38 protein-coding genes, 2 tRNA genes, 3 rRNA genes and 1 pseudogene (2 of these 44 only partly in view) are annotated in these 57,671 nt (G+C 45.8%); 25 read left to right on the top strand and 19 right to left on the bottom strand.

What is annotated here, in order from left to right:
* Positions 1-26, bottom strand: partial view of a septum site-determining protein MinC gene (gene minC, locus H3L97_RS11180; protein ID WP_097115187.1) — the 5' portion only. 871 nt of this gene lie to the left of the window's left edge; only the first 26 of its 897 coding nucleotides appear in the window; the start codon lies at positions 24-26; the stop codon falls past the left edge of the window.
* Between the two features lie 277 nt (positions 27-303).
* Between minC and H3L97_RS11175 the strand changes: the two genes are divergently transcribed.
* From H3L97_RS11175 to murU, 8 genes are all read left to right on the top strand, one after another.
* Positions 304-1,029 (top strand): outer membrane beta-barrel protein, encoded by a 726-nt coding sequence (locus H3L97_RS11175; protein ID WP_097115188.1) that lies wholly within the window; start codon positions 304-306, stop codon positions 1,027-1,029.
* Between the two features lie 371 nt (positions 1,030-1,400).
* Positions 1,401-2,939: ribosomal RNA gene (locus H3L97_RS11170) — 16S ribosomal RNA — on the top strand.
* A gap of 225 nt (positions 2,940-3,164) precedes the next feature.
* A tRNA-Ile gene (locus H3L97_RS11165) sits at positions 3,165-3,241 on the top strand.
* A gap of 21 nt (positions 3,242-3,262) precedes the next feature.
* Positions 3,263-3,338 (top strand) — tRNA-Ala (locus tag H3L97_RS11160).
* 496 nt (positions 3,339-3,834) lie between these two features.
* Positions 3,835-6,722, top strand: a 23S ribosomal RNA gene (locus H3L97_RS11155).
* 134 nt (positions 6,723-6,856) lie between these two features.
* Positions 6,857-6,968, top strand: a 5S ribosomal RNA gene (rrf, locus tag H3L97_RS11150).
* The 16S, 23S and 5S rRNA genes sit together here with 2 tRNA genes alongside, the layout of an rRNA operon.
* A 237-nt stretch (positions 6,969-7,205) precedes the next feature.
* A complete protein-coding gene (gene aroG, locus H3L97_RS11145; protein WP_097114828.1) occupies positions 7,206-8,249 on the top strand; it encodes a 3-deoxy-7-phosphoheptulonate synthase AroG in 1,044 nt (347 codons plus the stop codon).
* Positions 8,250-8,335: 86 nt separating this feature from the next.
* Entirely contained in the window at positions 8,336-9,046 is a 711-nt protein-coding gene (gene murU / locus H3L97_RS11140; protein ID WP_097114829.1) for an N-acetylmuramate alpha-1-phosphate uridylyltransferase MurU, read from the top strand.
* 93 nt (positions 9,047-9,139) lie between these two features.
* On the opposite strand, the gene H3L97_RS11135 is transcribed toward murU, so the two are convergent.
* Positions 9,140-9,427, bottom strand: coding sequence for a DUF3817 domain-containing protein (locus tag H3L97_RS11135; RefSeq protein ID WP_097114830.1), 288 nt, complete (start codon positions 9,425-9,427; stop codon positions 9,140-9,142).
* 81 nt (positions 9,428-9,508) lie between these two features.
* On the opposite strand from H3L97_RS11135, the gene H3L97_RS11130 reads away from it, so the two are divergent.
* A complete protein-coding gene (locus tag H3L97_RS11130) occupies positions 9,509-11,524 on the top strand; it encodes a prolyl oligopeptidase family serine peptidase (RefSeq protein ID WP_097114831.1) in 2,016 nt (671 codons plus the stop codon).
* Here the strand turns inward: H3L97_RS11130 and H3L97_RS11125 are convergent.
* Complete coding sequence (locus tag H3L97_RS11125) at positions 11,512-12,057, bottom strand: type IV secretion protein Rhs (RefSeq protein ID WP_097114832.1); 546 nt, start codon at positions 12,055-12,057, stop codon at positions 11,512-11,514. The genes H3L97_RS11130 and H3L97_RS11125 overlap by 13 nt on opposite strands.
* A 114-nt stretch (positions 12,058-12,171) precedes the next feature.
* Between H3L97_RS11125 and pyk the strand changes: the two genes are divergently transcribed.
* Positions 12,172-13,638, top strand: a complete 1,467-nt coding sequence (gene pyk / locus H3L97_RS11120) for a pyruvate kinase (protein WP_097114855.1) — start codon at positions 12,172-12,174, stop codon at positions 13,636-13,638.
* Between the two features lie 148 nt (positions 13,639-13,786).
* On the opposite strand, the gene H3L97_RS11115 is transcribed toward pyk, so the two are convergent.
* The gene (locus tag H3L97_RS11115; protein WP_097114833.1) at positions 13,787-16,246 is read right to left on the bottom strand and encodes a DNA translocase FtsK; all 2,460 of its coding nucleotides are present in this window, start codon (positions 16,244-16,246) and stop codon (positions 13,787-13,789) included.
* Between the two features lie 117 nt (positions 16,247-16,363).
* On the opposite strand from H3L97_RS11115, the gene H3L97_RS11110 reads away from it, so the two are divergent.
* Positions 16,364-16,999 carry a 5-formyltetrahydrofolate cyclo-ligase gene (locus H3L97_RS11110; protein WP_097114834.1) on the top strand — a complete coding sequence of 212 codons (636 nt, stop codon included), beginning with the start codon at positions 16,364-16,366 and terminating at the stop codon, positions 16,997-16,999.
* Here H3L97_RS11110 and H3L97_RS11100 read toward each other — a convergent pair.
* Genes H3L97_RS11100 through H3L97_RS11090 form a run of 3 tightly spaced genes read right to left on the bottom strand, consistent with a single transcriptional unit; the run spans position 16,944 to position 20,644 of the window.
* Positions 16,944-17,813, bottom strand: a complete 870-nt coding sequence (locus H3L97_RS11100) for a LysR family transcriptional regulator (RefSeq protein ID WP_218839691.1) — start codon at positions 17,811-17,813, stop codon at positions 16,944-16,946. The two genes, H3L97_RS11110 and H3L97_RS11100, sit on opposite strands and share 56 nt — an antisense overlap.
* A 12-nt stretch (positions 17,814-17,825) precedes the next feature.
* Entirely contained in the window at positions 17,826-19,523 is a 1,698-nt protein-coding gene (locus tag H3L97_RS11095) for a hypothetical protein (protein WP_097114835.1), read from the bottom strand.
* Positions 19,524-19,576: 53 nt separating this feature from the next.
* Positions 19,577-20,644 carry a dsDNA nuclease domain-containing protein gene (locus tag H3L97_RS11090; protein ID WP_097114836.1) on the bottom strand — a complete coding sequence of 356 codons (1,068 nt, stop codon included), beginning with the start codon at positions 20,642-20,644 and terminating at the stop codon, positions 19,577-19,579.
* Between the two features lie 145 nt (positions 20,645-20,789).
* On the opposite strand from H3L97_RS11090, the gene H3L97_RS11085 reads away from it, so the two are divergent.
* Positions 20,790-21,737, top strand: coding sequence for an NAD(P)H-dependent flavin oxidoreductase (locus H3L97_RS11085; RefSeq protein ID WP_097114837.1), 948 nt, complete (start codon positions 20,790-20,792; stop codon positions 21,735-21,737).
* Positions 21,738-21,829: 92 nt separating this feature from the next.
* Here the strand turns inward: H3L97_RS11085 and zapD are convergent, their stop codons facing one another.
* Together zapD and coaE are read right to left on the bottom strand one after the other, a co-directional pair.
* Positions 21,830-22,585 carry a cell division protein ZapD gene (gene zapD / locus H3L97_RS11080; protein ID WP_097114838.1) on the bottom strand — a complete coding sequence of 252 codons (756 nt, stop codon included), beginning with the start codon at positions 22,583-22,585 and terminating at the stop codon, positions 21,830-21,832.
* A complete protein-coding gene (gene coaE, locus H3L97_RS11075) occupies positions 22,572-23,213 on the bottom strand; it encodes a dephospho-CoA kinase (RefSeq protein WP_224446344.1) in 642 nt (213 codons plus the stop codon). Before coaE ends, zapD begins: the two co-directional genes overlap by 14 nt.
* A 254-nt stretch (positions 23,214-23,467) precedes the next feature.
* On the opposite strand from coaE, the gene pilB reads away from it, so the two are divergent.
* From pilB to H3L97_RS11060, 3 genes are all read left to right on the top strand, one after another.
* A complete protein-coding gene (gene pilB / locus H3L97_RS11070; protein ID WP_097114839.1) occupies positions 23,468-25,147 on the top strand; it encodes a type IV-A pilus assembly ATPase PilB in 1,680 nt (559 codons plus the stop codon).
* Positions 25,148-25,170: 23 nt separating this feature from the next.
* Entirely contained in the window at positions 25,171-26,454 is a 1,284-nt protein-coding gene (locus H3L97_RS11065; protein WP_097114840.1) for a type II secretion system F family protein, read from the top strand.
* A gap of 75 nt (positions 26,455-26,529) precedes the next feature.
* Complete coding sequence (locus H3L97_RS11060) at positions 26,530-27,372, top strand: prepilin peptidase (RefSeq protein ID WP_097114841.1); 843 nt, start codon at positions 26,530-26,532, stop codon at positions 27,370-27,372.
* 208 nt (positions 27,373-27,580) lie between these two features.
* On the opposite strand, the gene H3L97_RS11055 is transcribed toward H3L97_RS11060, so the two are convergent.
* The 4 genes from H3L97_RS11055 to H3L97_RS11040 form a co-directional block, all read right to left on the bottom strand.
* Positions 27,581-29,023, bottom strand: a complete 1,443-nt coding sequence (locus H3L97_RS11055; RefSeq protein ID WP_097114842.1) for a peptide MFS transporter — start codon at positions 29,021-29,023, stop codon at positions 27,581-27,583.
* A gap of 326 nt (positions 29,024-29,349) precedes the next feature.
* Positions 29,350-32,964, bottom strand: coding sequence for a bifunctional proline dehydrogenase/L-glutamate gamma-semialdehyde dehydrogenase PutA (gene putA, locus H3L97_RS11050; protein WP_097114843.1), 3,615 nt, complete (start codon positions 32,962-32,964; stop codon positions 29,350-29,352).
* 247 nt (positions 32,965-33,211) lie between these two features.
* Entirely contained in the window at positions 33,212-33,994 is a 783-nt protein-coding gene (trpA, locus tag H3L97_RS11045) for a tryptophan synthase subunit alpha (RefSeq protein ID WP_097114844.1), read from the bottom strand.
* A 235-nt stretch (positions 33,995-34,229) separates the two neighbouring features.
* Positions 34,230-35,003, bottom strand: coding sequence for a ferredoxin--NADP reductase (locus H3L97_RS11040; protein WP_097114845.1), 774 nt, complete (start codon positions 35,001-35,003; stop codon positions 34,230-34,232).
* On the opposite strand from H3L97_RS11040, the gene H3L97_RS11035 reads away from it, so the two are divergent.
* A complete protein-coding gene (locus H3L97_RS11035; RefSeq protein WP_182073075.1) occupies positions 35,002-35,154 on the top strand; it encodes a hypothetical protein in 153 nt (50 codons plus the stop codon). The genes H3L97_RS11040 and H3L97_RS11035 overlap by 2 nt on opposite strands.
* A 320-nt stretch (positions 35,155-35,474) precedes the next feature.
* Positions 35,475-36,143 carry an OmpA family protein gene (locus tag H3L97_RS11030; protein WP_097114846.1) on the top strand — a complete coding sequence of 223 codons (669 nt, stop codon included), beginning with the start codon at positions 35,475-35,477 and terminating at the stop codon, positions 36,141-36,143.
* 87 nt (positions 36,144-36,230) lie between these two features.
* On the opposite strand, the gene H3L97_RS11025 is transcribed toward H3L97_RS11030, so the two are convergent.
* Positions 36,231-38,171, bottom strand: coding sequence for a MacB family efflux pump subunit (locus H3L97_RS11025; protein ID WP_097114847.1), 1,941 nt, complete (start codon positions 38,169-38,171; stop codon positions 36,231-36,233).
* A 133-nt stretch (positions 38,172-38,304) separates the two neighbouring features.
* Positions 38,305-39,483, bottom strand: a complete 1,179-nt coding sequence (locus H3L97_RS11020) for an efflux RND transporter periplasmic adaptor subunit (protein ID WP_097114848.1) — start codon at positions 39,481-39,483, stop codon at positions 38,305-38,307.
* Positions 39,484-39,497: 14 nt separating this feature from the next.
* Between H3L97_RS11020 and H3L97_RS11015 the strand changes: the two genes are divergently transcribed.
* The 4 genes from H3L97_RS11015 to H3L97_RS11000 all read left to right on the top strand — a co-directional run bounded on the left by H3L97_RS11015 (position 39,498) and on the right by H3L97_RS11000 (position 43,122).
* Complete coding sequence (locus H3L97_RS11015) at positions 39,498-39,650, top strand: hypothetical protein (protein WP_179655877.1); 153 nt, start codon at positions 39,498-39,500, stop codon at positions 39,648-39,650.
* 114 nt (positions 39,651-39,764) lie between these two features.
* Complete coding sequence (gene dnaG, locus H3L97_RS11010) at positions 39,765-41,537, top strand: DNA primase (RefSeq protein WP_097114849.1); 1,773 nt, start codon at positions 39,765-39,767, stop codon at positions 41,535-41,537.
* Between the two features lie 30 nt (positions 41,538-41,567).
* Positions 41,568-42,506, top strand: coding sequence for a hypothetical protein (locus tag H3L97_RS11005; RefSeq protein ID WP_097114850.1), 939 nt, complete (start codon positions 41,568-41,570; stop codon positions 42,504-42,506).
* Between the two features lie 85 nt (positions 42,507-42,591).
* Positions 42,592-43,122: an inorganic diphosphatase gene (locus H3L97_RS11000; protein ID WP_097114851.1), complete on the top strand. Its 531-nt coding sequence runs from the start codon at positions 42,592-42,594 to the stop codon at positions 43,120-43,122.
* A 12-nt stretch (positions 43,123-43,134) separates the two neighbouring features.
* On the opposite strand, the gene H3L97_RS12105 is transcribed toward H3L97_RS11000, so the two are convergent.
* On the bottom strand, positions 43,135-43,260 hold the full coding sequence (locus H3L97_RS12105; protein ID WP_257011026.1) for a hypothetical protein: 126 nt from the start codon (positions 43,258-43,260) through the stop codon (positions 43,135-43,137).
* 348 nt (positions 43,261-43,608) lie between these two features.
* Between H3L97_RS12105 and tldD the strand changes: the two genes are divergently transcribed.
* The 3 genes from tldD (at position 43,609) to H3L97_RS11850 (ending at position 46,088) form a co-directional block, all read left to right on the top strand.
* Positions 43,609-45,051 (top strand): metalloprotease TldD, encoded by a 1,443-nt coding sequence (gene tldD / locus H3L97_RS10995; RefSeq protein ID WP_097114852.1) that lies wholly within the window; start codon positions 43,609-43,611, stop codon positions 45,049-45,051.
* 151 nt (positions 45,052-45,202) lie between these two features.
* Complete coding sequence (locus H3L97_RS11855) at positions 45,203-45,679, top strand: alpha/beta fold hydrolase (protein WP_218839692.1); 477 nt, start codon at positions 45,203-45,205, stop codon at positions 45,677-45,679.
* 19 nt (positions 45,680-45,698) lie between these two features.
* Entirely contained in the window at positions 45,699-46,088 is a 390-nt protein-coding gene (locus tag H3L97_RS11850) for a serine aminopeptidase domain-containing protein (RefSeq protein WP_218839693.1), read from the top strand.
* A 183-nt stretch (positions 46,089-46,271) separates the two neighbouring features.
* On the opposite strand, the gene H3L97_RS10985 is transcribed toward H3L97_RS11850, so the two are convergent.
* Together H3L97_RS10985 and H3L97_RS10980 are read right to left on the bottom strand one after the other, a co-directional pair.
* Positions 46,272-46,862 carry a hypothetical protein gene (locus H3L97_RS10985; RefSeq protein ID WP_143269179.1) on the bottom strand — a complete coding sequence of 197 codons (591 nt, stop codon included), beginning with the start codon at positions 46,860-46,862 and terminating at the stop codon, positions 46,272-46,274.
* Position 46,863: 1 nt separating this feature from the next.
* On the bottom strand, positions 46,864-48,318 hold the full coding sequence (locus tag H3L97_RS10980; protein ID WP_097114854.1) for an AAA family ATPase: 1,455 nt from the start codon (positions 48,316-48,318) through the stop codon (positions 46,864-46,866).
* Positions 48,319-48,625: 307 nt separating this feature from the next.
* On the opposite strand from H3L97_RS10980, the pseudogene H3L97_RS11960 reads away from it, so the two are divergent.
* Positions 48,626-49,951, top strand: a pseudogene (locus tag H3L97_RS11960) (NtaA/DmoA family FMN-dependent monooxygenase).
* A gap of 75 nt (positions 49,952-50,026) precedes the next feature.
* On the opposite strand, the gene H3L97_RS10970 reads toward H3L97_RS11960, so the two are convergent.
* A protein-coding gene (locus H3L97_RS10970; RefSeq protein WP_182073074.1) for a S6 family peptidase crosses the window boundary here: on the bottom strand, positions 50,027-57,671 show its 3' portion. It continues 1,298 nt past the right edge of the window; the window shows 7,645 of its 8,943 coding nt (coding positions 1,299-8,943); its start codon lies beyond the right edge, outside the window — the gene reads right to left on this strand; it ends in the stop codon at positions 50,027-50,029.

The raw sequence follows: 57,671 nt of genomic DNA, 5'->3' as shown, positions 1-57,671 counted from the left end.
GATTTTACGCCAAAAGCTGGTTTCATGTTGATTCGTCTGTCGTGATTGTTTTATTCAATAATGGGGGCGAAGTGTACCCCTTTTAAGCACTTGATTCAACCATTGAGCTGGTGTTGGGGGTGTTGTTTTGCGAAAGGGATTCAGGCAGCCTGAATGCAAAAATGTTGTGTTTTTTACACAAATTTGCTTTTTTATTGAAATATGGGCAAGTATGGGTAGCATTTTGGGGATTTCTGCTCAAAAAGGGCGTATGATGAGTGTGTCTTAAAAATTTTTTACCAAGCTATAAAAAGGAATCAAGCAATGAAAAGCAAATTTTCTTATGTCTTTACCGCATTGGCAGCCACATTCGTATTTCAGGCAGCGCAAGCCGAAGATTTGGAAGTGTATGGCAAAGCAGGCATTCCAGGCGTGGGAGTAGGGGTGGGCTACGGTGTCAGCGACAATGTTACCGTGCGTGGCGATTTAACCACTTTGGGCAACATTAAACGCGATTTTCACTACCGCGCATTTGATTTTGATGCCAAATTGAAAACCAATAAATTGAATGTGCATGCCGACTATTTCCCAATGGAAGACAACGCCTTTCGCTTGACCACAGGTTTGGGATTTGGGAAAACTTCGCTTGAAGCCACAGGTAAAAGCGACAGCAGCAGCAAGCAAACCTTCAAATTGGGTGGTAAAACATACGAAGTCAATTTAACAGGTAACGATACCTTGGACGTAGAAGTCAAATACCCAGCCGTATCGCCTTATTTTGGTATTGGTTGGGGTCATGATGTCAAACGCAAAAAAGCAGGCGAATGGGGTTTCAGTGCCGATTTGGGTTTTTACGCAGGCAAGCCCAAAACCACAGTAAGCATTAACAGCGATTTGCGTCAAAAATTGGTTGATTCCCAAGGCGGTACAGAAGCAGCAGTCAAAGAATTGGATAGCCGTCTTGCCCAAGAAACCGAAAAAGTAAAAGATAAAGTAGAAAAATACAAAGTCATTCCCGTTGTGAATTTTGGTGTTACTTACCATTTCTGATTTTCCCTCACCTTTTGCGAAAAGGTGGCTGCCTGAAAATGCAGTTTGTTTTCAGGCAGCCTTTTAAATTTTAAATTGGGGTTTGAATGAAATTTCCTTAAATTTGATGAATTTGTCATTTTTTAGAGAATTTTTTGTGATTGAGTGCTTGACGTTGTGTGAGATTGTGGGCATAATTCGGTTTTTCGCTGCTACGGCGGCAAAGAGAAATATTTAGTTGAATTTTTTAGTTCTTTAAATAAATGATTACTGATAAGTGTGAGTGTATTGAGCCTCACACTGTTTTGAGAGTTTACAAGATTGAATGTGTTTTTCATATTTATTTCTTGTTAATTTCTTTGAAGCAGACCAGAAGTTGTAAGTTAGAGATTGAACATAAGAGTTTGATCCTGGCTCAGATTGAACGCTGGCGGCATGCTTTACACATGCAAGTCGAACGGCAGCACGGGTGCTTGCACCTGGTGGCAAGTGGCGAACGGGTGAGTAATGCATTGGAACGTACCGAGTAGTGGGGGATAACTGTCCGAAAGGATAGCTAATACCGCATACGACCTGAGGGTGAAAGCGGGGGACTTTTAGGAGCCTCGCGCTATTTGAGCGGCCAATGTCTGATTAGGTAGTTGGTGGGGTAAAGGCCTACCAAGCCGACGATCAGTAGCGGGTCTGAGAGGATGATCCGCCACACTGGGACTGAGACACGGCCCAGACTCCTACGGGAGGCAGCAGTGGGGAATTTTGGACAATGGGGGGAACCCTGATCCAGCCATGCCGCGTGTCTGAAGAAGGCCTTCGGGTTGTAAAGGACTTTTGTCGGGGAAGAAAAGCGGATTGATAATACCAGTTCGTGATGACGGTACCCGAAGAATAAGCACCGGCTAACTACGTGCCAGCAGCCGCGGTAATACGTAGGGTGCGAGCGTTAATCGGAATTACTGGGCGTAAAGCGAGCGCAGACGGTTTGTTAAGTCAGATGTGAAATCCCCGAGCTCAACTTGGGAACGGCGTTTGAAACTGGCAAGCTAGAGTATGTCAGAGGGGGGTAGAATTCCACGTGTAGCAGTGAAATGCGTAGAGATGTGGAGGAATACCGATGGCGAAGGCAGCCCCCTGGGATAATACTGACGTTCATGCTCGAAAGCGTGGGTAGCAAACAGGATTAGATACCCTGGTAGTCCACGCCCTAAACGATGTCAATTAGCTGTTGGGGCACTTGATGCCTTAGTAGCGTAGCTAACGCGTGAAATTGACCGCCTGGGGAGTACGGTCGCAAGATTAAAACTCAAAGGAATTGACGGGGACCCGCACAAGCGGTGGATGATGTGGATTAATTCGATGCAACGCGAAGAACCTTACCTGGTCTTGACATGTGCGGAAGGCTTTAGAGATAGAGCTGTGCCTTCGGGAACCGCAACACAGGTGCTGCATGGCTGTCGTCAGCTCGTGTCGTGAGATGTTGGGTTAAGTCCCGCAACGAGCGCAACCCTTGTCATTAGTTGCCATCATTAAGTTGGGCACTCTAATGAGACTGCCGGTGACAAACCGGAGGAAGGTGGGGATGACGTCAAGTCCTCATGGCCCTTATGACCAGGGCTTCACACGTCATACAATGGTCGGTACAGAGGGTAGCCAAACCGCGAGGTGGAGCCAATCCCAGAAAACCGATCGTAGTCCGGATTGCACTCTGCAACTCGAGTGCATGAAGTCGGAATCGCTAGTAATCGCAGGTCAGCATACTGCGGTGAATACGTTCCCGGGTCTTGTACACACCGCCCGTCACACCATGGGAGTGGGGGATACCAGAAGTAGGTAGGGTAACCGCAAGGAGCCCGCTTACCACGGTATGCTTCATGACTGGGGTGAAGTCGTAACAAGGTAGCCGTAGGGGAACCTGCGGCTGGATCACCTCCTTTCTAGAGAAAAGAAGAGGTTGAATGCACTCACACTTATCGGTAATCACAGATAAAGATGCAAGTTTTAAATCTTGAAATTGGATTTTAAATTATTTTTGATTTTAAATTTAATTTTAGGATTTTAAAAAAGAAGCAAGCTAAACAAGGAACGAAACATCGCCGTGTACGCAAGTACATAAGATGTTGAGAGACGAAGTAGAGCGTAGCTTATTTTTTAAAAGACATGGGTTTGTAGCTCAGGTGGTTAGAGCACACGCTTGATAAGCGTGGGGTCGTAGGTTCAAGTCCTACCAGACCCACCAGTTGCAACGCAAAGAAATACTGGGGGCATAGCTCAGTTGGTAGAGCACCTGCTTTGCAAGCAGGGGGTCATCGGTTCGATCCCGTTTGCCTCCACCAAGATTCAGGCAGCCTGAAAGTGGAATAAAAAATAAAATAAGAAAAATAATTATTTTATAAATATTCAAAAATTTAAAATTGCAAATTAAAGCGAGTTTGTGTAGAATGGCTAGCTTGCTTGTTTTAATTTGCAATTTGCTGATGATTAGTCAGTTAATTGATTGCATCGCTCTTTAACAAATTGGAAAGCCGAAATCAACAAACAAAGACAATTTTGATTCGATTTGGTTTGAAATCAGTTTGCAAACTGATTTCAGGCAGCCTGAAAGTCTGGTTCATTAATTTAATTATTGTTAATTGATTTTTGAATTAAGTTTACAGGTTAGAAAGAATTAAACAACAGTATTTGGGTGATGATTGTATCAATACCCGTCTTGAAACACAAAAGGCAAGATGGGTATCACAACAAAGCAGTAAGCTTTATTGTTTGAGAATCTAAGTAGAATATGGTTGTCAACGCTGTATTCTGCAAAGTCAAAGGTTCTTCAAATGATAGAGTCAAGTGAATAAGTGCATCAGGTGGATGCCTTGGCGATGATAGGCGAAGAAGGACGTGTAAGCCTGCGAAAAGCGCGGAGAAGCTGGCAAAAAAGCAATGATACCGCGATGTCCGAATGGGGAAACCCACACAGCAATGTGTATCCCAGTCTGAATACATAGGACTGGCGAAGCGAACCGGGAGAACTGAACCATCTAAGTACCCCGAGGAAAAGAAATCAACCGAGATTCCGCAAGTAGTGGCGAGCGAACGCGGAAAAGCCTGTGCGTGATAATGGCACTGTTAGGAGAAGGACTTGGAAAAGTCCGCCACAGTGGGTGATAGCCCCGTATCCGAAAACAGTATCATGGTACTAAGCGCACGACAAGTAGGGCGGGACACGTGAAATCCTGTCTGAATACGGGGGGACCATCCTCCAAGGCTAAATACTCATCATCGACCGATAGTGAACCAGTACCGTGAGGGAAAGGCGAAAAGAACCCCGGGAGGGGAGTGAAATAGAACCTGAAACCTGATGCATACAAACAGTGGGAGCACCTTTAATGGTGTGACTGCGTACCTTTTGTATAATGGGTCAACGACTTACATTCAGTAGCGAGCTTAACCGAGTAGGGGAGGCGTAGGGAAACCGAGTCTTAATAGGGCGATCAGTTGCTGGGTGTAGACCCGAAACCGAGTGATCTATCCATGGTCAGGATGAAGGTGCCGTAACAGGTACTGGAGGTCCGAACCCACGCATGTTGCAAAATGCGGGGATGAACTGTGGATAGGGGTGAAAGGCTAAACAAACTCGGAGATAGCTGGTTCTCCCCGAAAACTATTTAGGTAGTGCCTCATGTATCACTTCTGGGGGTAAAGCACTGTTATGGCTAGGGGGTCATTGCGACTTACCAACCCATTGCAAACTCAGAATACCAGAAAGTGCAATCATGGGAGACAGACATCGGGTGCTAACGTCCGGTGTCAAGAGGGAAACAACCCAGACCGCCAGCTAAGGTCCCAAATGACAGATTAAGTGGTAAACGAAGTGGGAAGGCACAGACAGCCAGGATGTTGGCTTAGAAGCAGCCATCATTTAAAGAAAGCGTAATAGCTCACTGGTCGAGTCTTCCTGCGCGGAAGATGTAACGGGGCTCAAATCTGTAACCGAAGCTGCGGATGCTAGTTTACTAGCATGGTAGGGGAGCGTTCTGTAAGCCTGTGAAGGCAGCTTGTAAAGGCTGCTGGAGGTATCAGAAGTGCGAATGTTGACATGAGTAGCGATAAAGCGGGTGAAAAGCCCGCTCGCCGAAAGCCCAAGGTTTCCTACGCAACGTTCATCGGCGTAGGGTGAGTCGGCCCCTAAGGCGAGGCAGAAATGCGTAGTCGATGGGAAACGGGTTAATATTCCCGTACTTTGATTCAATGCGATGTGGGGACGGAGAAGGTTATGCTGGCAATCTGTTGGAATAGATTGTTTAAGCCTGTAGGTGGAAGGAGTAGGCAAATCCGCTCCTTCTTAACACCGAGACGTGATGACGAGTGTCCACGGACACGAAGCAGCAAATACCACGCTTCCAGGAAAAGCCACTAAGCTCCAGTTGAATCAAAACCGTACCGCAAACCGACACAGGTGGGCAGGATGAGAATTCTAAGGCGCTTGAGAGAACTCGGGAGAAGGAACTCGGCAAATTGATACCGTAACTTCGGGAGAAGGTATGCCCTGTAAGGTTAAGGACTTGCTCCGTAAGCCTATCAGGGTCGCAGAGAATCGGTGGCTGCGACTGTTTATTAAAAACACAGCACTCTGCTAACACGAAAGTGGACGTATAGGGTGTGACGCCTGCCCGGTGCTGGAAGGTTAATTGAAGATGTGCAAGCATCGGATCGAAGCCCCAGTAAACGGCGGCCGTAACTATAACGGTCCTAAGGTAGCGAAATTCCTTGTCGGGTAAGTTCCGACCCGCACGAATGGCGTAACGATGGCCACACTGTCTCCTCCCGAGACTCAGCGAAGTTGAAATGGTTGTGAAGATGCAATCTCCCCGCTGCTAGACGGAAAGACCCCGTGAACCTTTACTGTAGCTTTGCATTGGACTTTGAAGTCACTTGTGTAGGATAGGTGGGAGGCTTTGAAGCAGAAACGCCAGTTTCTGTGGAGCCGTCCTTGAAATACCACCCTGGTGGCTTTGAGGTTCTAACCCAGACCCGTTATCCGGGTCGGGGACCGTGCATGGTAGGCAGTTTGACTGGGGCGGTCTCCTCCCAAAGCGTAACGGAGGAGTTCGAAGGTTACCTAGGTCCGGTCGGAAATCGGACTGATAGTGCAATGGCAAAAGGTAGCTTAACTGCGAGACCGACAAGTCGAGCAGGTGCGAAAGCAGGACATAGTGATCCGGTGGTTCTGTATGGAAGGGCCATCGCTCAACGGATAAAAGGTACTCCGGGGATAACAGGCTGATTCCGCCCAAGAGTCCATATCGACGGCGGAGTTTGGCACCTCGATGTCGGCTCATCACATCCTGGGGCTGTAGTCGGTCCCAAGGGTATGGCTGTTCGCCATTTAAAGTGGTACGTGAGCTGGGTTTAAAACGTCGTGAGACAGTTTGGTCCCTATCTGCAGTGGGCGTTGGAAGTTTGACGGGGGCTGCTCCTAGTACGAGAGGACCGGAGTGGACGAACCTCTGGTGTACCGGTTGTTTCGCCAGAAGCATAGCCGGGTAGCTAAGTTCGGAAGAGATAAGCGCTGAAAGCATCTAAGCGCGAAACTCGCCCAAAGATGAGACTTCCCCTGTGGTTTAACCACATTCAAGGGTCGTTGTAGACCACAACGTTGATAGGTCGGGTGTGGAAGAGTGGTAACACTTGCAGCTAACCGATACTAATTGCCCGTAAGGCTTGACTCTATCATTTGAATAACTTTAAACAGTTCTACTACAAATGACAAAGCTTACTGATGACTCAGTCATCACCAAAAATACAAAATCAATACAAACACAAAACCTTTGTTTTATTGGCTTCCCAATTTACCCCCTTTACGTTTGGCGACCACAGCGGTTTGGACCCACTCCTTCCCTTCCCGAACAGGACAGTGAAACATCCCTGCGCCGATGATAGTATACTCCGTATGCGAAAGTAGGTCATCGCCAAACTCCTTATTCTCTACCCCAGCTCCTTTTATTTTATTAGGTGCTGGGGTTTTCGGTTTTTTATTTAAATTTTTATTTTAAGTATAAAATGTTAATTTTTTCATTAAATTGAAATTTAATGTCAATAAAATCCATTTTGATTGAAATTTTGGCAATTATGTTGCACGATGTTGCCTTTTTACATTGAAAAGCACAATTAAATCTGTTAAGCTGTTGTTTTAATTATTGAGAAAGATAAAAATGGAACGCTTAAAGCAAACTGATGATGTACGCATTAATGGGATTATGGAATTATTGCCACCGATTGCACATTTGTATGAATTGCCGATTAGTGAACAGGCAACGGAATTGGTAACGCAAACGCGCGCTGAAATTGCTGATATTTTATCGGGTAAAGACAATCGTTTGTTGATGATTATTGGTCCATGTTCCATTCACGATACGCAGGCTGCTTTGGAATATGCTCAACGTTTGTTGCCATTGCGTAAAAAATATGAAAAAGAACTGCTGATTGTCATGCGCGTTTATTTTGAAAAACCGCGTACCACGGTGGGCTGGAAAGGTCTCATCAATGACCCACATTTGGATGGCAGCTTTGACATCAATTTTGGTTTGCGTCAAGCGCGTAAATTATTGTTGGAACTGAATAATTTGGGTATGCCTGCTTCTACTGAATTTTTGGATATGATTACGCCGCAATATTATGCGGATTTGATTTCTTGGGGCGCGATTGGGGCGCGTACCACTGAAAGTCAGGTTCATCGTGAGTTGGCTTCGGGCTTGTCTTGCCCTGTGGGTTTTAAAAATGGCACAGACGGCAATCTGAAAATTGCCATTGACGCGATTGGGGCGGCATCGCACCCACATCATTTTTTGTCGGTTACCAAATCGGGTCATTCGGCGATTGTGCATACGGCGGGTAATCCCGATTGCCATGTGATTTTGCGTGGCGGTAAAGAGCCGAATTACAGCAGTGAACATGTTAAATCGGCTTCGGCGCAGTTGGAGCAGGCAAAGGTTACGCCCAAATTGATGATTGATTGTAGTCATGCCAATAGCAATAAAGATTATACGCGCCAAATGATTGTGGCAGAGGACATTGCGGCGCAAATTCGCAATGGTGAAAACAACATCATGGGCGTGATGGTGGAAAGTCATCTGAAAGAGGGCAAACAAGCCGAGCCGATTGAGTATGGTAAGAGTATTACTGATGGTTGCATTGGTTGGGATACGACCGAAACTTTATTGGCATTGTTGGCGGACGCAAACCGTTGTCGTTTGTGAGTGTTTTTCAGGCAGCAGGGGATATGGGGACAAATTGCCCTCAATATTCAGGCTGCCTGAATATTGTTTTTTGAAGGAAAAATACCATGAAAGCCATGATTTTGGCGGCTGGACGCGGCGAGCGCATGCGCCCTTTAACCGATTCCATGCCCAAACCTTTGTTGATGGTGGGCGATGAGCCGCTTATTGGTTGGCATTTGCACCGTTTGAAAGCGGCTGGAATTGATGAGATTGTCATCAATCATGCGTGGTTGGGGCGGCAGATTGAGCAAACTTTGGGTCATGGCGCGGCTTATGGTGTGAACATTGCTTATTCGCCAGAAGGGGAGACGGGTTTGGAAACAGCTGGTGGCATTGCCACGGCTTTGTCTTTGTTGGGCGATGAGCCGTTTTTGGTGGTTAATGGTGATGTTTTGACGGACATTGATTTTCAGGCAGCCCACCAAATCGCGCAAAATATGCAGCAAAATGCGATTTTGGCGCATTTGTGGCTGGTTGAAAATCCCGAACACCATCCGCAAGGCGATTTTATTTTGGGCGACAATGGTGTGATTCATTCGGAAAATGCGGCTGGCAAACGCGCCACGTTTAGCGGCATTGGCGTGTATGCGCCTGCATTGTTTGCCGATACGCCTAAAAATGTGCCTGCGAAACTTGCGCCTTTGTTGCGTCGAGCGATGAATGATGGCACGGTGCAAGGCGAATGGCACACGGGTTTGTGGCTGGACGTGGGAACGGTGGAACGTTTGGCATTTGCCAACACATTGGTACAACAGGGAAAATTAGCCAAAAAATGATGTTCAGGCTGCCTTATCATTTCCCTACCAAATTCAAGTTTTTGCTGAAGGCAAAATCCATTTTTGTGGGGGAGAGAAAGGCTGCCTGAAATCTTATTCTGTATCCAATTTCTTGATTTTGTGGTCAAACACGAATGTGCCAAAGGGGATAATCGCGGCAATCAAGCCCAGCCCAAAAATCCCCAATGACCATTTCTTCACATGGCAGGTTGCCAACAACACGACTAAAAATGCCAAAAACAAAACCCCGTGCGTCATGCCTGTTGGACGAATAAACTCAGGGTTATCAAACACATATTTCATCGGCATGGCAAAACCAAACAATGCCAAACACGAAATGCCTTCTAAAATGCCTGCCACGCGCAAAATGGGTGTACTCATCGCAATTCCTGTGAAAAATCGTTATTTTAGCGGAATTTGACGCTATAATCACGTTTTGATTTTTTCAGGCAGCCTGAAACCATGTCCGCAGATGAATTTCAATATTTGGAAGATTTGTCTTCCGCGCAAACCCAATCTTTTTATCAACAAGCCCACGCGAAAACGCGGGCAAAATTCACTCAATCTGATTATTTTCATCAAACAAAACAAGCAATTGTGTCGCAATTACAAGACGACAAGCAAATCCCATTTTGCCAAGAACATCGCGCGAAAATGTACCATTTTCATCAATCTGCCGATAATCCGAAAGGGGTGTATCGTGTGTGCAGTGCGGCGAGCTATCGCGCGGGGCTGCCTGAATGGGAAATTTTGTTTTCGGTGGCGGATTTTGACACGATTTTGGGCGATGATGTGTATTTGAGCGGTGTGTCGCATTATGTGGCGCAGCCTGAAATGGCTTTGCTGACGCTTTCGGCGGCGGGTTCGGATTCGGCTTACACCATTGAATTTAATTTGAAAAACAAGGAAATTGTTGCCAATGGTTTCCATTTTCCGCTTGGCAAAAACCACATTGCGTGGCGCGATGAAAACAGCGTTTGGGTTTGCCCTGCTTGGGACGAACGCCAGCTTACCACTTCGGGTTATCCGCGTCAGGCGTGGTTGATGCGGCGCGGTCAGGCGTTTGAAGATGCCACGCCTGTGTTGGAAATGGACGCAAATGGTGTGCTGATTCACGCTTGGCGTTATTTGGACGGTCAGGGTGCGCCCATTGATTTGATTGAAACGGCACACACGTTTTACACCAAAGATTATTATTATGTGAATGCCGATTTGCAAGCCATCAAATTGGCTTTGCCCAAAGATTGTGAGTTGTTGGCTTATTTGGCTGGGCAATTGATTGTTAAATTGAAATCGGATTGGCAACGCAGCAAGCAAAAATACCTTTCAGGCAGCCTGATTGCGCTCAAATTGAACAAGGGCGAATTGGGCGAGGCGCAATGTTTGTTTGTGCCAAATGCAACGCAGGCTTTGGAAAGCATTGAAACCACCAAAAAATTCATCATTGCCAGTTTGTTGGACAATGTTTCAGGCAGCCTGAAAGCGTGGAAATGGGAAAATGGCGCGTGGGTGGCGCAAAATCTGCCCACTTTTCCCAAAGGCGCGATTGAAATCACCGACCAACCTTGGGGTGGCGACACGGTGCATTTGGCAGCAAGCGATTTTGTTACGCCTTTGACCTTGTTTTCATTGGATTTGAATGTGATGGAATTGACGGTATTGCGCCGTCAGCCCAAGCAATTTGACGCGACAAATATTCAATTTCATCAATACTTTGCCACTTCTCACGATGGCACGAAAATCCCCTATTACCACGTTGGCAAAAGCCAATCGCCCAACACGCCCACTTTGGTGTATGTGTATGGCGGTTTTGCCGTGCCCGAGTTGCCGCATTATTTGGGGGCGATGGGGCGGCATTGGTTGGAACAAGGCGGCGCGTTTGTGTTGGCAAATGTGCGTGGTGGGGGCGAATTTGCCCATTGGCACACCGCCGCAATCCGCGAAAACAAACACAAAAGCGTTGATGATTTATTGGGCATTTTGCAAGATTTGTGTGAACGCGGTTTCACATCGCCCCAAAAAATCGCCATTCAAGGTGGCAGCAATGGCGGTTTGGTGGTGGCGTCCGCGTTTTGCAGGCAGCCTGAAAGCATGGGCGCGATGGTGTGCGAAGTGCCGCTTACCGATATGTTGCGCTACACCGAATTGTATGCAGGCGCAAGTTGGATAGACGAATATGGCGACCCAAATGACCCAAAAATGGCAGATTATTTGGCACAATTTTCGCCTTATCATCAACTTTCAGGCAGCCTGAATTATCCGCCCAGTCTGATGACAACCAGTTTGGCAGACGACCGCGTTCACCCCGCCCACGCGCTGAAATTTTATGCCAAATTGCAGCAAAATCCCAACGCCCCAACGTGGCTCTACGCCCCCGAAACAGGCGGACACACAGGCAATGGCACACAAGAAGACACCGCCGCCGAATTGGCAACGGTGCTGGCATTTTTGCGTGAAACCATCATTCAGGCAGCCTGAAACCGAAATTCCGCATGAGTGGGCAACAAAGCGACATTGTTGGGATTATCAATAAAATCACGCATGATTTTTTGAATTTGCGGATTATTTTGCGTATTTTGAAACACAAACCAATCCGCAATCAAATCCGCCTGTTGCTCCATATTGAATTGACTAAAATGTTCACATTGATTGACGCGGTGGGCGTAAGCATAGCATTCATTGTTTTTGTAGCCGCCCTTCGCGCCCAAAATCGCACCGTCCAGCCACAAACGCAAACCCAGTTGGTGCTGCCAAATGTGTGCCATTTCATGAATAAACAAATGCCGTGCGCTGATGCTTGCTTGGCTAAAATCATTTTGATACAAAGACTTGGGAAAATGCATCGTACCAAAAGGCGACATCGCCACCCGATTGTATTGCAAAAAAGGAATCAATTTGCCTTTGTGTATGCGAATGCGCTCATAATTCAGGCTGCCTTGATACACCGATTGGGCAAGGGCAATTTCGCCAGATGTGAGCTTGCGGCGATGAAAAGCATTTAATGCGGTCATTGTAACAATCTTTCAAAACTGGGTAAAAATTTGCGTTGGAAAATGCCATTTGGCGGCAAAAAGCGTTATAATCTTACAAAATCCATTTCCAAAACTTTTAAAGGAAACAACAAAATGAAACGAGATTTAACCCGCATTCGCCATAATACCAAAATTGTTGCCACACTAGGACCAGGCAGCAACAATGTGGATTTGTTGCGCGACATGATTGTGATTGGCGGCTTACACGTTGTGCGCTTTAATTTCAGCCATGGCACACCCGAATTTCACGAAGAAAACGCCAAAATCGTCCGCGAAGCAGCACGTCAGGCAGGGCGCGAAGTGGCAATTATGGCAGATTTGCAAGGTCCAAAAATCCGCGTATCCAAATTGGAAAATGGCGGTGTGGACATTGAAGCTGGCTCAAAAGTATTATTTGATGCCGCTTTGGAAGGCGAAGGCACACGCGAACGCATTGGCTTGGACTACCGCGAATTGCCCCAAGATGTGCGCGCTGGCGACATCTTGTTGTTGGACGATGGTTTGCTGACCGTTACCGTAGAAAAAGTTTCAGGCAGCGAAATCCACACCATTGCCAATAACAGCCACAAATTGAAATCCAATAAAGGCATCAACAAACAAGGCGGAGGCTTGTCGGCAGGCGCATTTACCGAAAAAGATTTCCGCGATTTGAAAACCGCCGTCAAAATCGGTTGCGACTATGTTGCCGTGAGCTTTGTCAAAACCGCCGCAGAAATGGAACAAGCACGCGAAATGGTCAAAGCCGAATGCGAGGCTTTGGGCAAAACCGTTTACCCTGGATTAGTGGCAAAAATTGAACGTGTGGAAGCCTTGGAAAATTTGGACGCGATTATTTTGGCGTCAGATGGCATTATGGTGGCGCGTGGCGATTTGGCGGTGGAAGTGGGCAATGCGGCTGTACCCGCTTGGCAAAAACGCATGATTCATCGTGCGCGAGAATTGCGCCGTTTCAGCATTACCGCCACCCAAATGATGGAAAGCATGATTACCAACCCCGTGCCAACCCGTGCCGAAGTGAGCGATGTCGCCAATGCGGTGTTGGACGGCACAGACGCGATTATGTGTTCCGCAGAAACCGCAGTGGGTGCCTATCCTTTTGAAACCGTGCGTCAAATGGCGATTATTTGCGCCCAAGCCGAAAAAGAACAAGATTCACTGGTTGGCGTGGTGGACAGCGATGATGTGAATGCCTCTGGCGAAAAAGGTTCGGTGGTGGCAGGCGGTGCGGTGCATTTGGCACGTTTGGCAAAAGCCAAAGCGATTGTGGCTTTAACCGAAAGTGGCGCAAGTGCGTTTCAAGTGAGCCGCTATGGTTTGCTCATGCCGATTTACGCGCTGACCCCATCGGTTGATGCACAACGCCGCATGGCAATGTATCGCGGTGTGCGTCCGCTCAATTTGGCAACCAGCAAAGACCATGACGAAGCCTTGGCAGAAGTGGAAGCCTTGCTGGTGTCGCGTGAAGTGTTGAAATCGGGCGATGTGTACATCATCACAAGCGGTTCCAAAATGCGCCAAATTGGTTCAACCAATACCTTGCAGATTATGACGGTGCGCTGATTTTTCAGGCTGAAACTTTTGCAAAATCTACTTGTAAACTGACGTAGGGGCGGATTTCATATCCGCCCCTTTTTAATTTATTGATAAAAATAAAAATTTCTGCAAGTTGAAATCGAGTTTTACAAAGGTTTCAGGCTGCCTGAAAAACTCATTCCTCGTCCAACAAATCACGCGAACGTTTTGCCAAAATCTGCCGTGCGCCATTGCTTTGGGCGGGGGAGACAATGCCGTTTTCCTCCAATTCTTGCATTAAATTGGCGGCGCGGTTGTAGCCGATTTTCAAATGACGTTGCAACGCGGAAATGGACGTTTTGCGCGAAGTTAAAACAAAATCAATGGCTTGGTCTAATAATTCATTGTTGCTGCCTGATGGATTGGCGTTGCCATTGCTGTCGTTTGCACCATGGTCGGAGAGCAGGGCTTCGCCTGTCAAAATGCCGTCCACATAATTCGGTTCGGCTTGCGCTTTGATGAATTGCACCACGCGATGCACTTCATCATCGCTGACAAACGCGCCTTGCAAGCGAACAGGTTCGGCTTCCCCTGGTTGCAAAAACAGCAAATCGCCATATTTGAGCAGCGATTCCGCGCCCATTTGGTCTAAAATGGTGCGGCTGTCCACGCGGCTTTGTACGGTAAACGCCATGCGTGTTGGCACATTGGCTTTAATCAAGCCTGTAATCACATCCACGCTGGGGCGTTGTGTGGCGATAATCATGTGTATGCCAGCCGCGCGCGCTTTTTGTGCCAAACGCGCAATTTGGGTTTCCACGGCTTTGCGTTCGGTCATCATCAAATCTGCCAATTCATCAATCACCAACACAATTTGTGGCAGCGTTTCCAAAGGCTCGGGTTCGTCTGGATTCAAGCTGAATGGATTGGGAATGGGTTTTTCTTCGGCTTTGGCTGCCTGAATTTTTTCGTTGTAGCCTGACAAATTGCGTACGCCAACGTGTGAAAGCAAACGATAGCGGCGTTCCATTTCTGCCACGCACCAGTTGAGCGCATTGCCCGCCTCTTTCATATCGGTAACAACAGGGCAGAGCAAATGCGGAATGCCTTCATACACCGACAATTCTAGCATTTTCGGGTCTATCATGATGAAACGCACTTCATCGGGCTTGGCTTTGAACAAAATGGACAAAATCATCGCGTTCACGCCCACCGATTTGCCCGAACCCGTCATGCCACCCACCAGCAAATGCGGCATACGCGCCAAATCGCCAATGGTAACATCATTGCTGATGCCCTTGCCCAAAGCCATGGTCAGCTTGGATTTGGCTTCGTGGAAAATTTTGGCATTGAAAAATTCTTGTAACAAAACTTCTTGGCGTTGCTCGTTGGGGATTTCAATGCCCATGGTGTTCCTGCCTGAAATCGTTTCCACCACGCGCACCGATTGTATGGACAATGAACGCGCCAAATCCTTGCTCAAATTGACGATTTGGCTGCCTTTCACGCCTTTGGCAGGTTCAATTTCAAAGCGTGTGATGGCTGCGCCTATCATCGCGTCCACCACGGTTACTTCAATATTGAATTCTTTTAATTTTTCGGTAATGCTGTTGGCGATGTCTTGCAATTTTTCGGGGGCAATTTGCAGCGTTTCTTGTGAAGGCGCATTGAGCAAATCCACATCGGGCAAAACGTATTCGCCTTCTGCGATGGGGGTTTTTTCTTTGGGTGGGGCAGGTTCTTCGGTTTTGGGTGGGGTAATGTTGAGTGTGTTGCGTCTGTTGCTGTTGCTGTATGTGGGTGTTTCAATGGGTTCGGCGGCGATGTTGCGTGCTTCTTGCGACAAACGGCGCGTGGCTGGCTGATTGGCTGGATTGGCGGTGGGGCGTTTGCGTGAAGTCAAATCGCGCCAAATGATTTTGATTTGATTGAGCAAATTGACCATCAATTCCACATAAGAAAATTGTGCCAACAATTTCAATCCCACCAAAATCAATGCGCTCAAAATCAAAATGCCGCCAAATTTGCCCATCATCACTTCCAAGCCATTGGCAAGCAGCGAACCCAAATAACCACCTGCGCCTTTGGGCAAAATGTCGTCCAGCGATGTGCCAAAATACAGTCGTTCCAAAGGCGGTGTAAACATCAGCAGCATGGACAAGCCCAAACCTGCCAACATGGGCAAATAGGGTTCATGCTCGCTTTGCCAAAACAGGCGGAAATTTTTGTAGAGCCACACCATTGCCGCCACCACAATCCACCACGCCGACAAACCCACCGCATAGTAGCTCAAATCGGACAGATACGCGCCGATGAGTCCGCCTAAATTGTGGATTTCTGCCGATTTTTTGGCGGAACTGTGTGTCCAAGCAGGGTCGGTCATGCTGAATGTGGTTAAAATCGCCATAAACCAAATGGCAAAAATCATCATCAATGCCCACAATGAATCATGCACAATCGCCCCCACGCTGCGAAATGAAATGGACGCAAAACGCGAGGTTTTTTCAGGCGCTGCCGTGGTTTGTGGCTGGCTGATTTTGGCTTTTTTTTCAGATGTGCGCTTGGTGTTGGTGGCAGACTGGGGATTGCGGTCTATTTTGGGACGCGCTGGGGCGGGTGATTCTGTTTTTTTGCTTTTGTTTTTAAATGGGAACATTTTTCTATCACTTTGTATTTGGGGAAAAAAGCTGCCTGAAATGTTTTCAGGCAGCCTGAAATTGGCTAATTATGATTTAATCACGCAATTATAACGGAAATAAGGACAATTTTGGATATGAACCACACCGCAAAACATAAAACCGATTTACGCCGCCAACTGCGCCGCGCCCGACAAAACATCACACCAGCGCAACGCCAAATTGCAGAACGCAAAACGCAAAACCATTTGAGCCGCTTTGTGGTGCGCGGTAAACGCATCGCTTTGTATTGCCCCATTGGCAGCGAAATGCGTTTAAACCGATTGATTTTCATCGCAAAACAGCGTGGCGCGATAATTTATGTGCCGTATATTGAGCCGAAAAGTTTGCGTTTGTGGTTCACGCGGCTGCCTGAAAAGGCGGTGGCAGAACGCCCACGCACACAAAGTCGCTTGAATATTCCGCAATTTTCAGGCAAAAAAATCCGCGCACATCAATTACATACGCTGATTGTGCCGCTTGTGGGCATTGATGAACGCGGTTATCGCTTGGGGCAGGGCGGTGGTTTTTACGATGTGAGTTTGGCGGCGGCACAACGAAGTGGGTTGCCACGGACGGTGGGGGTGGGGTTTGCGTGCCAACAATGTGCCGTGTTGCCGATTGAAAAGCACGATAAACCATTGAATTATTTTGTTTGTGAAAATGGGGTACAGCGTTTCAGGCAGCCTGAACTTGCTCCAACACAAACTCCACAAACGCCCGCACAATGCTAGACGGATAACGATGGGCGGCATAAATCATCGTCAAATCAAATTTGGGGTTTTCCGTTTCGCCCAAGATTTCCACCAAGCCATTTTCTGCCACGAGTCTATCCACCGTGCTGTCGGCAAGCAGCGCCACTGCTTTGCCCTGTTTTGCCATATATTCAATGGCATAACTGTCATTGCTGGCAAAAAGATAGGGAATTTCCACCGCTTGTCTGCCAGTGCCTAGCGTGATGACGCTTGCTTCATTTTTTGCCCAAGCGGCAATGGGGAAATTTTTCAAATTTTTGACGGTGCTGGGCGTACCAAATCGTGCCAGTAAATCAGGGTGTGCCACCCATTTACTGCCGATTTGCCCCACTTTTTTGGCGATAAACTGTTCGCCGTGTAACTGCCCAATCCGAAACGCCACATCAATGCCGTCTGCCGACAAATCAAGCAGACGGTCGGTCAGTGTGCAATGCACCTGTACCTGTGGATAGGCAGTCTGAAAATCAGCTATCCACGAAAGAACTGGCTCGCAGGCAGGGCTTGCCGACAGGCGTAATTTGCCCTTTAAATTGCCTTGCTCTTCAAACAACACCTCTTTGGCAGTGGCAAGCTGTTCAATGGACAAATGCACCTGTTCATACAGGCGTTGCCCCGCCATTGTGGGTTTAACGCCTGATTTTTGGCGGTCAAAGAGTTGAATATTCAGCTCTTTTTCCAAGTCGGCAATTTGACGGCTAATGGTTGCAATCGGCACATTGAGTCGCTCGGAGGCTTTGGAGAGACTGCCGTGCTGGATAACGGCAACGAAAAGGCGGAGGGTGTTGAGGTTCATTGTTTTAAATACTCAAAAACTGTTTAAAAAATCATCAATAATTTTTTTATGGGAATCATAGTTATCAGATAATAAAATTTTATTTTTATCTAAATTTATAATATGTGCATTTTCCTTGTAATTATCTAGAGTTTCATTTGGCATTGCACAAAGAAAAATCTGAAAATCATCAGTTATTTTTTCACTCAAATATTTAATAATTGAGTTATAATTTCTTTTATCTTGCTCGTGTTGATTTGGGGTATCTATAAGTAAAGGAGAAATTGTTGTTGATTGCAAATGAGCTATTAGCTTATAAATTGCTAATCTATAAGCTAATATAACCCTAGTTTTGTCAGCTGAACCACCGCCAGACTTTCCTAACTTATTATAGTGCAAGGGAGTTTTTACTTTATCTAAATTTAAGGAATGAATGTTTAAGTCATTTTTAATATGATACATTATTTTGTAAAAATACTCATCTGAGTATTTTCTTCTATTTTTAATTATGGATTCTTTCTCCTTTTTTAATTTGGTCTGGTTTTGGTTGTTTTCTACAATAAGATTATTTTCTTGCATTTTTATCTGTAAAAAACTTTTATTGACCAAGCGTGGCGTAATTCCAATAAGATAATTATTGAAAATTTCACCTTGTAATTGGTATTTGATATTAAGATATTTGATTTTGTCTTTGATTTCATTTAATTTATTGTTTATTTCTTGGATTTCTATTTGTTGTTGGGAAATTAGGCTGTCTAAATATTTTTTTTCTTTTATCATTTTTTGTTTGTCTGCCAAGATAGAAGCTCGATTAAATGCTGAATTTTTATGAAAAACACCACAGGTTGGGCATTTTACTTCATTTTCAAGATATTCGGTGGCAAATAAATAATCTTCTTCCAAGGATAAAATAGCTTGTTCAATATATTCACTCTGGCTCTTTAAGAAATACTTATTTGATTTATATTGGCTTAATTGTTTTGCCCAATCTGACTCTTGTCTCAATAACTCATCTAATTGTTGTAACTCATTTTCAATATCATTAAATTCACTTTCATCAAATGAAAAATTGTGAGAGGGTAAATTTTCCCGAATAATAATTTCAACATCATTCAATTGTTCAATTTTTTCTTTTGACTTCTTTTCTTCTTTTTTTAGTTGAATAATTTTTTCTTCTAGTTGAAAGTATTCTGGTGTTGTATAACCAGAAAAAAACTTAACAAGGATATTTTTCCAAGAACTATGGAATTGGGTAAGGCTCTGTTTAGCAAACCCATTCCAAGTATCTGTCCAGCCAATATCTTGATTAATGTAAAAAGGTAGAAAGTAAAAAACAGGGGGTGGTGCTTCTACATCTTCTTGCCTATTGATAAACAATGGAGTAAATCTAACCAGTTCCCCAAAAAACTTTGCATATTCTCCTGTGATGCGAGAAAATTTGTGTTTCTCATTGCCATTGGTATAATAAATAAAGTTATTTTCTCTATAAATCTGATGGGATTTTCCATCAATCTCAAAATTTAATAAACAGGATACATTTTGGGATTTCCAATTATCGTCAAAAATTGGCTCACAGCCAAAAGTCCAAAGTATACTTTTTATGAGCGTACTTTTTCCGCAACCATTATCATCAGCTGTTATCAGATTCTTTGTTGGACTGAATTGAAATAGATTTGATGATTTGTTTTCTTTTGATATGATAATTATTTGGGTAAATTTTAATTTTGCCATTATTTTGCTCTCTTAAATGTCTGACTAAAATTTTGTAGTTTAAGTTACCATCGTTATACACTCTCATCAAGAATTCTCCTAATAAGACAATAGACAATCATTTCGTAGGAATTTATATCATCAATTTTTTCACCAAGATCTTTGAGTATTGTATTTATAACCATGTTGGCATTGGTCTCATAAATATTTATTTGGTTCTCTTTTATATATTTATTGATAATTTCATATATCTTTATGTAGTAAAGATTTAAAGAACAGATTTCTGCGTGAATATTTTGTATAGACTTTTTAATATGTGCTTTTTTAAAAGCGTTTATATTTAAGTCATTAGAGATATCATTAAAACAATCTCTGATATTTTCAAAATCATTTGTAGTTTTTGTTTTTATAATATTTTCTATTTCAGAAGATTTTAAGCCTTTATTGGCAACAAAATCTTCCCATATCTTATAATCTTGTGTATTGGTTCCTTTTCTACACATTTCATCTATAATGGCTCTGTAAGCATCTTCTGCATCATAATAAGATTTTGGAAATAACTTTTTCATTAAAGTGGCAATCTTTCCAATCATTTGATGTTGCAATCCATCAAACTCAACAGATAATTTTGAGTGATGAAAATTTATTTTTGATATATCAATATCATTTCCAATTTCTTCTTTTAGGCATTTGGTTACTTCATCAACTGATCTGTCATTTAAATCGTATATAGAGTATATACTTAAAATTGTATTATTTTTTAATATTCTTTTAAAATCAAAGCCATTGGAAGCTACAATACAAAGAGAGCGAACCTGATTTTTGTAAGGTTTGTTATGAATGGATAAAATCAGTTTTCCTAAAATTGAATTTTTGGTATTTTTATCTCTTGTACATAATTGTTTAAGAGAAAAAGTCTTGGTTTCTTTTACTTGAAAGAAATCAAAATTACTCTCATTTTTATAAGAGTCAGCGAATACGACATCTTCGTGTGTTTCTAAAAATACAATATACTCTTTATTGTTAGAGAGGTTGTCTAATGCTTGGTTTAATGCCCAATTATATTGATAGTAAAATTTTGTGAAAGTACTACTGCCTGATTTTTCTCTTTGTTCAAAATACAGAGGGTTTTTAGTATTCATAATTCAGAATTCCATCAAAACATATTAGATATTCTAGCATTTCATTTCCAAATATGAAATATATCTTCCCATTTTTACTCATTCCCTCCCAAATCCAAAACCATTAAAATACGCCTAATTCTTTTCATTCAAACAGGAAAATCCAATGAACCGCATTACCCAAATCCTAAACATCAAACACCCCATCGTTCAAGCGCCAATGAGTTGGCTAACCGATGCACATCTGGTGGCAAGCGTTGCCGAAGCTGGCGGGCTTGGTTTTTTAGCCCCACACGCAGGGCAAACCACCAATCCAACTTCCAATCAAGAAGTGCTTGACCGTATGCGTAACGAAATTCGTAAGGTGAAGGCACTGACCGATAAGCCCTTTGGCGTGCCGTTTATGTTGTCTTATGATTTTTCGCTGATTCCGTTAATGGTGGATTTATTCATTGAAGAGCGTGTGCCTGTGGTGCTGGATAACGGCTGGCTTGACCCTGAAATTTACGCCAAACTCAAACAGGCGGGCATTAAAATCATCTGCCGTTTGCCTAATCCCAATTTGGCGGACGCACTAAAAGCCCAAGAATTGGGGGCAGATATTTTGGTGCTGACGGGGTTTGATGAGGGCGGTACTTTGCCGATGAAAGAAGTGGGCAGTTTTAATGTGCTTTCAGAATTTGTGGGTAAGGTGGATTTGCCGATGATGCTGGCTGGTGGCATTGCTGATAAAAAAGCGGTGCAGGCTGCCTTAACGCTTGGGGCGGAAGGCGTGTGGATTGGTACAGCATTTATCGCCACAACCGAGTGCCGCAGCCATCAAAAGGTTAAAGAATGGATTGTAAATGCAACGGCTAATGATTTGCTGTTGTTCCGCACCGAGCCGTATTATTATCGCTCTTTGCCAACCAAATTGGCGAAAAAATGCTTTGAAATGAGTGAAAATGGGGCAACGCGTAGTGAGATTGCTAAGGTCATGAACGCTGGCACAGGAATGCGTTTGGGTATGTTAGAAGGTGATTTTGACAACGGCTATGTGTCGGTGGGCAATGGCATTTCACAAATCAACAAAATCAAAAGCGTGAAAGAATTGATTGATGAGTTGATGGGTTAATTTGTCAAAGCAATCACCGCTTGTAATCATGCAAGCGGTGTTTTTGATATGATGTGGGTTGAGGTTTTCAGGCTGCCTGAAACGGCAACGCATTAACCTTTAATGGGTTCTTCAAATGTGCAAATAATCAATTTAAAAGGAATGTTTTTGCTGACCAAAGTGCTGCGTGCTTTTTCTTGGTCAGCTTGTAAGAAATTGATTTGCGTGGCATATTTGTTGGCTGAAATTTCGGGAACCACACCGTGTTTTTCGTCCACTTCAATGCACAGTAATTGGGTGTTCAAATTCAAACCGCCAAACTGATGGCTGCCTGAAACCGCCTCACATTCCTTTTCATTCGGATTCAGGCGCAAAATTTCGCCCAACAAGCGCGTGGCATGGTAAAACGGTTGGGTGGATTTGCTCCATTTTTTCAGATAATCGCGGCGTTGTTGGGGCGTTTGTTGTTGCCAAAAATAGTAGCTGGGCAATTCCACCGCCGTGGTGCTGCCTGCTTTTTTCAGGCGTTGCTGAAACGCGCTCAACCACTCATTTTCGCGCAAGGCTTGGGTGGTTTGAATGTTCACAATTTGCAATTCTTGAATGGCAAGATTGAGTTTGCCCAAGCGTTCTTGATTGGGTTCAGGCAGGCTTAATTGGTGCAAGCGTTGGCGTTCCAATTCGTGCAGCATATCGCGTTTCAATTCGGCGCGTGATGAGCATTCAATCAACTCAAACAGCGTACAAATGGCAACATGGTGCTGCCATTGTTCGTCCGAGGCGAGCGTTTCGTCAAATCGGTTAAACAATTGTTCAATGCGAATAAAATTGCGCATTCGGTCGGAAAGTGGGCATTCAAAACGTAACATTATGTTGATTTTCTTGATTAAAAATGGTTTGATAAAATTGATGTTGCCGCAACACATGGGCGCGTAAATCATTCAGGCTGCCTGAATTGTGCAACACATCATCGGCAAAACGCAAACGTTGCTCATCGCTGATTTGGTTGGCGATAATGGCACGAATTTGTTTTTCATTCAAGTGGCTACGCGCTTTCACGCGCTCAATGCGCACATTTTCATCGGCAACAATCAACAAAACACGCTCAACAAGCTGCCTGAACACCGAATTTTCATGCAAAGTCGGCAGCTCAATCAAGCCATATAAAGTGTGCGGTGCAACTTGATTTTGTTGGATTTGTAGGGCGGCAAAAATGTGGGGGTGCAAAATCTGTTCCAGTTGCCGTTTCAGAGCAGGGTGCTGAAACACCGTTTCGCGGACAAAATCGCGGTTCAGGCAGCCTGAAACATCAATCGCCTTATCGCCCAAAGCGTGGCGGATTTCGCGCAAAGCCGCGTGTTGTGGCGAATTGATGATTTGCCGATTTGCCTCATCAGCGTCCAAATGCGGCACACCCAATTCGCCAAATATTTGCGTAACAAGACTTTTTCCGCTCCCAATGCCGCCAGTAATGGCTATCCAATGCGTTTTCATCATTTGAGTATTTTGCAAAAATTTTCAGGCAGCCATTTTCCCACAAAAAGCAGCCTGAAACGCATTTTTGTTGTGCAGATGAAACGCTGTTTTCAGCCTTTTCCCCACAATCAACCCAAAGCCAATGATAATCTTGTATAATTGACACAATCTTACCCAATTTTCCACAAATGCGCTTGTGTTGAGCAGGGGCGGTTGGGGGTTTTACAGTGAATTTTTTTCAGGCAGCGTCCTGATAAATAACGGAAATTGCAATTATGAGCATCGGTTTATTGCGTACCTTGGCACAACAAAAAATTGTGCCACAAAACAACCTAGAAAAATACCAAACAGCCATCAAAGAAAACAAAAACATCATTCCCATGCTGGTTGCCGACAAAGTGATTACGCCCGATGGCTTGGCGGAATTGCTGTCCAAGCTGTTTAACTATCCCCAATTGGATTTAAACAGCATTCCACGCAGCAAAATCCTGACCGATGTGATGGACGAAAGTGCCATGCAAGAAAACCGTTGCGTCCCCATTTTCAAGCGCGGACGCAAAGTGTTTTTGGCGGTTTCCGACCCCACCCAGTTGCAGAATTTGCAAAAAGCCGTGTTTGCAAGTGGCTTGTCGCCCGATTTGGTGATTGTGCGCGATGACCAGTTGAGTACCGTATTGGAATGGTTCGGTCAAGCCAACGTGAGCCTGATTAAAGAAATGGGCATGGACGCGAGCTTGCAAGAACAAGCCGCCCAAACCATGATTGTGGACGGCGAAGAAGAAGACGGTCCTGTTGCCCGTTTCATTCAAAAGATTTTGTTTGACGCGGTCAATGGTGGCGCGTCCGATATTCACTTTGAGTTTTACGAATTTATGGCGCGTGTGCGTTGCCGCCAAGACGGTGTGTTGCGTGAAGTGGTGCAACCGCCCGTAAACTTACGCAGCCAGTTGGCATCGCGCATTAAAGTTATGGCAAAGCTGGACATTTCCGAAAAACGTGTCCCACAAGACGGACGCATTCAGTTGCAATTTTCCAAAGGCTCCAAAGCGATTGACTTTCGTGTGAACACCATGCCCTGCTTGTTTGGCGAAAAGGTGGTAATGCGTATTTTGAACTCAGACGCAGCCAGCCTGAACATCGACCAACTGGGCTTTGAAGATTTCCAGAAAAAATTGATTATGGACGCGATTTACCGTCCATACGGCATGGTGTTGGTAACAGGGCCTACGGGTTCAGGTAAAACCGTATCGCTCTACACCTGCCTGAACATTCTGAACACGGACGATGTGAACATTTCCACCGCCGAAGACCCCGCAGAGATTAACTTACCCGGTATCAACCAAGTCAATGTGAACGACAAACAAGGCTTGACCTTTGAAGCCGCACTCAAAGCCTTCTTGCGTCAAGACCCTGACATCATCATGATTGGTGAGATTCGCGACTTGGGTACGGCAGACATTGCGATTAAGGCAGCACAAACAGGTCATATGGTGTTTTCCACCTTGCACACCAATAACGCCCCTGCTACCTTGTCGCGTATGTTGAACATGGGGGTTGCGCCCTTTAATATTGCGTCAGCAGTGAATTTGATTATGGCACAACGTTTGGCGCGCCGTTTGTGTGCAGCCTGTAAAATGCCGATGGAGCGTCCGCCAGAAAAAGTGCTGTTGGACGCAGGTTTTACCAAAGAAGATTTGGCAAAAGATTGGACAATGTATCGCGCAGTGGGTTGCGATGCGTGTAAAGGCAAAGGTTACAAAGGTCGTGCAGGTTTGTACGAAGTCATGCCCATGACCGAAAAAATGAAAGCCGTGATTATGAAAGGCGGTACCGAAGTGGACATCGCCAACATTGCTTACGAAGAAGGTTTGGTGGATTTGCGCCGTTCGGGTTTGCTCAAAGTCATGCAAGGCATTACCACGCTGGACGAAGTCATCGCCACCACCAACGAATAATTTGAAAATCAAAGGGATAAATTATGGCAGCAGCAACAAAGTCTAAAAAGCCAGTTAAAAAAGCCGCACCCAAAGCCAAAGGTGCTGCCTTAAAACAAGAACCCAAAGAACGCGGCAATCGCTATCAATTTGAAGGGCGCAACACCCAAACCGAATCGGTGGTGCGCGGCGAAGTGGTTGCCAAAAACGAAGAAGAAGCCCGTCAGAAGCTGGCACGGCGCAGCATTAAGGTGTTGCAAATCACCAAAATGAAAAAACGCCGTGCCAAGAAAATCACGGCACAAGACATTACCGTGTTCACACGTCAGCTTTCCACCATGATGAAAGCAGGTTTGCCACTTATGCAAGCCTTTGACATTGTTGCAAAAGGTCATGCCAACGCCTCTATGACCCAATTGCTGATGAATGTACGCAACGACATTGAACAGGGTACGGCTTTGGGCGATGCCTTTGCGCGGCACCCCAAATATTTTGACAAATTCTATTGCAACTTGGTGGCAGCAGGTGAAGCAGGTGGTGTGTTGGACGCGCTTTTGGATAAGCTCGCCACTTATATGGAAAAAACCCAAGCCATTAAAAAGAAAGTGAAAAGTGCATTGGTTTACCCCATTTCGGTGGTGGTGGTGGCGATTGTGCTGGTGTTGGTGATGATGATGTTCGTGCTGCCTGAATTTAAAAAGGTGTATGACGGCATGGGCGCGAAACTGCCAGCCTTAACCCAATGGATGATGGACGCATCGGACTTTTTTGTGGCACAAGGTTGGATTGTGATTTTGGGTATGATTGGTGCGGTGGTGGGTGCAAGTTTTATCCACAAAAATTCACCAGCCGTGCAAAAACGTGTGGACGCGCTGTTGTTGAAATTGCCCATTTTTGGTGAAATCATTCGCAAAGCGACCATTGCGCGTTGGGCGCGTACCACAGCCACGCTGTTTACAGCAGGTGTGCCTTTGGTGGAAATTTTGGATTCGGTGGCAGGTGCGGCAGGCAACATCATTTATGAAGAAGCCACGCATGAAATCCGCAGCAAGGTGAATCAGGGTATTTCGCTGACTTCCGCCATGCAAGCAACTGATGTTTTCCCTAATATGGTGGTACAAATGGCATCAATTGGTGAAGAAGCAGGTTCTTTGGACGATATGTTAAACAAAGTTGCCGAATTTTACGAAGATGAGGTGGACAATGCGGTGGCGATGTTGTCATCATTGATGGAACCCATCATCATGGTGGTATTGGGCAGTATTGTGGGCGTGATTTTGATTGCCATGTACTTGCCATTGTTCAGCATGGGCGATGCTTTGGGTTAAGCTTAAAATCGCAATCAAAACAAATACTCCCCCTGATTGCAAGGGGGAGTATTTCACTATACAGAAAGAAAAAACATGAATATTGAAGTGCTGTTTGCGCTGATTTTGGGTTTATTGGTGGGCAGTTTTTTGAATGTGGTCATTTACAGGCTGCCTGTGATGATGGAAAACGATTGGACGCAATTTTCCAAAGAACATTTGGGCTTGATTCAGGAAAATGACCCGCAGCCTGAAAAATTCAATTTGATGACCCCACCATCTCGTTGTGGTAATTGCGGTTCGCCTGTGCGCCCTTGGCAAAATATGCCCATTATCAGTTGGTTGATTTTGCGTGGGAAATGTGCCAGTTGCCACACGCCCATTAGCATACGCTATCCTTTGGTGGAGTTGCTTACAGGTTTGCTGTTTGCGTTGGTGGCTTGGCAATATGGTTGGTCGCCGATTACCGTGTGGGGCTGCCTGTTTACCGCCTTTGTGATTGCACTGACTTTTATTGATGCAGACACGCAATATTTGCCCGACCAACTGACTATGCCATTGATTTGGTTGGGATTTTTGTTTAACTGGCACACGGGTTTCATCAGTTTGGAACAAGCGATGTTGGGTGCGGTGGTGGGCTACATGAGTTTGTGGATTTTGTCCAATGCCTACAAATTGTGGCGCGGTGTGGACGGCATGGGCGGTGGCGATTTCAAATTGTTGGCGGCGGTGGGGGCTTGGACGGGCTTGCAGAATTTGGCGGTGATTGTGCTGATGGCGGCTTGCGTGGGCATTGTGGCTGGCTTAATCAAACGTGTGGCAAAACAACAGCCTATGGCATTTGGTCCTTGTTTGGCAATTGCGGGGTGGATTGTGTTTGTGTGGCACGATAAGGTCTTGTATGGCGTGAATTGGTGGTTGCACAAATCGGGTTTTTAAAGCCACATTCTGTACACGGCAAAAAACGATTTTGCCTTTGGCGACTGAAAGTAAGCCAAATGCTTTTACGTTGAGTTTCGTTTTAAAAAATATTTCAGGCAGCCTGAAACCTGTGCAAAACCTACTTTTAAACTGACGTAGGGGCAGATATGAAATCTGCCCCTAGGAACCGAGTTTTGCAAAGGTTTTAGCCTTGTTTCAAATCACATCATGCAACATCACGCAACATCTTCTTCAAAATGGGCGAAATGAGCAGGAAAATCACACCCGCTCCCAAGCCCAATCCCAAAATCATGTAGTAAAAACCAAGCGGATTGGCTTCATCATAAAAATTGCCAAACAAAATGCCGCCCAAAGTCAAACCAATGGACAAACCCAAAAAGTTCAAGGCAATCATTTGTGTTTTGAAAAAATCGGGCGCAATTTTGGTTGCGAAAGAAAGTGAAATGGGCGAAATCATCAATTCGGCAACCGTTAGCACGCCCAAAGCAATCATGTACACCCAAATTGGCATGGGGCTGCCTGATTGAATGTGGTAAATGAAAAAGACGAAAGTTAAAGCCGCAAAAATCAAAGACAAAGCAAATTTCACGGGGTCGGACGGCGCATTTTTGCCCAATTTGCGCCACAATGCCGACATCGCGCCAGCCAAAGCAATCACCCAAAAACTTTGCATGGAAGGCTGCCACGCTTCGGGAAATTCAAATGAGCCAAACATGCGGTTTACGGTGGATTCAAAATAAATCATCAATGCGGTAAAGTTTTGGAAAAACAATGCCCAAAAAATGCAAATGCACACAAACAGGGGAATGTATGCCAAGATGTGTCCTTTTTTGACGCTGTCCACGCGCTTGTCGGTTAAAAGTCGTGCAAAATACAGGCAGGCAATCGCCAACACGCTGTAAAACAAGACCATTTTGAAATTGGTCAGTGTGATGAATCCCGATGCGATTACCGCCACCAACACCAGCACACCCATACCCAAACCGATGAGTGCCTGTTTTTTTTCTTGTGGATTTAATGGGTTGGGTGCGCTTTGGTGTTGCACCAACAGTTTGCGACCCAAGCTGTATTGAAACAAACCGAAACCCATGCCCACCGCCGCCGCGCCAAAACCGTAGTGGAAACCCACTTTGTTTTGCAACAAGCCTGTGATGAGTGGTCCCAAAAATGCGCCAATATTGATGGAAACGTAAAACAGTGAAAAACCCGAATCCCTTAAATGGCGGTATTGGTCGTTGTCGTACAACGAGCCGACCATGGAACTGACTGGGGCTTTCACGCCGCCGCTACCCAGTGCCACCAAAATCAAGCCGAAAATCAAGCCTTCTAGCCCTGGTACGATTGCCAACACAATGTGTCCTGCCATGATGACCATGCCTGAATAAAAAAGGGTGCGTTCTGCGCCCAACACGCGGTCGGCAATCCAGCCTGCACCCAAAGTTGCAACATAAATGCTGCCACTGTATGCGCCCATGATGCCGCCTGCAATGGCTTTGTCCATGCCCAAACCGCCATCGGTCATGGCGTAATACATGTAAAACAACAAAATGGCTTGCATACCATAATAGGAGAAACGTTCCCACAGCTCAACGTGGAACAGATTGCCCAATGCCCTTGGGTGTCCGAAAAACTGTTTTTCTTGTTGCATGCTAACACCTTTTGAATGTGATAAAGAATGTCATCATAAGTTAAGATTTTTGTTTTGGCAATGCAAATAAGATTGTCTTTCATTTTCTTGTTGGTTGGACAGTAACAATATTCAGGCTGAAACTTTTGCAAAACTCGGTTTGTAGGGGCAGATTTCATATCTGCCCCGTTTAGGGTCGCAGAAATTTTCATTCTTATCAATAGATTGAAAAAAGGGCGGATATGAAATCCGCCCCTACGTCAGTTTAAAAGTAGGTTTTGCAAAGGTTTCAGGCTGCCTGAAAACGCATGGACGGTGTTCAGGCAGCCTGTTTTTGTGGGGAAAGATTAGGCTTCTTGCATTGCCATCAAGCTGGCGTTACCCCCTGCGGCGGTGGTGTTGATGCTGCACGAAATTTCTTCGTACAAGGGTAACACATCCAAACCTTGTGTGGCATCAATCACGCGAATCAATGCGCCCGAACGGGCGGCAATGTCGTTTTTCAATGCCACGCTGGGTGCGTCCAATGCCACCAAATGCGCCACATGCGGTTCTTGTTCGGGGTAGGCACTCACTTTCAGGCTGTTGCCTGCCAAGTTGGCGATGTTTGCCAAAGGGTGCTGGTGTGTGACCACCACTTGCGTTCCCATCGCGGCAATGCGCATGAATGCCAACAAACTGCTTTCCAAATCGCCACCTTCCACATAAACCTGTTTGGGGGCGCGCCATGTCAATTCGTTGTGTTCGCCTGTTGGGCCTGTTAATTTCAGGCTGGCGCGGTGCAAGGCGTGAATGCGTGTTTCGCCCAATACGCCACCCAATTTCACTTGCATGTCGTGGGAAATGGGTAATTGATGAATCAGGCTTTCCAAAGCGTTCAGGCTGCCTGAATCGTTGGGGGCATACACCACGCCTTGCGGCAGACGCCACAATCCACCTTGGCTCAATTTTTGCAAATAGAATCCACCGCCTGCTTTCGGGCCCGTGCCAGATAAACCGTGTCCACCAAAAGGCTGAACACCCACCACTGCGCCCACAATATTGCGGTTCACATACACATTGCCCGCCTCAATGTTTTCTTGCACAAACGCCACCGTACGGTCAATGCGGCTGTGAATGCCGTGTGTGAGCGCGTAACCTTTGCTGTTGATTTGTTGGATTAAATCGCCCAACTGATTGGCACGATAACGCACAATGTGCAGCACAGGACCAAACACTTCGCGTTCTAATTGATGCAAATTGTCCAATTCAAAAGCAATGGGGGCAACAAAAGTGGCTTTGTCCGCATGGGCAGGCAGCTTGATTTCGTGGTAGGCTTTTGCCACCGTTTTCATCTTGTTGATGTGATTGAGCAAATTGCCTTGCGCCTCCGCGTCAATGACCGCACCGATGTCGGTGTCCAAATTCATCGGATTGCCCACGCGCAACTCATTCATCGCGCCCTTAATCATCGCAATCATGTGGTCGGCAACTTCCTCTTGCACACACAAAATCCGCAATGCCGAACAACGCTGACCTGCGCTGTCAAATGCCGAATTCAACACGTCCGCGCAAACCTGTTCTGCCAAAGCCGTGCTGTCCACAATCATCGCATTTTGACCGCCCGTTTCCGCAATCAACACGGGCAAATCTTCGCGTTTTGCCAAAGTTTGGTTGATGAGCTGCGCCACTTCGGTGGAACCCGTGAAAATCACGCCATTGATGTGTGGATTTTGCGTCAAAGCCGCCCCCACATCGCCTGTGCCCAACACCAACTGCAACACATCGCGTGGCACACCTGCCTCGTGCATGAGCTGCACCGCGCGATGGGCAATCAGGCTGGTTTGCTCGGCAGGTTTGGCAACAACCGCATTGCCCACCGCCAAAGCCGCTACCACTTCGCCTGTGAAAATCGCTAAAGGGAAATTCCATGGGCTAATCGCCACCAAAGTCCCCAAAGCGGTGCGTTCGGCGCAAGTCGTTTCGCATTCATCGGCATAATAGCGACAAAAATCAACCGCTTCACGAATTTCTGCGATGGCATTGTTCAGCGTTTTGCCTGCTTCGCGAATCGCCAACATCATCAATTCAGGCGCGTTTTGCTCATACAAATCGGCAATTTGACGCAAAATTTGGGCGCGTTCGCTGGCGGGTTTTTGCGACCAGATTTTTTCGGATTGTTTGGCTTGTTCAATCACTTGGGCGATGTGTTCCGCGCCAATAAACGCCACCGTGCCAACCACATCATCGTGATTGGCGGGGTTCAACACATTGTGTGCGGCTTGATGAACGTTTTTCAGGCTGCCTGAAACCAAAGAAACCGCATTGTGTGCCTTTTTGCTTGCCAAATTCATGGCATTTTGCAAATCGTGCAACACATTTTCATTTGATAAATCAAATCCTTGTGAATTGAGGCGTTGTTTGCCATATAAATGGCGCGGCAAAGGCAACACCGCATTGGGTTTGCCCAAAGTGTTTTGTTCCACCACGTCCAAAGGGCATTTGAGCAGACTGTCCACGCTGACGTGTTCGTCCACAATTTGATTGACAAATGAAGAATTTGCGCCATTTTCCAACAAGCGGCGCACCAAATACGCCAACAGCGTTTCATGCGTGCCAACGGGCGCGTAAATGCGAACGCGGCGACCCAAATTTTGTGCGCCAACCACTTGGTCGTAAAGCGTTTCGCCCATACCGTGCAGGCATTGAAATTCAAAATCTTTGTCTTTGCCAAATTCGTAAATTGCCGCCAAAGTGTAGGCATTGTGGGTGGCAAATTGGGGGAAGATGGCATCTTGCGCGTCCAACAATTTGCGTGCGCACGCCAAATAGCTCACATCGGTGTGGACTTTGCGCGTGTAAACGGGATAGCCGTCCATGCCGTCCACTTGCGCCCATTTGATTTCGCTGTCCCAATACGCGCCTTTGACCAAGCGTATCATCAATTTTTGCTGATTGCGTCTTGCCAAATCAATCAAATAATCAATCACATAGGGGCAACGTTTTTGGTAGGCTTGCACCACAAAACCCATGCCGTTAAAGCCTGCCAAATCGGGGTCGGAAACCAAGTTTTCCATCAAATCCAATGACAATTCAAGGCGATTGGCTTCTTCTGCGTCAATGTTTAAGCCGATGTTGTATTGTTTTGCCAATAAGAATAAGTCTTTGAGTTTGGGCAACAATTCGCTCATCACGCGATGATGTTGGGCGCGTGAATAGCGTGGGTGTATGGCGGACAATTTCACAGAAATGCCGTTGCCTTCGTAAATGCCTGCGTTTTGCGCGTCTTTGCCGATGGCGTGAATGGCGTTCACATAATCTTGGTAATAGCGGTCGGCATCGGCTTGGGTCATGGCGGCTTCGCCCAGCATGTCAAACGAGAAACGGTAGCCGAGTTTTTCGCGTTCTTTGCCGTTTTGCAGGGCTTCGTCTATGGTTTGACCTGTTACGAATTGTTTGCCGAGCATACGCATGGCGGCATCTACGCCTGCGCGGATTAAGGGCGCACCGCCTTTGCCCAAAATGCGGTTCAGGCTGCCTGAAAGATTGTCTTCACTGATTTTATTGCTGGTTAATTTGCCTGTAATCAGCAAGCCCCAAGCCGCCGCATTCACAAACAAACTGGGGCTGCGACCCAAATGTTTTTTCCAATCGCCACCTGATAATTTGTCTTGAATCAATTTGTTGCGCGTTTCGGCATCGGGAATGCGCAACAGGGCTTCTGCCAAACACATCAACGCCACGCCTTCATCGGTGGACAATTTAAATTCTTGCATGAGCGCGTCCACGCCACTGGCTTTGCTGCGGTCGGCGCGCACTTTTTTGACAAGAGAACGCGCCAAATTGTCGGTGGCGGTTTTTTCCGCATCGGACATTTTGGCGCGTTGTAACATATCGTTTACGGCTTCGGTTTCATCGCGGCGGTAAGCGGCGGTAATGGCTTGGCGCAATGGGTTTTTTTGGGCAATGTGAAATTGAAACATGATGAAAATCCTTTAAATTTTCAGGGTAAAAATCCACATTATTTTAACGCAAAAAGGCTGCCTGAAAAACGGTTTCAGGCAGCCTGAAATTTAAGAACCTGTATTCACAATCTCAATAGCTTGCTTTTATCGCCACTTCATGTGCCTACTGCGTTGGTTTTTCACGCCAATATGTTCAATGAAAATCCGCCTTGTATTCGCAAGAATGAACCATAAAATTAAGCCATCCATCTTATGAATAAAAGTTCTAAATCGCATTTTTCAATTCGCGCACCAATTTGCCAACGGCTTGAATTTCGCTGCCTGAATTTTGTTCAATTTCCAACACAATGCGGCTGCCCACAATCACCGCATCGGCAACGCTGGCAATTTGCGCCGCGCTTGCCGCATCGCTGATGCCAAATCCCACCCCAATCGGAATGCGAATGTGGCGGCGCAAAACGGTCAATTTTTCAGCCACCGCTTGCGTGTTCAGTTGCGCTGAACCTGTTACGCCTTTGAGCGACACATAATACACAAATCCGCTTGCATATTGTGCAATTTGGGCAATGCGCGTTTCGGTGGTGGTGGGGGCAACCAAGAAAATGCAATCCACGCCATTTTTTTGCAATTCGCTTTGCAAGGGGGCGATGGTTTCAATGGGATTGTCCACCGTCAAAACGCCATCTACGCCAGCTTGGGCGGCGGCTTGGGCAAATTGGGCATAACCCATTTTGTGAATGGGGTTCAAATAGCCCATCAGCACCACGGGTGTGTGTTGATTTTGTTGGCGAAATTGGGCTACGGCTTGCAACACATCTTTCAAACCCACACCATTTTGCAAGGCGCGTTCTACGGCACGTTGAATGGTTGCGCCATCTGCCATGGGGTCGGAAAAGGGAATGCCCAATTCCAAAATGTCTGCGCCATTGGCAACCATGGCGTGCATCAATTCAACGGTGGTAGCAAGATTGGGGTCGCCTGCTGTGATGTAGGGAATCAAGGCTTTGCGCTCGCCCAAGGCGGCAAAAGTGGTTTGAATGCGGCTCATGGTGTGTCCTTTCGCATATTTTTGATGGGAAAATGCGATTATATTGCAAATGCCCCATCATCATAAAAAAATGCGCGTACTCAATCACAAGCACGCGCCAAAACCAAATGATATAGGGAAAAAATTCAACAAAATGTTGAATGTGTGTTTATTATCCAAGCAGCCTGAAAAACGGTCAATCAGCAAGTGATTGGCTTTTGATGTAACGCAAATTTTCAGGCAGCCTGAACGCCCATCAAAACCCGTTTTCCAAAATGATGTGTCCCGCCAATTTATTGCGGTGCATGGCAAAACCCATGTCCAGCAAAGTTTTGAAGGTATCTTGCACCATTTCGGGGTTGCCGCAAATCATGAAACGGCTGTGTTCCTTGTCAAAATTCAAGCCGAAAGCCTGCGATAAACTGCCATTTTTCAAACTTTCAGGCAGCCTGAAATGCAAAGTGTCGGCATCGGTTTCGCGCGTGGTCATCGGCACAAAACGCAAACGCGAAACGTATTCGCCCACCAAAGGGTGTTCGGCAAATTGGGCAATTTCATCGTTGAAAATCAAATCATTGCGATAAGAAACACAATGCGCCAAAGCCAGCGTGTCAAATCGCTGCCAAATTTCAGGCTGGTGCAGCATAGACAAAAACGGCGCAATGCCCGAACCCGTTGATAACATGATTAAATCGCGCCCATCAGGAAAACGCTGCGGCAAGAAAAAGCCCTGTGCCGTTTTGTCCAACAAAATCGTGTCGCCTGCTTGAAGTTGAGCAAAATGCGCGGAAATTTCGCCATTTTCAATTAAAATCACAAAAAATACCAATGTGTCATCGTATTCAGCCGATGTAACCGAATAAGCCCGCCAAATGTAGCCATGTTCGCCCACACGAAAACCCAAACGCGCAAATTGCCCCGCCGAAAAGCGAAAATGCTCGGGGCGCGTAATGGCGAAAGTCAAATGTTTGGGGCTGTGTTTTTTCAGCCACAATACGGTTTCTTCGGTGAATTTTTGTTCGCTGCTCATGATGTGTGTGTCCATTTTCAGGCAGCCTGAAAAAAGCGTTTCAGGCAGCCAAGTTGATTCAAATGGGCTTATTTTAGCAAAAAAACCAGCATTGCGAACCAATCTCATTTTGGCGATTGGGCATTTGGCTCAAATGCTTGTTTTGGCATGATATGTTGTTTTTACGCAACGAGAAGGCGGCAAACCGTCCACGCATTTTGTTTTCAATAAAATACTTTATATTTCAAATATTTATGTGGATGTGCGAATGCAAGTTGGCACATTTTTTTGGCACAAAATTCAGCCTGCCAAACGCCAAATTGCCCTGAACACACCGTCCAGCTTAATTTCTTGTCGTGTTTTTTGAAACATAGTACAATTTAGAAAATTTGGTTTTCCGCAACAAGCCTTATAACTTAAAGCGGTGCTGAATCTCGTAAACGTGGCAGAAAAACCATTTTCTGCCGTCCTTTTTTCAATTGAGGGAATAACATGACTAAACAGCTGAAATTAAGCGCAATGATGGTTGCATTGTTGGCTTCTGCGGGTGCAATGGCACACGATGTTCACGGCTACACCATCAGCGAACAATCTGGCAAAGTGGTACGCAACAACTATGGCGAGTGCTGGGAAAACAACCATTTGGATAAAGCCACAAACGGCTTGGCAGAGTGTGGCGATAAAGAAGCCGCACCAGCTCCTGTACCTGTGCCACCACCTGCACCTGTTTATGAAGACCGCGTAGAATCTTTGTCTTCCAACTTCTTGTTTGGCTTTGATAAAGATGTATTGCGCCCACAAGCCTTGCAAACCTTGAACCAATTGGCAGGTCGCTTGAACAACGCCGATGTTCAATCTGCGCGTGTTGAAGGTCATACCGACTTTATGGGTAAAGACCAATACAACCAAGCCCTGTCTGAACGCCGCGCCAATGTGGTGGCAAACTACTTGGTTAGCCAAGGTGTGCCTGCTGCCAAAATTTCTGCTGTGGGCTTTGGTGAAAGCCAAGCGCGTATGACCGCACAATGTCAAGCAGAAGTGGCTAAATTGGGCAAAAAAGTGTCTGCTGCGAAGAAACGCGCCACATTGATTGCATGTATTGAACCTGACCGCCGCGTAGATGTTCGCATTCGCGCATTGGTTCGTGAGCGTGTTCAATAATCATTTGCCATAAAGTGATTTGATGACAACGGATTTTGTATTTCGGTACAAAATCCGTTTTTTATTGGTTTTCAGCCTGAAAAAAACTCAATCATGCGCCAGCGCATCAATCGGATTGAGTTTGGAGGCATTTTTTGCAGGCATGTAGCCAAATACCACGCCAATCGCCGTAGAACACAACACCGCGCCCACAATAGACGCTGTGGAAAACGACATCGCAAAATCCTTCACAAAATGATTGAACACCGCCGCCAAGCCAAATGAAATCAACACACCAGCCACGCCACCAATCACACACAATAAAATCGCTTCAATCAAAAACTGTTGCAAAATATTGCTTTGTCGTGCACCGATTGCCATGCGTACGCCAATTTCTTTGGTGCGCTCGGTTACGGAAACCAGCATGATGTTCATCACGCCAATGCCACCCACCACCAATGAAATCAATGCGATAGATGAAATCAACATCGTCATGGTGCCTGTGGTGTTTTGCACCATTTGTTTGATGCTGTCGCTGTTTCGCATGAAAAAATCTTGTGTGCCGTGCCGTGAAATCAGCATTTCTTGTATGCCTTTTTCTGCCACTTGCGAATCCACATGGTCTTTCACTTTCACGGCTATGCTGCTGATGTGTTTTTCGCCACTAATCTGGTTCATCAGCGTGGTGTAGGGCGTGTACAAACTCAAATTGTCTGAACCCGTCATCATATTGGTTTCTTGTTTTGCCAATACGCCAATCACAATCAGGGGGCGTTTGTGGAACAGCAGGGTTTGTCCGATTGGATTTTCGCCATTGGAAAACAACTGCTTGGCGGTGTTGTCGTCAATCACGACCACTTGGGCATTGTTTTTGACATCGCTGGCATCAAACAGCCTGCCTGAACCCAATTTTAAGCCGCGTACATCAAAATACTGTTCGCCTGCGCCATAAAGGTTTGCCGATAATGAGACATTTTCGTAAGTGAGCGTGCCGCCTGTGCTGGTAGATGGGGTGGTGCTTTCCACATAACTCAATTTGGCAAGGGCTTGGCTGTCGGCAATGGTCAGGGTTTTGATGCGGCTGCGGTTGCGGTCGCCAAAGCCACTACCAGGGAAGATGGAAATGGTGTTTGTACCCATGCTGTTGATGTCTTTAAGGATTTTTTCTTGCGAGCCTTTGCCCAATGCCACCACCGACACCACCGCCGCAATGCCGATGATAATCCCCAACATGGTCAAAAGCGAACGCATTTTGTGCGCCACAATCGCTTGAATGGACATGGAACAGGCTTCGGCAAATTGGTCTTTGTAAAAACCCAAGCCGTGTTTTTCTTGAATGCTTTGCACATTGCTGGATTGAATTTCTTGGGTTTTGCTGGTGTCGGCAATGATTTCGCCATCTTTGATTTCAATGACGCGATTGGCTTGGGCGGCGATATTCGGGTCGTGCGTTACCATGATGATGGTGTGTCCATCGGCATAGAGCTGATGAATGATTTGCATCACGTTTTCGCCACTGCCTGAATCCAATGCGCCTGTGGGTTCGTCTGCGAAAATGATTTCGCCACCGTTCATCAGGGCGCGGGCGATGGAAACGCGCTGTTGTTGTCCGCCCGACAATTCGCTGGGTTTGTTGTTTTCTTTGCCTTTTAAGCCCAATTTGTCCAACAATAAATTGGCGCGTTGGCTGCGCGTGGCGTGGTCTATGCCTGCATACACGGAGGGCAGGGCGACATTGTCTCGCGCGGAAATGGCACTCAATAAGTTGTATCTTTGAAAAATAAAGCCAAAACGTTTGCGGCGCATGGCGGCAAGTTCATCTGCCGACATTTGGGAGGTTTCTGTGCCTGCAATGGCGTAAGTGCCTGATGTGGGCGTGTCCAGCAAGCCCAAAATGTTCATCAGCGTGGATTTGCCCGAACCCGATTGCCCGATAATCGCCACAAAATCGCCTTTTTCTATGCTGATGTTGATGTTTTTTAAAACGTGAACGCGGTTGTCGCCTTCACCAAAATAACGGTTGATGTTTTTGCATTCAATTAAAGCCATGTTTTTGATTTTCTTTTTAAATTTTGAAAATGGGGTTTCAGGCTGCCTGTAATCTGTTCCCTTCCACGTTGGCGAGAGAAGGTTAGGGTTGCAACATCACAAATTGTGGTGTGCCGCAAAGCTGCCTGAAAAATCAACGTGGGCGACCACCCATAGGCGGCATATTTTGCTGTTTGGCTTTTTCTCCTGCGCCCATTTCCGACATAATCAACTGTTCGCCCTCGTTTAAGCCAGCCTGAATTTCCGTGTTCATGCTGTCGCGCAAACCCGTTTGGATTTCTTTTTCAATCGGTTTTTGGTCTGCGCCCAAAATGCGGACGATTTTCTTACCCTGTTGATTTTTAATTGCAATGCTGGGTACAACCAACACATCGCTTGCGCTGGCAATTTCAATCGTGTTTTGCGTGGTCATGCCGATGGCGAGTTTACCGTTGTCGTTTGGCACGGTGGCGCGCGCGTAATAATAAACTGCGCTGGAAGTGGTGTCGGTGGATTTGCTGTAATTGCCTTGCGACATGGTGGTTAAACCAGGGTCTATGCTGTCCAAAGTGGCGGAAATGGGCGCATCGGGTTCCGACAAAATCGTGAAACTGATGTTTTGCCCTGCCTGAACTTTGGTGGCGTCCCCTTCGGCAATTTGCATTTTATTGAGCATGGTGGACAAATTGGCGATTTGCACCACCGTGGGTGTGGTTTGATTGGCGTTGATGGTTTGCCCTTCTTCCACCACCAAAGCCACAACCGTGCCATTGATGGGGGCGGTAATGCGCGTGTAGCCCAAATCCGTTTCGCTGGTGTTGATGGCGATTTGGGTTTGTTTGATGGAAGATTGCAATTCTTTGATGCGGGCTTTTGCGCTGGCGAGCGCGTCTTCGGTTTGTTCCATTTCTTCTTTGGAAACCGCGCCTGCTTTGCCCAATTCGGCATAGCGACTGTGTTTTTTCAGGGCGGTTTTTAAGGCGATTTCAGCCGAAGCCAGTTGTGCTTGAAAGGTTTCCAAACGGGCGCGATTGGTATTTAAATCATTGATTTGAGAGCGGTTATCAATTTCCGCAATCAAATCGCCCTGTTGCACCACATCGCCAATTTTAACGTGCATTTTTTTGATTTGACCCGATACCTGTGCGCCCACGTCCACCAGTTGCGAAGCCGACAATTCGCCTGTTGCGGAAACGGTTTGGCTGATTTTGCCGCGTTTAACGGGTTCGGTGATGTAGGCAATTTCGTTTTTGGGTTGGAATTGGGAATAGGCAAAATAGCCACCGCCGCCCAAAATGGCAGCCGCAATCAGGGCTTTGATGAGTTTGTTCATGGAAAACCTTTAATTTGAGAAATATTTATGCTGATGATTTTGTTGAGATAAAACCGCTATTTTACCGAAAAGGCTGCCTGAAACCAAGTCTTGAATGGGGTGTGAAGATGGGTAAGTTTTTGATAATTTGGGATTTTGGTGGTGGTGTTTTACATGATTTTGGCTAATTTTGAAGTGCAATAACATTTTCAGGCTGCCTGAAAATGCTTGGGGCAATGGTTTGGTATTTTGGGGCTATCCAGTATAATTTTGTCCATACCATTTACCCACCATGCCAGATTATGATACCCCACGATTTTATTGACGACCTGCTTGCCCGCACCGATATTGTTGATGTGATTGAACAATACGTTCCGCTCAAAAAAGGTGGTGCCAATTACATGGCGTGTTGCCCGTTTCACAAGGAAAAATCGCCCAGTTTTTCAGTCAGCCCCAGCAAGCAGTTTTACCATTGTTTTGGTTGTGGCGCACACGGCTCGGCTATCGGCTTTATCATGGAACATCAGGGCATGAGCTTTGTGGAGGCGGTGCAACTGCTCGCCGACCGCGTGGGCATGACCGTGCCGCAAGTGCGTGGCGTATCCGCTCCCAGCCCCGAAGTACGCGCCGCCAAAAAACAGCAACAGCAAACTTTGGAAAGCACCGTTCAGGCTGCCTGCGATTTTTATCAACAACAATTAAATCATAATCAAGCGGCTTTGAATTATGTGCAACAACAACGCGGTTTGTCGCCCGAAATCATCGCGCATTATGGCATAGGCTATGCGCCTGATGATTGGCGGGCTTTGGCGCAAATCGCGCAACCTTATCCCAACACCGCCTTGCTGGAAAGCGGCATGGTGCTGGACAATGAAGGCAAACAGTACGACCGTTTTCGCCACCGCATCATGTTTCCCATACGCGGTGTGAGCGGCAATGTCATCGGCTTTGGTGGGCGCGTGCTGGACGACAGCAAACCCAAATACCTCAATTCGCCCGATACCCCATTGTTTGACAAAGGCAAAAATCTGTATGGCTTGTATGAAGCGCGACAGGCAATTAAAGATGTGGGGCGGATTTTGGTGGTGGAAGGCTATATGGACGTGGTGGCATTGGCGCAATTTGGCATAGGCTATGCCGTTGCCGCTTTGGGTACGGCAACCACTGCCGAACACATCAAATTGCTGTTTCGCCACAGCGACAGCGTGTATTTTTGTTTTGATGGCGATGGGGCAGGGCGCAAGGCGGCATGGCGGGCTTTGGAAAACGCCTTGCCACAATTAAAAGACGATAAATCGCTGCATTTTCTGTTTTTGCCTGCCGAACACGACCCCGACAGTTTTGTGCGCCAACACGGTGCAGCGCGGTTTGAAGAAGCCTTGTTGCACCAAAGCAAGCCGTTTTCAGCCTATTTTTGGGACGTGCTAACCGAAAACAGCGACATGACCAGCCAAGAGGGTAAGGCGGAATTGGTCAAACACGCCGCGCCTTTGTTGCGTCAAATCACGCAAGCGCCTACTTTGTTGTATTTGCTCAAACAAAAATTGAGCGAAATCACGGGCATAGACCCAAACAATTTGGCGCATTTGATGGGGCAGGCGGCTCCCAAACGCCATGTTGCCGCCAAATCGTATCAGTTGCCGCAGGAAACGTTCAGGCAGCCTGAAATGCTGAATTTGGCGCAAAAACAAATTCGCACTTTGCTGTTTCACCCCGAATGGGCAAACGATGTGCTGTTTCCCGATTATTTGGCGGTGCAAGATGATGTGGCGTGTTTGTTGGCGTTGGCGGATTTGTATCAGAAAAATCAACATATTGGCACGGCACAGGCTCTGGAATATTTCCGCGATACGCCATTTATGCCGATTTTGGAACACATTTTCCGCCACGCGCTGCAACCCGACAACGATTGGGACGATGACAGCGAAGAAGCCAAAATCAGCTTTGCCGATGGCATGATGAAATTGGTGCAAAACTTGAAATTGGCACAAGTGAATATTTTGAAAGAAAAAAGCATTTCAGGCAGCCTGAATGCGGCAGAAACGCAGTTGTTGATGCAATTATTGATGAGATGAGGTTTTGCCAATCGGAAAGGGCGTGAAATCATGTTGAAAAAAATCATGTTTTTATCGGTGTGCTGTGTGGGCAACGCTGCGTGGTCGCAAGGCATTTGGGTGGACAATCAACACGAAAAAGCCAGCCAAAACATCACACAATGGGCAAACAAACTGGATAATTGGTTTGGCGAACCCAATCCCGATGACCCTGCTTCTGCCACCTTGCGCGTGATGGTGGACACGCATTGGCATCAGCACGATGGCGTGAAAGTGAAACCGCGTGTGCGTGGCAATGTGCGTTTGCCCACGCTCAAAGAGAAAGTCAGCGTGGTGTTTGGCGATGAAACTTTGGACAATGAAATTTTGGACAGCAGCCGCGATGCACACCATTGGGTTTACCGTGATGCAAAAAAATTCAATCAAAAACAAAGCCGTGATGAAAACTCATCGTTGGCTTTGCGTTGGGGCAATTTGAATCGGCATTGGGGCGTACAAACCGATGCCGATGTGGGGGTGCGTTCAGGCAGCGATGTGTATTTGCGCTTGAAAGCCAAAAAAGATGTTTATCAAAACCAAGATTTGACCACCCAAGTATCGCAAATTTATCGCTATGGCGTAAAAAGCAAACATTTTGCCCGCAGCAGCATTGAAATACAAAAACAACAAAGCCCCAATGTGTTGATTGCCAATCACACCCATGCCGATTATGTGCATCACAAAGGCGAAAAAGGCTGGTCGTGGGGCAACAGCACTTATCGCCAACATCATTTTAGCGGTTCGCGCCGCCTGAATTATGGCATTCAGGCAAGCGGCGCAATCGGCGGCAGCAAACATCAATTCAACAGCTACGGCATTTTTGCCAGTTGGCGACAACCCGTGTGGCGAAATTGGCTGTTTGCCCAAACCGAAGTGCAGTATGCCAACAACCGCGATGAAAAGCGCAAACATTATCCCAGTGGCATGTTGCGTTTGGAAGCGATTTTCTGATTTCAGGCTGCCTGAAAAATAATTGTTTTCAGGCAGCCTTTTTCCACTATAATTCACTTTTCACATTTTGATTTAGGATAAAATCATGGCAGATTTCAATCAAATCTTGGACGCAGGCGATGTGGACAACGGCATCATCAACGTGGTTATTGAAATTCCCGAAGGCAGCACCCACAAAATTGAATGGGACAGAAAAAATGCCGTTATGAAACTTGACCGCGTAGAACCCCAAATTTTCGCCAAACCCACCAACTACGGTTTCATTCCCCAAACTTTGGACGAAGATGGCGATGAATTGGACGCGCTGATTATCACACGTCAGCCCTTGCCCACAGGCATTTATATGCAAGCGCGTGTGATTGGCGTGATGAAATTTGTTGATGATGGCGAAGTGGACGACAAAATCGTGGTGGTACCCGCCGATGACCGCGATGCAGGCAATGAAATCAAAACTTTGGCAGATTTGCCCGCCCAGCTCATCAAACAAATTGAGTTTCATTTCAACAACTACAAAGCCCTGAAAAAAGCAGGCAGCACCAAAGTAGAACATTGGGGCGACATTGAAGAAGCCAAACAAGTGATTCGTGAATCACAAGCACGTTGGAAAAACCAATAATTTCACATAGTTTCAATCAAATGGGCAGGCAAAGCGTCTGCCCATTTTGTGATTTTGCCCCATAAAAAACCAATCCGTTTGCCACTTGATGATTGCGGCAAACGGATTGGTTTTTCGGTTTTGAGTAATGTTTTGCATAAGAATCAATAAGCCAATAAGCAAACTCCAAATCAAATCAAACAAAAATAAAGGGGGAGGGATTCATGACATCAACAACGGCTTTGCTGATGTGCGCCATTATACCTAAATAAAAATAACTATCAATACCTAAACTTGACAAATTCAGTCAAGATAAATCATTTTTTTGATTTTGTTGATAAAAAACTTAAAAACATGATGTTGTGAACTTAACGTATAATGCACATCATGATTGAATGAATTTTTTCAGGCAGCCTGAAAGATTTTTGAAAATGAAAAGACATTTGGTTTGCTTTTGGAAAAAAATCGGTTCAGGCAGCCTGAAACCTTTGTAATTGATGGATTTTTATGCAAAACACATTTCACACCGTTTCCCAAGATTTGCTCCACGCCAACCACATTTCTGCCGAAATTTTGGCGAAAAATTTGGCATTGATTGGCACACATCACGTTGATTATGCCGATATTTATTGCCAACGCACCGCCTTTGAAAGCTGGCATTTGGACGAGGGCATGGTCAAATCGGGCAGCTTTCACATTGACCAAGGCGTAGGCGTACGCGCGGTGTCGGGCGACAAAACCGCCTTTGCCTATGCCGACAGCCTCAATGCCGAGGCAATTCAACGTGCTGCCGAAACGGTTAAAGTCATCGGTGCGGCGGGCAATCACACGCCCATTCGTGTGGCGCAACCCGTTTTCAGCCAGCCTGTACACGGCGCGTTCAATCCCATTCAGTCGTTGGAATCGGCGCAAAAAGTGGCTTTATTGCAAAAAATTGAACAACTTGCCAAAGCCGCCGACCCACGCATTGTGCAAGTTATGGCAGGATTAACTTGCGAACACGATTTGGTTTACATTGCCCGTTTGGATGGCAAACACGCTGCCGACATTCGCCCTTTGGTGCGTTTGAGTTTAACCGTGATTGCCAAACAAGGCGACCGCCGCGAACAAGGCAGCGCAGGCGGTGGCGGTCGTGTGGATTTGGGCTTTTTCAGCGATGAAAAATTGAAAGAATATGTGCAACACGCTGTGCAACAGGCACTCATCAATTTAGAGGCACGTCCAGCCCCTGCTGGCGCGATGACGGTGGTGTTGGGCAACGGTTGGCCGGGTGTGTTGTTGCACGAGGCGGTGGGGCATGGTTTGGAAGGCGATTTCAATCGCAAACAAACCAGCGTGTTTTCAGGCAAAATGGGCGAACGTGTGGCGGCAAAAGGCGTTACCGTGATAGACCAAGGCAACATGCCCAACCAGCGCGGCAGCCTGAATTTGGACGATGAAGGCAATCCCACCAGCCGCACCGTATTGATTGAAGACGGCATTTTAACAGGCTATATGCAAGATGAAATGAACGCACGTTTAATGGGCATGGCGGTTACAGGCAATGGGCGGCGCGAAAGTTATTCGTCTGTGGTGATGCCACGCATGACCAACACATTTATGGAAAACGGCAGCCACGAGCCACAAGAAATCATTGAATCCATTGATAAAGGCATTTATGCCGTCAATTTTGGCGGTGGGCAAGTGGACATCACAAGCGGAAAATTTGTGTTTTCAGCCAGCGAAGCGTGGTGGGTGGAAAAAGGCAAATTGCTTTATCCCGTCAAAGGCGCGACCATCATTGGGAGCGGTTCGGAAGTGCTGAAACACGTTTCCATGATAGGCAACGATACCGCTTTGGATACAGGCATTGGCATGTGTGGCAAAGAAGGTCAAAGCGTGCCAGTGGGCGTGGGGCAACCGACTTTGCGCGTGGACGCAGGTTTAACAGTAGGTGGCAGCGAAATGTGATTTTCAGGCTGCCTGAATTGTGGGGAGCAAGCCATTGTTCCCCATTATTTGTTTTCATTTTTGGAAATGTGATTTCATAAAATTGCCATTCCATTTTGATGAATAAGAATCTACCATACGCACATTCTGATTCCAAAACGAGCGCATTTTTATGAAACACTTATTCAAATCCACCGCCATTGCCTTGGCAATCACTTTATCTTTTGGCAATGTGGCAGCCGCCAAAACCCCCAATCAATTCATCATCAGCCAGCCAGCAAAAGTCGCCATCAGCCAAATCAAAACCCTTGATGGCTTAACTCTGCACCTGCAAAAAGACATTCCAAATACCAAGCCCAAAGCCGTTGTTGTGATTTCACACGGCTTGGCAAGCCATTCTGGGGTGTTTGGCGAGTTTGCCAAAACGATGAACCAAAACGACATTGCCGTATATCGCTTTGACCATCGTGGACACGGCAAATCAGACGGACGAGACTCAATTCACATCAAAAGCTATTTTGAAATGGTGGAAGATTTACGTCTTGTAGTGGAAAAAGCCAAAGCGGAAAGCCCAAATACGCCTGTGTTTGTGCTGGGGCATTCAATGAGCGGACGGTTTTATTTTGGCGGCAGGTGTGTTGCGGTATAACCAAATGAATTTTGGGCATTTGCCACGACCAGAACCCAAAGACAGCTTTGTTAGCGGAATGGTGGCGATGACCACGCTGAATTTACCCTTTAATGGCGAGGGGTTATCGCTGGGTGGCGACCCGTTAATGTTAGACAAATTCTCCGTTTCATTCCTCAACAGTTTTAAAGAAGGCATTGCCTATTTAAAAGACAATGACGACAAATTTACCGCCCCTGTGCTACTTATCAGCGGTAACAAAGATTTGTTTGTCGTACCCAAAGATGCCATTGATTTTTATAACGAAACCAACTCGTTAGATAAAAGTTTGATTTTATATCCCAATTTCGGGCATTTGTTGATGTTGGAAAACGGTGGGCAAAAGATTAATGATGATGTGGCAGAGTGGATTGGGGAGAGGGTTAAGTAAAAAAGGGGAGAAGAGACACCATTTTTGGGGAAACGGTGTTTTTTTTATTTTACATAGCTTTTTTTTAGAAATCATAAGTTTCCCACTTTACTGTCAATTGGTACCAAATTAAAAAATGTACCTTTTGAAGTTACGCCGCAAATATAAGGCTGGGGTTAGGGTTTTCATAAAAAAACTCCTTATTTATACCATTCCAAAATCGCAATTAAAATTACCATTACCATCATCAATTCTTATTCCTTTAATCAATTTGGCGGTATTGTTATGAGATAGCTTAATTTTTTCTGTTTCCCAACTTTCCAAAACTGGGTCTTTTATACCAATGCTCTTTTTTGGTATTCTTTTTAGGTCTTGGTTAATTTTATTTTGAACAGTTTCATTTTTGTAGGTAACATAAGTTATAATATTCTTTGGAATATTTAATTTTAAAATGGATATTACACAAAAAGCCATTAAATACATTCCCTGTAATTGTTGAATAACTTTCTCAAATTCATCATAAGTCAGTTTACTTTTCATTTCAATAATATGAAGTGATAATGATTGATGATTTTTGTCTAAGACAACAAAAGCACCTTCTGCACATTTTTTACTTTTTAATGACCATAATGGCGTATTTTGGTCTTTGGCTTTAATGATTAAAACATCATTTTCTGATTGAAAATCACAAACGCCTTTACCGCCATCTTTTTTCTCGATAATAGAAAATTTTCCTTTACTGGTTTGATGAATGTGGACAAAATCCTGATTGAATAATTGTAACAAATCGTGCATTTTATTCACCATTTGATTTCAAATTATCAATCATATCAATGATAGTGTCAGTTTGGCGAATAAGATTATTAATTTCATCATTTACGGACGGAGCAATAAATCCATAATCCCCCAATTCTAATGGCTTTGCAACGGTTTTATCATCATCTTGATATTGAAAATCATAAACTGCTACTTTTTCTCCTGCAATGGTTTCATCTTGCCCTATATTAAACTCTTGTAAAATATCAGGATTATTTTCTGATAATTTATTGAGCATAATTAAATTATTCAGTTGCTGTAAAAAGGTATCACTATGTGTTGTAATCAGCATATGACAACCTTGATTTATCATTTTGACAATCAATTTTGCCATTTCTCGCTGTGCAGATAAATGCAAATGAGCTTCTGGCTCTTCAAAAATAACAAAAGAACCTTTTTTAATACTATTATTAAAAATAGATAAGACTGCTGTTTCTGTTACCAATGATGATGACGCAGATAAGGGTAATTCTTGATTTAAAGATTTTGGAATATATTTAAAGCGTTTGTCTTGGCGATTAACTTTAATTTCTCCATCAATTAAGCTGTTAAATCTTTGCTCCTCTTGGTAAATGGGTTCAAACTCTAATTTACCATATAGATTAGAAACAAAATTGTTAAGCGGTGCTGTTAAGTCATTGCTTTTTGGTGCGTGATTTTCTATACCAAAATAAGAATTTCTTTTCAGACTACTGTTAGCAAAATCGTGCAATCCAAACATTAAACCAGTTCTGGCTGCCGGAATATATAAAACTTCATTATAATTATCAAAGCTTTGTCCAAAAAAAGCATATTTTATAATGTTTTTCAATATTGCATTTATAATTTCATCAGAATGTATGTCATTTAAATCTATAATTCCATCACTAATCAGATTTAAAACCATGCTATTTTCATATAATTTTAAATTGTCCAAAAATAAATCAAATGTAAAGTAATGATAATGGATATGTTCTTTTAATGTATTATCAAAGTCATCTTGATAATACATGGGTTTATAAAAAACCTTTAGTTTAATATTTGCACAAATGTTGTTTAAATCATTTGTTGAATTAAAATTAGCTTCTTCAAAACCATTATGCTTAAAACAATCTCTCAGTAATTTGTTTTTGCTGATATGGTTATTTATATTATTAAAAATTATTTCAATATCTTCTTTTTTAATAATAAAATATTTTTTATAATCTAAAACGCCATCAAAGCCGTGTAAGAAATTACTTAAAATATTTTTATATTTATTATAAATGTTTTTTGGGATATAAGTTGAAATATTATCTGTAACATTTTCGATACTTTTAATATAACTAATATACGCCCACAAAGCACTTGCCACATAGGTTTTACCACTGCCATTCTTACCAATAAAAATGGTTAAAGGCTTTAAGTCAATATCAGCCTTGCTAACTTTGCCCAAGTTTTCAACAGTAAATTGCATAATGCACCTTGATTTGTGGAGTAAAATTGTGTGAACGGGTCAAAATGAACTATTCTACACTAAAACAGCAAAAAATGGTATTAGTTTGTTTTTTATCCAAAAAAAACTCCCCACCCCAACAAGCAGTATCTTTTATTAAAAAATTTACAAAACCCATTTTCAGGCAGCCTGAAAACCCACCTTTCCAAATCCAAAACCCATCTTCCCAATAATCGCCATTCAATTCCCAATTTCAAAATCTTATAATACGCCCATACATTTGAATTGGAGAACCCAAAATGAGCGATTATCTTGACAATTCAAACAAATGAAACTGGCGATGATGTTTGTTACAGGTTATGGCAACGAATCTTATGCGTGGCGACTTGCCGATAGCAACGAGCGCGCCTACACCGACATCAACAACTACATCAAACTGGCTCAAATTGCCGAACAAGGCAAAATCCACACCCTGTTTATTGCCGATACCCCTGCAATGGTTGGGGCGGGCGTGAGTGGCGATTTTGCCCGTAAATCGCCGATGTTTGTGTTGGAGCCGATGACCATTTTTTCCGCCATTGCCACACACACCCAAAAAATTGGCTTGGTGGCGACTTATTCCACGACCTACAACCTGCCCTATAATTTGGCACGCCAACTCAAAACGCTGGACATCATCAGTGGTGGGCGTATCGGTTGGAATGCCGTAACCACAGGCACAAGAGAAGTGGCGTACAATTTTGGCAATAAGCCCTTGCCCGACACCACCACGCGTTATGAGATGGCACACGAAATGGTGGAAGCGGTGCAAACGCTGTGGGGGACTTTTGGCGAAAATGCCTACATTACCGACAAAGTGTCAGGACAATTTGCCGATATGAGTCAAATCAAGCCTGCCAATTATCAAGGCAAGCATTATCAAGTCAAAGGGGCATTGCCGATTCCTGCCACACCACAAGGGCAACCGCCCGTTTTTTAGGCAGGCCCAAGCCCTGAGGGGGTGGCGTTGGCAGGACGCTTTGCCAGTGGCGTGTATGCCAATCCGTTTAGTATTGATGAGGCAAGAAGTTGCCGCAATGTGTTAAAACAAAGTGCCATTGCCCACGGCAGAAATCCTGATGAAATCAATATGTTTAGCGGATTTATGTTTACCATTGGCGACAGTTATGAAGAAGTACTCGCTCGCCGTATGCAGCTCCTTGATTTTATGGGTGATGAGGAATTTAATGGGCAAATTCGCTATTTATCAGCAATGATTGGGGTGGATTTGACAGGGCGAGATGTGAATGAACCATTGCCAGAATATCTACAAAATCAGGCAAGCCCACACCCCCACGACCCGCGTTCGCCAAGAGCGGTGGAGCTGATTCAGCGTGGAATGTCGCCCAAAGAAGTGCTGGCAAACGGCGTGATTAACTATCACCCTGTGGTGGTAGGTACGGCAAGCGATGTGGCGGATTTTATGGAAGAATGGTTTAAGGCTGGGGCAACGGACGGCTTTTCGCTTGCCCCTGACAGCCAAAAAGGGGTAAGCGATTTTGTGGAAAAAGTCGTGCCGATTTTGCAAGAGCGAGGCATTTATCATCTTGATTATGAAGGCAATACCTTGCGTGAGCATTTGGGCGTGGGTTATCAGTATGGGTTGAAATCATAAACATCAATAAAATCAGGCTGCCTGAATCCCCATTTTCGGTTTTCAGGCAGCCTGATTGCACTCAATCCATCACAATCAGAACTTCCAATTCACGCCCAACAATGCCGACTTTTTCTCGCCCGACTCATTGTTTTTCGCATAATCGGCTTTCAGTTGCACTTCCCAACTGCCTTTGCCCACGCTCACGCCCACTTGTCCTTTGACTTCGTTGGCGAATTTTTGCGTCAGCTCTTGACCGTTGATGGCAACTTTCGCGCTGCTGTTGTTGTGGCGATACGCCACCCCTGCGTGTGGGCGGATTTTCACGCCATTGGCGGTTTCCACCGTTTTGCCCACATTCACGCCTGCTTGATAGCTGGTAATGCCAATTTTGCCTTGTTGGACTTGAACTTGGCTACCGTCTTGTGCCTCAATCGCGTAATCCGCTTTGCCCAAGTGCTGATGGCGAACGCCCGTATGTGCTTGAATTTCCACACCGCCCACATTCCAATCTTGCGAAATGCCCACGCCCACGCTGCCCACATCGCGTTTGATGTCGGATTTTGGCGCAGAGACATGACGTGTCGTCAATTCCGATTTGGCTTGACCTGCCGATACATCCGCATTCACAGCAAAGCCGCTTTCGCCATGCCATTTGCCGTAAACCGTGCCTGTGGTGCTTTGACCTTTACCTTTGAAATCATCGGCATAGTTGGCATCGTAACGCAAATGATTGAGCGCGGCACCCACCGTCAGGCTGCCTGTACCGATTTCCACCGTTTTGTCTAAACCGATTTGCGTGAGTTTGCTGTCTTGCTCATAACCGCGATATTGGTCGGATTGATGTTGGGTTTTGCTGGTATCGGTTTGCGCCCAAGCACCCGAATTTTTGCCATTAAGGTGTTGTAAACGCTCATCAATTCGGCTGGCGATGTGTTGCTGTTGGTGTGCCGTTGCCGACACTTCCGACAAAGCCGCATTCGCATATTGGCTGATGATTTCAGACTGCTTTTTCTGCTTGGCGGCTTCGGCTTGCTGCTTGGCAATTTCGGCAGCGAGTACCGCTCTTTGGCGTTCCGCTTCCGCTTGGGCGGCAGCCAATTCCTGTTCTTTTTCTTGGATTTGCGCCAATGCCAAGTTGGTTTGAGCCTGCGCTTGTGCCAATTCGCCCGCTTGGGTTTGGGCTTGGTTCAAAGCCTGTTCCAATTGTTTGGCGATTTGGTCGCGTTCGTGTTCCAACTGTGCTGCTTGGGCGATTTTCTCTTGTACCAACTGTTCTGCTTGGGCAAGTGCTTGTTGTGCCTGTTGTTTTTCGCGTTCAGACTGGCTTTGTGCCGCAATCGCGTTCAACTTGGCTTGTTCGGCTGCTTGCTGTGCTTGTTCGGCAGCTTGTTGGGCGATTTGCGCTTGCTCGCGCAAAGTTTTCTCCTGATTGAGTTGCGCCTGAATTTGCGTGTTTTGCGCTTGCACTTGAGTCAATTGCGCCTGTTTTTGCGTCAAATCTTGTTGGGCAGCCTGAACCGCTTGGGCGGTTTCATTTGCCAAAGCCTGCGCTTTTGCCAACTCATTGCGGATTTGCGCGATGGTTTGCGCATCCGCTTGGGCGGCTGCCTGCAAACGCTGATTCCAAGCGTCCAATTCCGCCTGTGCCGTTTGCGCCTGTTTGAGTGCCAACTGTGCCACTTGCTGTGCGGCTTCGGCGATGGCTTGGGCTTTTTGGGCATTTTGCGCTTGCAATTGCGCGGCTTGCTTGGCGATTTCAGACTGTGCCGCAGCCGTGGCTTGACGCGCGGCTTCCACTTCGGCGCGTTTTTGCGCGGTTTGGGCTTGCTGGGCGGCTAAATCGGCTTGCAATTTGGCTTGTTCCGATTTTTGTTTCGCCAAATCAGATGCTTGTTTATCCGCTTGCGCTTGATTTAAGGCTGCCTGAATTTGCGTCAAAGCCTGCTCTGCGTCTGTTTTGGCTTTCTCCGCTTGTGCCAAAGAACTCAAAGCGGTATCGCGTTGGTTCTCCGCCAATTTTTGAGCAGATTCAGCCGCTTGCTGTGCGTTTTGGGCAGCCTGTAAAGCCTGTTCATGTTCACGAACTTTGGCATTGGCAGCGTCCAAAGCTTTTTGCGCGTCAGCAAGGGCTTGACCGCCAGTAGCTTGGGCGTTTTGCAGGGCTTTTTGGGCGTCTTCTTTGTCCTTTAAGGCTTGTGCCAATTCAGTTTGGGCTTTTGTTTTCTCGGTTTCTGCGACATCTTTTGCGGTCAAGGCTGCCTGTAACTGGTTTTCGGCATTTTGTCGTGCGGTTTCAGCCAATTCTTTGGCAGATTCAGCAGCCGATTTGGCGGCTTCGGCTGTTGCCAAATCGGTTTGTGCTTGATTTTTCGCGTCTTCTGCCAATTTGAGGGCATTTTGTGCGGCAACTTTTGCGGTTTCGGCTTGACGAGCCAATTCAGCTTGACGTTCGGCTTCTGCAATGGCGTTGGCTTTGTCTTCTTCGGCTTTTTGTTTCGCCAAATCAGATGCTTGTTTATCCACTTGCGCTTGCGTTAAGGCTGCCTGAATTTGTGTTACAGCCTGCTCTGCGTCCGTTTTGGCTTTTTCAGCTTGTGCCAGAGAAGTCAAAGCGGTATCACGTTGGTTTTCAGCGATTTTTTGAGCAGATTCAGCCGCTTGCTGTGCGGTTTGGGCAGCTTGTAAAGCTTGTTCTTTGTCTTGAACAAGTTGGTTTGCCTGTGCCAAATCGCTTTGCAATTTCGCCACATCTTGATTGCCACTGTCTTGTGCCAATTTCAACGCGTCTTCGGCGATTTTTTTGTCGCGAAGGGCGGTTGCCAATTCCGCTTGGGCCTTGGTTTTATCATTTTCAGCGACATCTTTTGCGGTTAAAGCCGCCTGTAACTGGTTTTCGGCATTTTGTCGTGCGGTTTCCGCCAATTCTTTGGCAGATTCAGCAGCCGTTTTGGCAGCTTCGGCTGTTGCCAAGTCGGTTTGTGCTTGATTTTTCGCGTCTTCTGCCAATTTGAGGGCGTTTTGTGCGGCAACTTTGGCGGTTTCCGCTTGACGAGCCAGTTCAGCTTGACGTTCGGCTTCTGCAATGGCGTTGGCTTTGTCTTCTTCGGCTTTTTGTTTTGCCAAATCAGATGCTTGTTTATCCGCTTGCGCTTGCGTTAAGGCTGCCTGAATTTGCGTCAAAGTCTGCTCTGCGTCCGTTTTGGCTTTTTCCGCTTGTGCCAGAGAAGTCAAAGCGGTATCGCGTTGGTTCTCTGCCAATTTTTGAGCAGATTCAGCCGCTTGCTGTGCGTTTTGGGCAGCCTGTAAAGCCTGTTCGTGTTCACGAACTTTGGCATTGGCAGCGTCCAAAGCCTTTTGAGCGTCAGCAAGGGCTTGACCACCGTCTGCTTGGGCGTTTTGCAGGGCTTTTTGAGCGTCTTCCTTGTCTTTTAAGGCTTGTGCCAATTCAGTTTGAGCTGTGTTTTTATCGGTTTGGGCTTTTGTCAAATCGGTTTGGGCTTGATTTTTCGCGTCTTCTGCCAATTTGAGGGCGTTTTGTGCGGCAACTTTGGCGGTTTCGGCTTGACGAGCCAGTTCAGCTTGACGTTCGGCTTCTGCAATGGCATTCGCTTTGTCTTCTTCAGCTTTTTGTTTTGCCAAATCAGATGCTTGCTTATCTTGTTCCGCTTTCGCTTTATCCGCTTGCGCTTGGGTTAAGGTTGCCTGAATTTGCGTTACAGCTTGTTCTGCGTCCGTTTTGGCTTTCTCTGCTTGTGCCAGAGAAGTCAAAGCGGTATCACGTTGATTCTCTGCCAATTTTTGAGCGGATTCAGCCGCTTGCTGGGCATTTTGGGCTGCCTGTAAAGCCTGTTCCTTATCTTGAACAAGTTGATTGGCTTGTGCCAAATCGCTTTGCAATTTCGCCACGTCTTGATTGCCACTGTCTTGTGCCAATTTCAAAGCGTCTTCGGCGATTTTTTTGTCGCGCAGAGCGGTTGCCAATTCAGTTTGGGCTTTGGTTTTCTCGGTTTCTGCGACATCTTTTGCGGTTAAAGCTGCCTGTAACTGGTTTTCAGCATTTTGTCGTGCGGTTTCCGCCAATTCTTTGGCAGATTCAGCAGCCGTTTTGGCGGCTTCGGCTGTTGCCAAATCGGTTTGCGCTTGATTTTTCGCGTCTTCTGCCAATTTGAGGGCATTTTGTGCGGCAACTTTTGCGGTTTCGGCTTGACGTGCCAATTCAGCTTGACGTTCGGCTTCTGCAATGGCGTTGGCTTTGTCTTCTTCGGCTTTTTGTTTTGCCAAGTCGGAGGCTTGCTTGTCTTGCTCTGCTTTCGCTTTATCTGCTTTTGCTTGGGTTAAGGCTGCCTGAATTTGCGTCAAAGTTTGCTCTGCGTCCGTTTTGGCTTTCTCCGCTTGTGCCAAAGAACTCAAAGCGGTATCGCGTTGGTTCTCCGCCAATTTTTGAGCGGATTCAGCCGCTTGCTGTGCGTTTTGGGCTACCTGTAAAGCCTGTTCTTTGTCTTGAACAAGTTGGTTGGCTTGCGCCAAATCGCTTTGCAATTTCGCCACATCTTGATTGCCGCTGTCTTGTACCAATTTCAAAGCGTCTTCGGCGATTTTTTTGTCGCGCAGGGCGGTTGCCAATTCCGCTTGGGCTTTGGTTTTCTCGGTTTCTGCGACATCTTTTGCGGTCAAGGCTGCCTGTAATTGGTTTTCGGCATTTTGTCGTGCGGTTTCCGCCAATTCTTTGGCAGATTCAGCAGCCGATTTGGCAGCTTCGGCTTTTGTCAAGTCGGCTTGCGCTTGATTTTTCGCGTCTTCTGCCAATTTAAGGGTGTTTTGTGCGGCAACTTTGGCGGTTTCGGCTTGACGAGCCAGTTCAGCTTGACGTTCGGCTTCTGCAATGGCGTTGGCTTTGTCTTCTTCGGCTTTTAATTTATCTGCCTGTGCTTGTTTTGCCAATTCGGCTTGTTTTTTCGCCTCATCTTCTGCCAATTTCTGTGCATTTTGGGCATCTTGCAAGGCTTGGGCTTGATTGGCTTGAATGCGTTGCAAATCTTGTTGAATTTTTTCGGCATTTTGGCGTGCCAATTCCGCCTCTTGCTGTTTTTGCTCGGCATTGGCTTTATCGGCATGGGCTTGGCTTAACTGAACCTGTGCTTGGTTAAGTTGTTGTGTCAGCGATTGTGTGTTCTGCTCGGCTTGTGTGGCTTTGGCGTTGGCTTCGTCTTTCAAACGATTGGCAAGCAGCAAATCCGCATTGGCTTGATTAAGCTGTTGTTCTGCCTGAATTTTTAAAGTTTCAGCGTGGTTTTGAGCCTGTTTTGCCAAATCTTCGGCAATCAGGGCATCAGTCAAGGCTTTTTGTTTGTCGCTTAACTGTTGATTGAGCAAATCCAAACGCTCACGCAATTTGGTCATATCTTGCTGTTGGGCGGTTTGTGTGTCGTTTAATTGCCCAAGTTGTTGTTCCAAATCTTGTTTTTGGCGATTGATGTTGGCTAACTCGGTTTGAACTTGTTGTTTTTCGCTTTCGGCTTGCTTTTGTGCGTCTAGGGCATTTTGCAAGGCGGTTTGGGCTTGGGTGCGAGCCGTATCAGCTTGATTTTTATCATCAATGGCTTTTTGCAAATCGCTTTGAGCCTGATTTTTGGCTTGTTCGGCTTGATTTTTGTCAAGCATTGCCTGTGTTAATTGATTTTCAAGTTCTTTTTTGGTGTCCAAGGCTGCCTGTAAATTTTGCTGTGCCAAGGCTTTTTCGCCATCAGCTTGATTTTTCGCCGTTTGTGCATCGCTTAATTGCTGACGAATGTTTGCCAATTCATTTTCGGCTTTTTCTTTGTCGGCACGGGCTTGCTGTGCCAATTTTTTGGCATCATCGGCTTGTTGTTGCAAGATTGCCAAATCGTTGGCATTCGCCCCTATGTTGGCTTGTAATTGTTTTAATGCCTCTTCGGCTTGCTTGCGGGCTTCTATGGCGTCCAATAAATCCTGTTTGGCTTTTTGGGCACCGGCTTCGGCTTTTTTGGCATCAGCCTCTTTTTTGGCTTGGATTTCGCCCGATTTTTTTTCATTAAACAAATAATAGCGATGTGTGGGGTCATTTTTTAAGGTATAACGCCACGCACCAGCGTCCACAAAGCCATTTTTTAATTGAAAATCAACATCTTCTTGGCGTTGTCCACCGTGTTTTAATGCCACCAAATCCAGCTCGGCAACCTGTGCCTCCGCCCCTGTGTTTTGCACCGACAAGGTGTGCGAACCTGTGGCATAGCCGTGTACCGTCAAGGTGTCGGCTTTGCCTTGTGCCAAATCGGTCAAATGATTAAATTGGATGTTGCCAGATAAATCACCATTTAAAATCAGTTGTTTAAATTCACTTGGCGTGCTGGGTGTTGGGCTGGCATTGAGCGTAATTTGGCTGCCTGATTTGCCGTCCAAATGCCCAATTTGCGTGCTGTTTGGCATTTGCCAATGGCTGTTTTCGTGCAAGACCATTTGACTTTTTCGGCTGCCTGAAACGCTGACCGTCAAAGGCGTTTGCGTATTATTCAAATGCAATTGGCTTTGGTCGTGCAAAACAATGCCTGTGGGTATGTCAGCGTTGTTTTTTAAGGTAATTTTGGCTTGTTGATGGGCATTCATCGCCCCCAAAATTTGGGCATTATGCACACTGGCGTGGGCGTTGTCGGTTACTTTCACATCGCCAGCCACTTTCAATTTCACCTGATTGACCTCGGCAACCGCCGACTTATCACAATACACTTTTCCAGTATAATCAGAACGATAGCAATTTTCCGTTTCGCCACTCACCGCTCCCAATTGCATCACCGCATTTTGGCTAGCCAGCACATTACCCGACATTTGGGCAACATTGCGACTGGTGGCAAGCGTGGCATTGTTTTTAATTTCAAAAGTTTTGGCGGTAAATTGGCGATTTATCCATTCATCGTCCAATACAACATCTTGTTTTTGCTGATGATTATAAGCGTGTGGCACAGGCGTTCCAGACAGCAACACCTTGCCATTTTCCACACTCACATTGCCATTTAAATGCACATCGCCCGACAACACAAACACGCCCGTATCGTGGTTGGGACGGTACACAAAATCCATTTCGCCATTGGTAAGCTGTGGATTTTGTGTGGTATTTTCGCCAAGCTGCCCCTGATAAATGTGATTGGCAAGATTGGCACGGCGTTTGTTTTCGCGTTCCGTATAGATTCTAATCGCCTCATCACGGTTGCCTGCAATAAATTCCCACGCCCCCGTGCTTGCCCCCTTACTATTGGGCAAAAATGCAGACGGCACCGCCCCTTCTTTCAACAAATAATAATCAATATGCCCATCTGGATAAGTGTTTTTGTACAAACCAATCGGCTGATGAGTTGGGCTGCGATTGGTTTCAAACACCACTTGGCTTGGGTCGGTAATCATCGGCAAAGTCAGCGAAGGGGTCAGCAACACAGTCGCTTTTTGATTGGCATTGTGATTGACGATTTTACCGCCAGCGTCCACATTTCTGATTTGATTAAAATGAATGTCGTTGCCATTCAAATCCAATCGCCCACCACGGTAGCCAAACACGATTTTGTCGGGATTGACTTGCTGACTGTCGCCCAGCACCACCGTACCACGACCACTGGTAATATGCACTTGATTAAATGCCTGTTTTTTGCCCGATGAATCCGCCTTTTGATTGAGCAACACCGTGCCATCGCCCACACTGATGTCGCCCAAATTTTCGCCAGAACCCGAC

The sequence above is a fragment of the Alysiella filiformis genome (genome assembly GCF_014054525.1).
Lineage (GTDB): Bacteria > Pseudomonadota > Gammaproteobacteria > Burkholderiales > Neisseriaceae > Simonsiella > Simonsiella filiformis.
This window is presented reverse-complemented; position numbering and strand designations above follow the sequence as displayed.

Bases quoted from the DNA above. Each gene is read 5' to 3' on its own strand.
- H3L97_RS11040 (WP_097114845.1), bottom strand. From the start codon at position 35,003: ATGAGCAGCGAACAAAAATTCACCGAAGAAACCGTATTGTGGCTGAAA.
- H3L97_RS11100 (WP_218839691.1), bottom strand. From the start codon at position 17,813: ATGAACCTCAACACCCTCCGCCTTTTCGTTGCCGTTATCCAGCACGGC.
- H3L97_RS12105 (WP_257011026.1), bottom strand. From the start codon at position 43,260: ATGCAAAACATTACTCAAAACCGAAAAACCAATCCGTTTGCCGCAATC.
- H3L97_RS11175 (WP_097115188.1), top strand. From the start codon at position 304: ATGAAAAGCAAATTTTCTTATGTCTTTACCGCATTGGCAGCCACATTC.
- H3L97_RS11090 (WP_097114836.1), bottom strand. From the start codon at position 20,644: ATGAATACTAAAAACCCTCTGTATTTTGAACAAAGAGAAAAATCAGGC.
- H3L97_RS11135 (WP_097114830.1), bottom strand. From the start codon at position 9,427: ATGAGTACACCCATTTTGCGCGTGGCAGGCATTTTAGAAGGCATTTCG.
- dnaG (WP_097114849.1), top strand. From the start codon at position 39,765: ATGATACCCCACGATTTTATTGACGACCTGCTTGCCCGCACCGATATT.
- H3L97_RS11855 (WP_218839692.1), top strand. From the start codon at position 45,203: ATGAAACACTTATTCAAATCCACCGCCATTGCCTTGGCAATCACTTTA.
- pilB (WP_097114839.1), top strand. From the start codon at position 23,468: ATGAGCATCGGTTTATTGCGTACCTTGGCACAACAAAAAATTGTGCCA.
- H3L97_RS11025 (WP_097114847.1), bottom strand. From the start codon at position 38,171: ATGGCTTTAATTGAATGCAAAAACATCAACCGTTATTTTGGTGAAGGC.
- H3L97_RS11020 (WP_097114848.1), bottom strand. From the start codon at position 39,483: ATGAACAAACTCATCAAAGCCCTGATTGCGGCTGCCATTTTGGGCGGC.
- H3L97_RS11000 (WP_097114851.1), top strand. From the start codon at position 42,592: ATGGCAGATTTCAATCAAATCTTGGACGCAGGCGATGTGGACAACGGC.
- H3L97_RS10985 (WP_143269179.1), bottom strand. From the start codon at position 46,862: ATGCACGATTTGTTACAATTATTCAATCAGGATTTTGTCCACATTCAT.
- coaE (WP_224446344.1), bottom strand. From the start codon at position 23,213: ATGATGAAAACGCATTGGATAGCCATTACTGGCGGCATTGGGAGCGGA.
- H3L97_RS11110 (WP_097114834.1), top strand. From the start codon at position 16,364: ATGAACCACACCGCAAAACATAAAACCGATTTACGCCGCCAACTGCGC.
- pyk (WP_097114855.1), top strand. From the start codon at position 12,172: ATGAAACGAGATTTAACCCGCATTCGCCATAATACCAAAATTGTTGCC.
- putA (WP_097114843.1), bottom strand. From the start codon at position 32,964: ATGTTTCAATTTCACATTGCCCAAAAAAACCCATTGCGCCAAGCCATT.
- H3L97_RS11065 (WP_097114840.1), top strand. From the start codon at position 25,171: ATGGCAGCAGCAACAAAGTCTAAAAAGCCAGTTAAAAAAGCCGCACCC.
- murU (WP_097114829.1), top strand. From the start codon at position 8,336: ATGAAAGCCATGATTTTGGCGGCTGGACGCGGCGAGCGCATGCGCCCT.
- H3L97_RS10980 (WP_097114854.1), bottom strand. From the start codon at position 48,318: ATGCAATTTACTGTTGAAAACTTGGGCAAAGTTAGCAAGGCTGATATT.
- H3L97_RS11095 (WP_097114835.1), bottom strand. From the start codon at position 19,523: ATGGCAAAATTAAAATTTACCCAAATAATTATCATATCAAAAGAAAAC.
- aroG (WP_097114828.1), top strand. From the start codon at position 7,206: ATGGAACGCTTAAAGCAAACTGATGATGTACGCATTAATGGGATTATG.
- tldD (WP_097114852.1), top strand. From the start codon at position 43,609: ATGCAAAACACATTTCACACCGTTTCCCAAGATTTGCTCCACGCCAAC.
- H3L97_RS11005 (WP_097114850.1), top strand. From the start codon at position 41,568: ATGTTGAAAAAAATCATGTTTTTATCGGTGTGCTGTGTGGGCAACGCT.
- H3L97_RS11035 (WP_182073075.1), top strand. From the start codon at position 35,002: ATGATGTGTGTGTCCATTTTCAGGCAGCCTGAAAAAAGCGTTTCAGGC.
- H3L97_RS11130 (WP_097114831.1), top strand. From the start codon at position 9,509: ATGTCCGCAGATGAATTTCAATATTTGGAAGATTTGTCTTCCGCGCAA.
- H3L97_RS11085 (WP_097114837.1), top strand. From the start codon at position 20,790: ATGAACCGCATTACCCAAATCCTAAACATCAAACACCCCATCGTTCAA.
- H3L97_RS11030 (WP_097114846.1), top strand. From the start codon at position 35,475: ATGACTAAACAGCTGAAATTAAGCGCAATGATGGTTGCATTGTTGGCT.
- zapD (WP_097114838.1), bottom strand. From the start codon at position 22,585: ATGTTACGTTTTGAATGCCCACTTTCCGACCGAATGCGCAATTTTATT.
- H3L97_RS11125 (WP_097114832.1), bottom strand. From the start codon at position 12,057: ATGACCGCATTAAATGCTTTTCATCGCCGCAAGCTCACATCTGGCGAA.
- H3L97_RS11115 (WP_097114833.1), bottom strand. From the start codon at position 16,246: ATGTTCCCATTTAAAAACAAAAGCAAAAAAACAGAATCACCCGCCCCA.
- H3L97_RS11060 (WP_097114841.1), top strand. From the start codon at position 26,530: ATGAATATTGAAGTGCTGTTTGCGCTGATTTTGGGTTTATTGGTGGGC.
- trpA (WP_097114844.1), bottom strand. From the start codon at position 33,994: ATGAGCCGCATTCAAACCACTTTTGCCGCCTTGGGCGAGCGCAAAGCC.
- H3L97_RS11055 (WP_097114842.1), bottom strand. From the start codon at position 29,023: ATGCAACAAGAAAAACAGTTTTTCGGACACCCAAGGGCATTGGGCAAT.